This is a genomic window from Phycicoccus sp. Soil803, assembly GCF_001429685.1.
In the GTDB taxonomy this organism is placed as follows: domain Bacteria; phylum Actinomycetota; class Actinomycetes; order Actinomycetales; family Dermatophilaceae; genus Pedococcus.
The window spans coordinates 2,696,041-2,751,099 of record NZ_LMST01000001.1 but is presented as its reverse complement, the minus strand read 5'-3'; the positions used below and the strand labels follow the sequence as shown (position 1 = coordinate 2,751,099).

56 protein-coding genes are annotated in these 55,059 nt (G+C 71.9%); 30 read left to right on the top strand and 26 right to left on the bottom strand.

Going from position 1 to position 55,059, the window contains the following annotated elements; translation table 11 throughout:
- Positions 1–29: 29 nt before the first annotated feature.
- On the bottom strand, positions 30–755 hold the full coding sequence (locus ASG95_RS12630; RefSeq protein WP_056920737.1) for a flavodoxin family protein: 726 nt from the start codon (positions 753–755) through the stop codon (positions 30–32).
- A 90-nt stretch (positions 756–845) separates the two neighbouring features.
- Here ASG95_RS12630 and ASG95_RS12625 point away from each other — a divergent pair, with 90 nt between their 5' ends.
- A complete protein-coding gene (locus tag ASG95_RS12625) occupies positions 846–1,832 on the top strand; it encodes a carbohydrate kinase family protein (RefSeq protein ID WP_056920738.1) in 987 nt (328 codons plus the stop codon).
- A gap of 17 nt (positions 1,833–1,849) precedes the next feature.
- Positions 1,850–2,533: a leucyl/phenylalanyl-tRNA--protein transferase gene (gene aat / locus ASG95_RS12620; RefSeq protein ID WP_057378898.1), complete on the top strand. Its 684-nt coding sequence runs from the start codon at positions 1,850–1,852 to the stop codon at positions 2,531–2,533.
- 12 nt (positions 2,534–2,545) lie between these two features.
- On the opposite strand, the gene ASG95_RS12615 is transcribed toward aat, so the two are convergent.
- Together ASG95_RS12615 and ASG95_RS12610 are read right to left on the bottom strand one after the other, a co-directional pair.
- A complete protein-coding gene (locus ASG95_RS12615) occupies positions 2,546–2,827 on the bottom strand; it encodes a sulfurtransferase TusA family protein (protein WP_057377695.1) in 282 nt (93 codons plus the stop codon).
- Positions 2,824–4,041 (bottom strand): aminotransferase class V-fold PLP-dependent enzyme, encoded by a 1,218-nt coding sequence (locus ASG95_RS12610; RefSeq protein WP_235543839.1) that lies wholly within the window; start codon positions 4,039–4,041, stop codon positions 2,824–2,826. The genes ASG95_RS12615 and ASG95_RS12610 overlap by 4 nt, the downstream gene beginning before the upstream one ends.
- Positions 4,042–4,103: 62 nt before the next feature.
- Between ASG95_RS12610 and coxB the strand changes: the two genes are divergently transcribed.
- The 5 genes from coxB to ASG95_RS12585 all read left to right on the top strand — a co-directional run bounded on the left by coxB (position 4,104) and on the right by ASG95_RS12585 (position 9,958).
- Entirely contained in the window at positions 4,104–5,033 is a 930-nt protein-coding gene (gene coxB, locus ASG95_RS12605; RefSeq protein WP_082592580.1) for a cytochrome c oxidase subunit II, read from the top strand.
- Positions 5,033–6,826 carry a cytochrome c oxidase subunit I gene (ctaD, locus tag ASG95_RS12600; RefSeq protein WP_057377692.1) on the top strand — a complete coding sequence of 598 codons (1,794 nt, stop codon included), beginning with the start codon at positions 5,033–5,035 and terminating at the stop codon, positions 6,824–6,826. Before coxB ends, ctaD begins: the two co-directional genes overlap by 1 nt.
- 3 nt (positions 6,827–6,829) lie before the next feature.
- Positions 6,830–7,231 carry a cytochrome c oxidase subunit 4 gene (locus ASG95_RS12595; protein WP_056920742.1) on the top strand — a complete coding sequence of 134 codons (402 nt, stop codon included), beginning with the start codon at positions 6,830–6,832 and terminating at the stop codon, positions 7,229–7,231.
- 449 nt (positions 7,232–7,680) lie between these two features.
- Complete coding sequence (locus ASG95_RS12590) at positions 7,681–8,877, top strand: Ig-like domain-containing protein (protein WP_235543837.1); 1,197 nt, start codon at positions 7,681–7,683, stop codon at positions 8,875–8,877.
- 115 nt (positions 8,878–8,992) lie between these two features.
- A complete protein-coding gene (locus ASG95_RS12585; RefSeq protein WP_057377691.1) occupies positions 8,993–9,958 on the top strand; it encodes an alkaline phosphatase family protein in 966 nt (321 codons plus the stop codon).
- 23 nt (positions 9,959–9,981) lie between these two features.
- Here ASG95_RS12585 and ASG95_RS12580 read toward each other — a convergent pair whose 3' ends face one another.
- From ASG95_RS12580 to ASG95_RS12560, 5 genes are all read right to left on the bottom strand, one after another.
- Complete coding sequence (locus ASG95_RS12580) at positions 9,982–10,323, bottom strand: metallopeptidase family protein (protein ID WP_082593190.1); 342 nt, start codon at positions 10,321–10,323, stop codon at positions 9,982–9,984.
- A gap of 98 nt (positions 10,324–10,421) precedes the next feature.
- Positions 10,422–12,191, bottom strand: coding sequence for a ubiquinol-cytochrome c reductase cytochrome b subunit (locus ASG95_RS12575; protein WP_057377689.1), 1,770 nt, complete (start codon positions 12,189–12,191; stop codon positions 10,422–10,424).
- Positions 12,188–13,279 carry a ubiquinol-cytochrome c reductase iron-sulfur subunit gene (locus tag ASG95_RS12570; RefSeq protein ID WP_056920746.1) on the bottom strand — a complete coding sequence of 364 codons (1,092 nt, stop codon included), beginning with the start codon at positions 13,277–13,279 and terminating at the stop codon, positions 12,188–12,190. Before ASG95_RS12570 ends, ASG95_RS12575 begins: the two co-directional genes overlap by 4 nt.
- 85 nt (positions 13,280–13,364) lie before the next feature.
- Positions 13,365–14,150, bottom strand: a complete 786-nt coding sequence (locus ASG95_RS12565; RefSeq protein ID WP_057377688.1) for a c-type cytochrome — start codon at positions 14,148–14,150, stop codon at positions 13,365–13,367.
- A gap of 64 nt (positions 14,151–14,214) precedes the next feature.
- On the bottom strand, positions 14,215–14,796 hold the full coding sequence (locus ASG95_RS12560; RefSeq protein WP_082593188.1) for a heme-copper oxidase subunit III: 582 nt from the start codon (positions 14,794–14,796) through the stop codon (positions 14,215–14,217).
- Between the two features lie 180 nt (positions 14,797–14,976).
- Here ASG95_RS12560 and ASG95_RS12555 point away from each other — a divergent pair, with 180 nt between their 5' ends.
- Together ASG95_RS12555 and trpD are read left to right on the top strand one after the other, a co-directional pair.
- Positions 14,977–15,441 carry a response regulator transcription factor gene (locus ASG95_RS12555; RefSeq protein ID WP_057377687.1) on the top strand — a complete coding sequence of 155 codons (465 nt, stop codon included), beginning with the start codon at positions 14,977–14,979 and terminating at the stop codon, positions 15,439–15,441.
- Between the two features lie 4 nt (positions 15,442–15,445).
- Positions 15,446–16,543, top strand: a complete 1,098-nt coding sequence (gene trpD / locus ASG95_RS12550) for an anthranilate phosphoribosyltransferase (RefSeq protein ID WP_057377686.1) — start codon at positions 15,446–15,448, stop codon at positions 16,541–16,543.
- Positions 16,544–16,555: 12 nt separating this feature from the next.
- Here trpD and ASG95_RS12545 read toward each other — a convergent pair whose 3' ends face one another.
- The 4 genes from ASG95_RS12545 to ASG95_RS12530 all read right to left on the bottom strand — a co-directional run bounded on the left by ASG95_RS12545 (position 16,556) and on the right by ASG95_RS12530 (position 22,694).
- Positions 16,556–17,941 (bottom strand): aminotransferase class V-fold PLP-dependent enzyme, encoded by a 1,386-nt coding sequence (locus ASG95_RS12545; RefSeq protein ID WP_057377685.1) that lies wholly within the window; start codon positions 17,939–17,941, stop codon positions 16,556–16,558.
- A gap of 61 nt (positions 17,942–18,002) precedes the next feature.
- Positions 18,003–20,495, bottom strand: coding sequence for an SCO7613 C-terminal domain-containing membrane protein (locus ASG95_RS12540; RefSeq protein ID WP_057377684.1), 2,493 nt, complete (start codon positions 20,493–20,495; stop codon positions 18,003–18,005).
- A 130-nt stretch (positions 20,496–20,625) separates the two neighbouring features.
- Positions 20,626–20,910, bottom strand: a complete 285-nt coding sequence (locus ASG95_RS12535) for an Lrp/AsnC family transcriptional regulator (protein ID WP_057377683.1) — start codon at positions 20,908–20,910, stop codon at positions 20,626–20,628.
- A 50-nt stretch (positions 20,911–20,960) separates the two neighbouring features.
- Positions 20,961–22,694 (bottom strand): DEDD exonuclease domain-containing protein, encoded by a 1,734-nt coding sequence (locus ASG95_RS12530; RefSeq protein WP_057377682.1) that lies wholly within the window; start codon positions 22,692–22,694, stop codon positions 20,961–20,963.
- 205 nt (positions 22,695–22,899) lie between these two features.
- On the opposite strand from ASG95_RS12530, the gene ASG95_RS12525 reads away from it, so the two are divergent.
- The 3 genes from ASG95_RS12525 to ASG95_RS20920 are packed head-to-tail and all read left to right on the top strand — an operon-like array spanning position 22,900 to position 25,047.
- Positions 22,900–23,121: a hypothetical protein gene (locus tag ASG95_RS12525; RefSeq protein ID WP_056921199.1), complete on the top strand. Its 222-nt coding sequence runs from the start codon at positions 22,900–22,902 to the stop codon at positions 23,119–23,121.
- Between the two features lie 20 nt (positions 23,122–23,141).
- Positions 23,142–24,488, top strand: a complete 1,347-nt coding sequence (locus ASG95_RS12520) for a hypothetical protein (RefSeq protein ID WP_057377681.1) — start codon at positions 23,142–23,144, stop codon at positions 24,486–24,488.
- Between the two features lie 49 nt (positions 24,489–24,537).
- Complete coding sequence (locus ASG95_RS20920; protein WP_235543835.1) at positions 24,538–25,047, top strand: NUDIX hydrolase; 510 nt, start codon at positions 24,538–24,540, stop codon at positions 25,045–25,047.
- On the opposite strand, the gene ASG95_RS12515 is transcribed toward ASG95_RS20920, so the two are convergent.
- Both ASG95_RS12515 and ASG95_RS12510 read right to left on the bottom strand, forming a co-directional pair.
- A complete protein-coding gene (locus ASG95_RS12515) occupies positions 24,951–26,291 on the bottom strand; it encodes a glycosyltransferase 87 family protein (RefSeq protein WP_057377680.1) in 1,341 nt (446 codons plus the stop codon). The two genes, ASG95_RS20920 and ASG95_RS12515, sit on opposite strands and share 97 nt — an antisense overlap.
- Before the next feature lie 49 nt (positions 26,292–26,340).
- Entirely contained in the window at positions 26,341–28,140 is a 1,800-nt protein-coding gene (locus ASG95_RS12510) for a long-chain fatty acid--CoA ligase (RefSeq protein ID WP_057377679.1), read from the bottom strand.
- Between the two features lie 115 nt (positions 28,141–28,255).
- On the opposite strand from ASG95_RS12510, the gene ASG95_RS12505 reads away from it, so the two are divergent.
- From ASG95_RS12505 to ASG95_RS12480, 6 genes are read left to right on the top strand one after another with little or no spacing between them, the layout of a single operon-like run.
- Entirely contained in the window at positions 28,256–28,624 is a 369-nt protein-coding gene (locus tag ASG95_RS12505; RefSeq protein WP_157582022.1) for a polyketide cyclase / dehydrase and lipid transport, read from the top strand.
- Between the two features lie 10 nt (positions 28,625–28,634).
- Positions 28,635–29,081, top strand: a complete 447-nt coding sequence (locus ASG95_RS12500) for an SRPBCC family protein (protein ID WP_056920759.1) — start codon at positions 28,635–28,637, stop codon at positions 29,079–29,081.
- A 48-nt stretch (positions 29,082–29,129) separates the two neighbouring features.
- On the top strand, positions 29,130–30,338 hold the full coding sequence (locus tag ASG95_RS12495) for an ArsA family ATPase (protein ID WP_057377677.1): 1,209 nt from the start codon (positions 29,130–29,132) through the stop codon (positions 30,336–30,338).
- Positions 30,331–30,816 (top strand): hypothetical protein, encoded by a 486-nt coding sequence (locus ASG95_RS12490; protein WP_057377676.1) that lies wholly within the window; start codon positions 30,331–30,333, stop codon positions 30,814–30,816. The genes ASG95_RS12495 and ASG95_RS12490 overlap by 8 nt, the downstream gene beginning before the upstream one ends.
- Complete coding sequence (locus ASG95_RS12485; protein ID WP_057377675.1) at positions 30,813–31,805, top strand: ROK family glucokinase; 993 nt, start codon at positions 30,813–30,815, stop codon at positions 31,803–31,805. Before ASG95_RS12490 ends, ASG95_RS12485 begins: the two co-directional genes overlap by 4 nt.
- Positions 31,802–32,602: an endonuclease/exonuclease/phosphatase family protein gene (locus tag ASG95_RS12480; RefSeq protein WP_082592576.1), complete on the top strand. Its 801-nt coding sequence runs from the start codon at positions 31,802–31,804 to the stop codon at positions 32,600–32,602. The genes ASG95_RS12485 and ASG95_RS12480 overlap by 4 nt, the downstream gene beginning before the upstream one ends.
- Positions 32,603–32,697: 95 nt before the next feature.
- Here the strand turns inward: ASG95_RS12480 and ASG95_RS12475 are convergent, their stop codons facing one another.
- Both ASG95_RS12475 and ASG95_RS12470 read right to left on the bottom strand, forming a co-directional pair.
- Positions 32,698–33,318: a hypothetical protein gene (locus tag ASG95_RS12475; RefSeq protein ID WP_057377674.1), complete on the bottom strand. Its 621-nt coding sequence runs from the start codon at positions 33,316–33,318 to the stop codon at positions 32,698–32,700.
- A gap of 55 nt (positions 33,319–33,373) precedes the next feature.
- Positions 33,374–34,111, bottom strand: a complete 738-nt coding sequence (locus tag ASG95_RS12470) for a carboxylesterase (protein ID WP_235544197.1) — start codon at positions 34,109–34,111, stop codon at positions 33,374–33,376.
- A gap of 129 nt (positions 34,112–34,240) precedes the next feature.
- Here ASG95_RS12470 and ASG95_RS12465 point away from each other — a divergent pair, with 129 nt between their 5' ends.
- Genes ASG95_RS12465 through ASG95_RS12455 form a run of 3 tightly spaced genes read left to right on the top strand, consistent with a single transcriptional unit; the run spans position 34,241 to position 37,078 of the window.
- Positions 34,241–35,182: a 1-acyl-sn-glycerol-3-phosphate acyltransferase gene (locus ASG95_RS12465; protein WP_082592574.1), complete on the top strand. Its 942-nt coding sequence runs from the start codon at positions 34,241–34,243 to the stop codon at positions 35,180–35,182.
- 13 nt (positions 35,183–35,195) lie between these two features.
- Positions 35,196–36,380, top strand: coding sequence for a MacS family sensor histidine kinase (gene macS, locus ASG95_RS12460; RefSeq protein WP_057377673.1), 1,185 nt, complete (start codon positions 35,196–35,198; stop codon positions 36,378–36,380).
- Complete coding sequence (locus ASG95_RS12455) at positions 36,377–37,078, top strand: response regulator transcription factor (RefSeq protein ID WP_057377672.1); 702 nt, start codon at positions 36,377–36,379, stop codon at positions 37,076–37,078. Before macS ends, ASG95_RS12455 begins: the two co-directional genes overlap by 4 nt.
- Before the next feature lie 44 nt (positions 37,079–37,122).
- Here ASG95_RS12455 and ASG95_RS12450 read toward each other — a convergent pair whose 3' ends face one another.
- Genes ASG95_RS12450 through ASG95_RS12440 form a run of 3 tightly spaced genes read right to left on the bottom strand, consistent with a single transcriptional unit; the run spans position 37,123 to position 39,483 of the window.
- A complete protein-coding gene (locus ASG95_RS12450; protein ID WP_235544195.1) occupies positions 37,123–37,686 on the bottom strand; it encodes a dihydrofolate reductase family protein in 564 nt (187 codons plus the stop codon).
- Positions 37,687–37,694: 8 nt separating this feature from the next.
- Entirely contained in the window at positions 37,695–38,783 is a 1,089-nt protein-coding gene (locus ASG95_RS12445; RefSeq protein ID WP_057378896.1) for a HAMP domain-containing sensor histidine kinase, read from the bottom strand.
- On the bottom strand, positions 38,776–39,483 hold the full coding sequence (locus tag ASG95_RS12440) for a response regulator transcription factor (protein ID WP_057377670.1): 708 nt from the start codon (positions 39,481–39,483) through the stop codon (positions 38,776–38,778). The genes ASG95_RS12445 and ASG95_RS12440 overlap by 8 nt, the downstream gene beginning before the upstream one ends.
- An 88-nt stretch (positions 39,484–39,571) precedes the next feature.
- Between ASG95_RS12440 and ASG95_RS12435 the strand changes: the two genes are divergently transcribed.
- From ASG95_RS12435 to ASG95_RS12420, 4 genes are read left to right on the top strand one after another with little or no spacing between them, the layout of a single operon-like run.
- Positions 39,572–40,282 carry a M15 family metallopeptidase gene (locus ASG95_RS12435; protein WP_057377669.1) on the top strand — a complete coding sequence of 237 codons (711 nt, stop codon included), beginning with the start codon at positions 39,572–39,574 and terminating at the stop codon, positions 40,280–40,282.
- Positions 40,279–40,842, top strand: coding sequence for a VanZ family protein (locus ASG95_RS12430; RefSeq protein WP_057377668.1), 564 nt, complete (start codon positions 40,279–40,281; stop codon positions 40,840–40,842). Before ASG95_RS12435 ends, ASG95_RS12430 begins: the two co-directional genes overlap by 4 nt.
- Before the next feature lie 53 nt (positions 40,843–40,895).
- Complete coding sequence (locus ASG95_RS12425) at positions 40,896–42,248, top strand: class II 3-deoxy-7-phosphoheptulonate synthase (protein ID WP_057377667.1); 1,353 nt, start codon at positions 40,896–40,898, stop codon at positions 42,246–42,248.
- A gap of 4 nt (positions 42,249–42,252) precedes the next feature.
- Positions 42,253–43,320, top strand: coding sequence for a low specificity L-threonine aldolase (locus tag ASG95_RS12420; RefSeq protein WP_082592573.1), 1,068 nt, complete (start codon positions 42,253–42,255; stop codon positions 43,318–43,320).
- Positions 43,321–43,325: 5 nt separating this feature from the next.
- Here the strand turns inward: ASG95_RS12420 and ASG95_RS12415 are convergent, their stop codons facing one another.
- From ASG95_RS12415 to ASG95_RS12405, 3 genes are all read right to left on the bottom strand, one after another.
- Entirely contained in the window at positions 43,326–44,264 is a 939-nt protein-coding gene (locus tag ASG95_RS12415) for a DMT family transporter (RefSeq protein WP_235543833.1), read from the bottom strand.
- A gap of 1 nt (position 44,265) precedes the next feature.
- On the bottom strand, positions 44,266–46,224 hold the full coding sequence (pknB, locus tag ASG95_RS12410; protein WP_057378895.1) for a Stk1 family PASTA domain-containing Ser/Thr kinase: 1,959 nt from the start codon (positions 46,222–46,224) through the stop codon (positions 44,266–44,268).
- Positions 46,225–46,338: 114 nt separating this feature from the next.
- On the bottom strand, positions 46,339–47,658 hold the full coding sequence (locus tag ASG95_RS12405) for a lytic transglycosylase domain-containing protein (protein ID WP_082592571.1): 1,320 nt from the start codon (positions 47,656–47,658) through the stop codon (positions 46,339–46,341).
- 228 nt (positions 47,659–47,886) lie between these two features.
- Here ASG95_RS12405 and ASG95_RS12400 point away from each other — a divergent pair, with 228 nt between their 5' ends.
- Positions 47,887–48,270, top strand: a complete 384-nt coding sequence (locus ASG95_RS12400; RefSeq protein ID WP_056920773.1) for an Rv2175c family DNA-binding protein — start codon at positions 47,887–47,889, stop codon at positions 48,268–48,270.
- Between the two features lie 22 nt (positions 48,271–48,292).
- Here ASG95_RS12400 and ASG95_RS12395 read toward each other — a convergent pair whose 3' ends face one another.
- A complete protein-coding gene (locus ASG95_RS12395) occupies positions 48,293–49,378 on the bottom strand; it encodes a polyprenyl synthetase family protein (RefSeq protein WP_057377664.1) in 1,086 nt (361 codons plus the stop codon).
- A 94-nt stretch (positions 49,379–49,472) separates the two neighbouring features.
- Here ASG95_RS12395 and metF point away from each other — a divergent pair, with 94 nt between their 5' ends.
- A complete protein-coding gene (gene metF, locus ASG95_RS12390) occupies positions 49,473–50,411 on the top strand; it encodes a methylenetetrahydrofolate reductase [NAD(P)H] (RefSeq protein ID WP_057377663.1) in 939 nt (312 codons plus the stop codon).
- 235 nt (positions 50,412–50,646) lie between these two features.
- Here metF and ASG95_RS12385 read toward each other — a convergent pair whose 3' ends face one another.
- A complete protein-coding gene (locus tag ASG95_RS12385) occupies positions 50,647–51,936 on the bottom strand; it encodes an MFS transporter (RefSeq protein ID WP_082592569.1) in 1,290 nt (429 codons plus the stop codon).
- Between the two features lie 101 nt (positions 51,937–52,037).
- Here ASG95_RS12385 and ASG95_RS12380 point away from each other — a divergent pair, with 101 nt between their 5' ends.
- Positions 52,038–52,355 carry a helix-turn-helix transcriptional regulator gene (locus ASG95_RS12380; protein WP_056920776.1) on the top strand — a complete coding sequence of 106 codons (318 nt, stop codon included), beginning with the start codon at positions 52,038–52,040 and terminating at the stop codon, positions 52,353–52,355.
- Positions 52,356–52,389: 34 nt separating this feature from the next.
- Here ASG95_RS12380 and ASG95_RS12375 read toward each other — a convergent pair whose 3' ends face one another.
- Positions 52,390–53,196, bottom strand: coding sequence for an HAD-IIA family hydrolase (locus ASG95_RS12375; RefSeq protein ID WP_057377662.1), 807 nt, complete (start codon positions 53,194–53,196; stop codon positions 52,390–52,392).
- A 93-nt stretch (positions 53,197–53,289) separates the two neighbouring features.
- Between ASG95_RS12375 and ASG95_RS12370 the strand changes: the two genes are divergently transcribed.
- The gene (locus ASG95_RS12370) at positions 53,290–53,676 is read left to right on the top strand and encodes a VOC family protein (protein WP_057378893.1); all 387 of its coding nucleotides are present in this window, start codon (positions 53,290–53,292) and stop codon (positions 53,674–53,676) included.
- A gap of 99 nt (positions 53,677–53,775) precedes the next feature.
- Here the strand turns inward: ASG95_RS12370 and ASG95_RS12365 are convergent, their stop codons facing one another.
- Positions 53,776–54,321, bottom strand: a complete 546-nt coding sequence (locus ASG95_RS12365; protein WP_082592567.1) for a YbaK/EbsC family protein — start codon at positions 54,319–54,321, stop codon at positions 53,776–53,778.
- A 330-nt stretch (positions 54,322–54,651) separates the two neighbouring features.
- On the opposite strand from ASG95_RS12365, the gene ASG95_RS12360 reads away from it, so the two are divergent.
- Positions 54,652–55,023, top strand: a complete 372-nt coding sequence (locus tag ASG95_RS12360; RefSeq protein WP_235543831.1) for a DUF6504 family protein — start codon at positions 54,652–54,654, stop codon at positions 55,021–55,023.
- Positions 55,024–55,059: the final 36 nt, after the last annotated feature.

Sequence of the window (55,059 nt, the reverse complement as noted above, 5' to 3'; positions counted from 1 at the left end):
TTCGCTCGTCTGTCGGCACAGGACCAGCGCTAGCGGTACTCGGGGTTCGGGTAGTCGAACCGGGCACCCGCGTCCCACTCGGTGCGCTGGTTGCCTCCGACCGGGAAGCCGCCCGCGGCCTTCAGCAGCGCCGCGAGGTGCATGAGGTTCCAGGTCATGAACGTGGTGTTGCGCTGGGTGAACTCGTTCTCGGGGCCGCCGCTGCCCGGGTCGAGGTACGACGGACCGGGTCCCGCCTCGCCGATCCACCCGGCGTCCGCAGCCGGCGGGATCGAGTAGCCGATGTGCTGCAGGCTGTAGAGGATGTTGGACGAGCAGTGCTTGATGCCGTCCTCGTTGCCGGTGATGATCGCGCCGCCGACCTTGCCGTAGTAGACGTACTGACCCGCCGCGTTGGTCATCGACGAGCCGGCGTAGAGGCGCTCGATCACCTGCTTGGTGATGCTGGAGTTGTCGCCCAGCCAGATCGGCCCGGCGACCACGAGGATGTCGGAGTCGAGGATCCGCGCGAACAGCGTCGGCCACTCGTCGCGGTCCCACCCGTGCTCGGTCATGTCGACGTAGACACCCGTGGCGATGTCATGGTCGACGGCCCGGATCAGCTCGACGTCGACGCCGTGCTTGCGCATGATGCCCGCACTGATGTCGACCAGCGCCTGGGTGTTGCTGGTCTCGGGCGAGCGCTTGAGGGTGCAGTTGACGAAGGTGGCGCGCAGGCCGGTGAAGTCGAAGGCGGCGATCTCGGGCTCGGTCATGGACCGACTGTGCCCCCTGCGGTCCGTCGCGGCAATGGCTCGGAGCGCGCTGCGCGCGGTGAACCTCCACAACAGGTAGGTTTTCGTCCCGTGCAGATAGCCATCACGGGTTCCATCGCCACCGACCACCTGATGACCTTCAAGGGCAGGTTCCGCGACAGCCTCGTCGTCGAGCAGCTCGACAAGGTCTCGCTGTCGTTCCTCGCGGACGACCTCGAGGTCCGCCGGGGCGGGGTGGCAGCGAACATCGCGTTCGGCATGGCCAACCTCGGCCAGCGACCGATCCTCGTGGGGGCGGTGGGGGAGGACTTCGCCGACTACCGCAGCTGGCTCGAGCGCCATGGCGTCGACTGCCACTCGGTGCACGTGTCCGAGTCCAAGCACACCGCCCGCTTCGTCTGCACCACGGACGAGGACATGGCCCAGATCGCCACCTTCTACGCCGGCGCGATGAGCGAGGCACGGGCCATCGAGCTCGACCCCATCGCCCACCGCGTGGGCGGGCTCGACCTCGTCCTGGTCGGCGCCAACGACCCCGAGGCGATGCTGCGCCACACGCGCGAGTGCCGGTCCCGCGGCATACCGTTCGCGGCCGACCCGAGCCAGCAGCTCGCCTTCGCGGACGGCCAGACCATCCGCCAGCTCATCGACGGCGCCGACTTCCTGCTCACCAACGAGTACGAGGCGGCGTTGACCGAGCAGAAGACCGGCTGGGACGCCGACGAGATCGCCGACCGGGTGCACACCCGGGTCATCACGCGGGGCAAGGACGGCGTGTCCATCGAGCGCAAGGGCGAGGAGACCATCGAGGTCTCGGTCGCCCGCGAGGTGCGCCGAGCCGACCCGACCGGTGTCGGTGACGCGTTCCGGGCCGGCTTCCTCACCGGTCTGGCGGCCGACCTGGGGCTGCGGCACTCCGCCGAGCTCGGGTCGATGCTGGCGACGTACGTCATCGAGACCGTCGGCACCCAGGAGTACACGCTGGGCAAGGCGAGCTTCCTCCAGCGGCTGGCGGACGCCTACGGCCAGGAGTCGGCGGACGCCATCGAACCCCACATCGCCTGCATCGCACCGTAGGGACCGGTGCACCGGTGGTGACCGCCGAGCCGGTCGAGCCCCTGCCCACCAGCTGGGTCTTCGACCTCAGCGACGTGGACGACGGCGAGGACATGGTCGCCGTCGGGGGTGACCTGCGGGCGGGGACGCTGATCGAGGCCTACCGCAGCGGCGTGTTCCCGATGGGGCTCGGTGAGCTCGGCGCGCGGCCGCTCGGCTGGTGGTCACCGGACCCGCGCGGGGTCCTGCTGCCCGGCGGGGTGCACGCCAGCCGATCGCTCCAGAAGTCGTTGCGGCACTTCGAGATGCGGGTCGACACGGCCTTCCGCGAGGTGGTCGAGGCGTGTGCCGACCCCAGTCGCGAGGGCCGCTGGATCACCGACGAGATCATCGACGCCTACACCGAGCTGCACGCGCTCGGCTGGGCCCACAGCGTCGAGACCTGGCAGGACGGCCAGCTCGTCGGAGGGCTGTACGGCATCAACGTCGGCGGGCTCTTCGCCGGGGAGTCGATGTTCCACCGCGTCACCGATGCGTCCAAGGCCGCGGTCGTGGCCACCGCCGGCTACGTCTTCGCCGACGGCGACCCCCGCCGCCTCATCGACGTGCAGTGGGCCACCGACCACCTGCGCACCCTCGGCGTGGTCACGGTGTCCCGTCGCGACTACCTCGCGCGACTGCGCGAGGCCGTCGCGCTCGAGCCCCCGGCGTTCTCCGCCTAGGGGTCGCGGGACTCACCCCACGGTGCGCACCCGGTATGCCGCGTGCTCGCCGTCCGTGGCCACCTCGCCGAGGTAGTCCTGGCCGCGCATCCGGCACCACGCCGGGATGTCGGCCCGCGCCGCCGGGTCGGTCGCCCACACCTCGACGACGGTGCCGGCGGGGGAGCCCTGGGCGGCCCGGGCGAGCTCGATGACGGGCAACGGGCAGCGCAGGCCACGGGCGTCCACCACGACCTGGGGCTCGGCGCCGGCCGCCGCGTCCTGGTCGCCGGCCGGGCGCTGCGGGCCGGTCACAGTCGCCTGGCCCCGAGCTCGGTCCGCACCGACTCGACCACCTCGGCGATGACCGCGCAGAAGGCACCCACCTGGGCCGCCCGGTCGGGTGCCACGGCGGCCAGGGGCAGCGTGATGCGCACGTTGCCGTGGGTCAGGGCACCCATCGCCGCCAGGACGTGGCTCGGCTCGAGGGTGCTGGCCGTGCAGGCGGAGCCCGAGCCGACCGCGAAGCCCCGTCGGTCGAACTCGCGCACCAGTGCCTCCCCGTCGGCATAGAGCGCCGAGAAGGTCACGACGTGGGGGAGGCGACCCACCGGGTCGCCCACGACCTCGACGTCGGCGACCGCTGCGGCGGCGACCCGGATGAGGTCGACGAGCGCGAACGCCTCCGCGTGCTCGGCCTCGGCCTCGGCCGCGGTCTGCTGCCAGGCCTCGGCCGCCGCCAGCGCCAGCGGGACCCACGGCGTGTGGCCCGAGGGCCCGCTGATGGCGGCATCCGGGTCGGCCGGCCCCGGGAGCAACCACCGCGTGCGCCCCGGCACCAACAGGACCCCGAGGCCGCCGGGGCCACCCCAGGAGGCGGCGTCGCCGGCCAGGACGTCATAGGCCTCGGGCGGCGAGGTCCGCCCCAGGGACGCCTGCGCGTCGACCCCGAGCGGCACGCCGGCGGACTGGCAGGCCGCGCGGGCCGCCTCGAGGGGCTGGACCGTGCCCACCTCGCCGTTGGCGTGCTGGAGGACGGCGGCCACCGTCCCCGGTGCGGCGACGGCCTGTCGCCACGCGGCGAGGTCCACTCGCCCGGCGTGGTCGACGGCCACCGCGTCGAAGGCCGCCGGGTCGCCAGCGGCGTCGGCCGCATGGCGGCCCGGCACGAGGACCGCAGAGTGCTCGACGGCGGAGGCGACCACGCGCGCTCCGCGGCGCCGCGCGGCATACCGGAGGCCGTCGGTCATCCAGCGGACCGCGGTCGGGCCGTCTGGCGCGAAGGCGACCTCCGACGGGCTGACCGAGAGCCCCGTGGCGAGCACCTCGCGGGCCTGGTCGAGCAGCCGTCGCGCGGCCCGTCCTTCGCGGTGCAGGCGGCGCGGATCGGCCCACCCGGCGTCGAGCGCGGCGAGCATCGTCTCCCTGGCTCGCGGGTGCATCGGCCCGGGTGCCGCGTCAAGGACTGCACGCCCGGGGAGACGGTCGGATTCGCCGCTGGGAGCGTCGTCCGGGGAGGGGTTCGCCACACCCTGACGTTAGCCGCACCCTGACCGGACGGGACGCACCGGCTGGAGTAGGGTTTGGCGCGATGGCCCATCACTGTCTCGAAGAAGGTGCACCGTTGCGTCAGCACGACGTCTCTGCGCCGCGCCCACAGCGGCGGCGGACTGCTCAGAGGAGAACGACCACGGCTCTCGGGCTGTCGCTCGTCGCCCTCGCCCTCTCCGGCTGCGCCGGGCGCGTCCAGGACGGCTTCCTGCCGCGCGCCGTGACCGAGGGTGGCGAACGCGTCACCTCGCTCTGGAACGGCGCCTGGATCGCCGCGCTGCTCGTGGGCGTCCTCGTCTGGGGCCTGATCGGCTGGTGCGTGGTGGCCTACCGCCGCAAGAAGGACGACACCACCCTGCCGGTGCAGCTGCGCTACAACGTGCCGATGGAGATCCTCTACACGATCGTCCCGGTCTTCATGATCGCGGTGCTCTTCTACTACACCGCCCGTGACGAGGCAGCCCTGCTCGACACCTCCAAGCACCCCGACGTGGTCGTCAACGTGGTGGGCAAGAAGTGGAGCTGGGACTTCAACTACGTGAACGAGCAGACCTACGAGAGCGGCACCCAGGCCGAGCTCACGGGGGAGCCCGGTACCGAGGAGAACCTCCCGACCCTCTACCTGCCGGTCGACAAGCGCATCGAGTTCGTCCTGACCTCGCGCGATGTCATCCACTCGTTCTGGGTGCCGGCCTTCCTGCAGAAGCTCGACATGATCCCCGGTCGGGTCAACAAGTTCCAGGTCTTCCCGACCGAGACCGGTGACTTCAAGGGCAAGTGCGCCGAGCTCTGCGGCGCCTACCACTCGCAGATGCTGTTCAACGTCAAGGTCGTCGACCAGGCCAGCTACGACGCGCACATCGCCGACCTCAAGGCCCAGGGCAACACCGGTCAGCTCGACAACAGCCTGAACCCGTCCAAGGTCATGGACGAGGACACGCACCTCATCCCGAGCGCAGGGAGCAACTGATGGCAGCGGCAACCGAGTCGACCGCCGGGACCTACTACCGGTCCACCGAGGCCACCGCGACCCGCCGGCTCACCAAGGGCCAGACCGTCGTCAAGTGGGCGTCGACCACCGACCACAAGGTGATCGGCAACCTCTACTTCATCACCTCGTTCATCTTCTTCATCTTCGGCGGCGTGCTCGCCCTGCTGATCCGGGCCGAGCTGTTCCAGCCCGGGCTGCAGGTCGTCGACAACCCCGACCAGTTCAACCAGCTGTTCACGATGCACGGCACGATCATGCTGCTGCTGTTCGCGACGCCGCTGTTCGCCGGGTTCGCCAACGCGCTGATGCCGATCCAGATCGGTGCGCCCGACGTGGCGTTCCCGCGGCTCAACATGTTCGCCTACTGGCTCTACCTCTTCGGTGGCCTGATCGCCTCCGCGGGCTTCCTCACGCCGTCGGGTGCGGCGTCGTTCGGCTGGTTCGCCTACTCGCCGCTGTCGGACGCCTCCAACACCCCCGGTCTCGGTGGCGACCTGTGGGTCTTCGGCCTCGCGCTCGGTGGTTTCGGCACCATCCTCGGTGCGGTCAACTTCATCACCACGATCATCTGCATGCGCGCTCCCGGCATGACGATGTTCCGGATGCCGATCTTCACCTGGACGATCCTGATCACCAGCCTGCTCGTGCTGATGGCGTTCCCGGTGCTGGCCTCCGCTCTGCTGGCCCTCGGCGCCGACCGCAAGTTCGGGGCGCAGATCTTCGAGGCCGACAACGGCGGGCCGATGCTGTGGCAACACCTGTTCTGGTTCTTCGGCCACCCCGAGGTCTACATCATCGCGTTGCCGTTCTTCGGGATCATCTCCGAGATCCTCCCGGTGTTCTCGCGCAAGCCGATCTTCGGCTACAAGACCCTGGTCTTCGCGACCATCGGCATCGCGGCCCTGTCGGTCACCGTCTGGGCCCACCACATGTACGCGACCGGCCAGGTCCTGCTCCCGTTCTTCGCGGTCATGACGATGCTCATCGCCGTGCCCACGGGCGTGAAGTTCTTCAACTGGATCGGCACGATGTGGGGCGGCAAGCTCTCCTTCGAGACGCCGATGCTCTGGGCGATCGGCTTCCTCGTCACGTTCCTCTTCGGGGGCCTGACCGGCATCATCCTGTCCAGCCCGGCCCTCGACTTCCACCTGTCCGACAGCTATTTCGTGGTGGCGCACTTCCACTACGTGGTGTTCGGCACCGTGGTCTTCGCGATGTTCGCCGGCTTCTACTTCTGGTGGCCCAAGTTCACCGGCCGGATGCTCGACGAGACGCTGGGCAAGATCCACTTCTGGATGCTGTTCATCGGCTTCCACACCACCTTCCTCATCCAGCACGTGCTGGGGGTCGACGGCATGCCGCGTCGCTACGCCGACTACCTGCCCGAGGACGGCTTCACCTGGATGAACCAGCTGTCCACCTTCGGTGCGTTCCTGCTGGCGGCGTCCACGCTCCCGTTCCTCTACAACGTCTGGAAGACCTGGCGCACCGCGCCGCTGGTCGAGACCGACGACCCGTGGGGCTACGGCGCGTCGCTGGAGTGGGCCACCTCGTGCCCGCCGCCGCGGCACAACTTCGACACGATCCCGCGGATCCGCTCCGAGCGGCCGGCCTTCGACCTGCACCACCCCGAGGCGGCCCCGCTGTCCGGTGTGCACGCCGACCCCGACACGCTGACCCGGATCATGGCCGAGACCCGCACGGGCGAGGAGCACGTCACGGGCGAGTACGACCACGACAAGCACCCGCGGTACCACGAGGAGCGTGACTGACCCGTGAAGATCGAGTACAAGCTCTTCATCGTCCTGGCGGCCTTCTTCGCCCCCGTCGGCCTCGCCTACGGCATCTTCACCGACTGGAAGGAGCCGGTCGGACCGGCCGGACTGTTCCTGTCCGCGGGGCTGGGCGCGATGATCGCGTTCTACCTGTGGGCCACCGCCCGCCGGCTCCCCGAGCGCCCCGAGGACAACCCCGGTGGGGAGATCGCCGAGCACGAGGGTGAGTACGGCTTCTTCAGCCCGCACTCCTGGTGGCCGCTGCCCCTGGCCGGCGCGGCGGCGATCTGCTTCCTGGGTCTGGCGGTCGGCTGGTGGCTGTTCATCATCGGAGCCACCTTCGGCGTGGTCGCCCTGGTGGGCTGGACCTTCGAGTACTTCAAGGGCCCGCACGCCGTCTGAGCACGCGTGCGTGGCCGATCGGCCGGGTGTGACCCTGCGGGGTCGCCCCCGGCCGTTCTCATGCCCCCTCCGAGCGGCCGGTTGCGCGGTAATGCTGGCGCTTGCCTGCAGGTGCCGTGGTTGAGGAACGTCCTCGTGCTGTCAGGGGCATCGCCGTCGAGCAGGTAGACTGACCTCCGGTCCGCGCAGGGGCGGGCCGTCGGTCTCTGCGGGGGCTGGGGCTCAGGGGGCCTGGCGCGAACTCGTGATCGCCCGGCCAGACACAGTTGCATAGCCAACCATTCAGGCCTGTCCGGCGTCTGTCGGGATGACGGCCATCGTCGGGCGGGTCCTGCGGCTGTGGCCGAGGACGCGACACGACACGCTGTTCAGATCACGCACAGGGCGCCACGACGGCGCAGAGCACAGGAGTACACGTGGTGGGTAGGACTCGAGGGGCACGACTGGCCGTGGCCGCGACCATGGTCGCGGGGCTGGCCCTGGTCGCCGGGTGTTCGGGCGGCGTCGACAGCCCGGCGACCGACGACGTGGCCGGCTCCAGCTCCTCGTCGTCCTCGTCGTCGTCGTCGGCGGCGACTGCCACGCCGGCCGAGCTGACCATCACGCCGGCCAAGGGCGCCACGGGCGTGCTCCCGACCGAGCCCGTGGTGGTCACGGCCACCAGCGGCACCCTCGGTGAGGTCACCGTCACCGACGCCACGGGCCGCAAGGTCGCGGGCGAGCTGGGCGACGACGGCACGTGGACCTCCAGTGGGCTGCTGGCTCCCAGCGCGGCATACACGGTCAGCGCGACCGCCACCGGCGAGGACGGCACGCCGTCCACCACGACCTCGACCTTCAAGACCCTGAAGCCCAAGGTCACCGCGACCTACGGCATCCTCAACTCCGGTGAGACCATCGGCGTCGGTATGCCGGCCAGCATCCAGTTCGACTCGGCCGTCACCACCGCGAAGATGCGCGCCGAGGTCGAGAAGCGGGTCACCGTCACCACCTCGCCCAAGCAGGCCGGGGCGTGGGGCTGGCTCGACAACCGCCAGCTGATGTGGCGCCCGGCGTACTACTGGAAGCCCGGCACCAAGGTCACCATCACCGCGCCGCTGACCGGCGTCCAGACCGGCGAGGGCAAGTGGGTCGGCAACGACGACAGCGCCAGCTTCACGGTGGGCTCGTCGATGGTCTCCACGGTCGACATCAAGGGTCACCACATGACGGTCCGTCGTGGCGGCCAGGTCATCAAGGTGATCCCGGTCAGCACCGGTCGCCCCGGCGCCACCACCGAGACCCGGTCGGGGACCAAGGTGATCATCCGCAAGGAGGGTCACGTCACGATGGACTCGACGACCATCGGCATCCCCAAGGGCAAGCCCGGCTACTACAAGGAGGAGACGGACTGGAACCTGCGGGTCACCTGGACCGGTGAGTACCTCCACTCCGCCCCGTGGTCGGTGGGTGCCCAGGGCAACGCCAACGTCAGCCACGGCTGCGTGAACATGTCGCCGGCCAACGCCAAGTGGATGTTCGAGAACTCCAAGGTCGGTGACGTGGTGACCTTCAAGGGGTCCAACCGCCCGTTCCTGCCGACCGAGGGCATCGGTGTCTGGCAGTACTCGTTCGCGAAGTGGAAGGCGCAGAGCGCCCTCGCCTGAGCCTTGCCGGCCGAGGGCGCCAAGGGAGCGCGGAGGCGGCGAGTCATCGCCCGGTGCGGCGGCGACCCTCGAGTGTCGCCCGGTGAGTCGGCGCCGGGTGTGTCATGGTTCAAGGGTGCACCGGACCCGCCTGCTCGTGACCTGCTCGGTGCTGGCCGTGCTCGGCCTCGCCGGGTGTGCCGACTCGTCGGGCGCCGACGCGGTCGGCAGCGCCGCCACCACCACGACGAGCCCGACCAGCGCCCGCACCACGACGACCACCACGACCACCGTGTCCGCGGCCTCGTCCGCGACTGCGGTCGTCCCGGTCAGCAAGCTGATCGTCTTCGTCGTCGAGAACCACTCGCTCGCGCAGATGCGCGCGCAGATGCCCTACACCTACAAGCTCGCGCAGACCTACGGCTACGCGACCAGCTACTTCGGGGTGCGCCACCCGTCCCTGCCCAACTACATCGCCATCGCGTCGGGCAGCACCCACCTCGTCACCACGAACAAGGCCCCGGCCGACAACGTCCCCGTGCGCGGACCCTCGGTCTTCGGCCGGACGATCTCGGCGGGGCTCAAGGCCGCGGTCTACGTGGACGCCATGCCCGGCAACTGCGCCCTGGTGTCCAGCGGGCGGTACGCCGTGAAGCACAACCCGTGGCCCTACTTCGTCGACGAGCGGGCGCTCTGCCGCAAGTACGACCTGCCGGTCTCCGCGCTCGGGCCCGCCGTCGACGGGGGCTCCCTGCCGCACGCCGCGATGGTCGTCCCCGACCTGTGCCACGACGCGCACGACTGCAGCCTCGCCACGGCCGACCGGTGGTTCCAGGGGTGGATGACCAGGATCCAGGCCGGCCCGGACTGGAAGGCCGGTCGGCTCGCCGTCGTGCTCACCGCCGACGAGGACGACAAGACCGCCGGCAACCGGGTGCTCACGGTCGTGGCGCACCCCAGCCAACGACACCGGGTGGTGACGGCCCGGCTCGACCACTACTCGCTGGCCCGGCTCTACGCCGAGGTCACCGGCACCGAGCCGCTCGGACGCGCGAAGACCGCCACCTCGATGGCCACGACCTTCCACCTGCCGCTGCGCTGACGGGCGGCACGCCGCGTCGACGCTCAGTCCCAGCCGAGGGCGTGGAGCCGCTCGTCGTCGATGCCGAAGTGGTGGGCGATCTCGTGCACCACGGTCACGGCGATCTCGTCGAGCAGGTCGTCACGGTCCTCGCACATCCGGGTCAGCGGCCCGCGGAAGATGGTGATCCGGTCGGGGAGTGCGCCCGCCCACGCGTCACCGCGCTCGGTCAGGGGTGTCCCGTCGTAGACGCCGAGCAGCTCCGGGTCGTCGGCGGGCGGCTCGTCCTCGACGAAGAAGACCACGTTGTCGAGTAGCCGCATCAGCTCCGGCGGTACGGCGTCCAACGCATCCCCGACCGCCAGCTCGAACTCCGCCGCGTCCATCTCGACCACGGACCCAGCCTGCCACGAGCGGGCCGCACCTCAGACAGCGGTATGCCGCCCGCTCGAGATGAGGGGGCGGCATACCGCGTCGTGAGCGGTCAGGGGCGCTTGGGAGGCTCCCTGCGGGCGCTCTCGAGGGCGGGGCGGGTCTCGTCGTCAGTGGCCTCGATGGCACCGATCGACTCGTGGCCGTGGCCGTCGTGGTGGGCGGCGGCGAGCTCGGCCGGCGTGACCGGGTTGATCGAGTCGCTGAAGTAGAACCGGGACAGCGCCGAGCGGGCCTTGTCCTTGCGCGCGGTGGGCGAGACCACGCCGTGCTCGTCGGTCGCCCTCTCGAGGGTGAGGACCTCGTGGGGGTCGTGCTGCACGAGGTTCCAGCGGGTGAACTCGTCGAGCGGCTCGTGCTGCTCGAAGAACTTCCCGTCGGCGGTGCGGATGATGCGACCGGTCTCGCGGCCGTGCAGGACCAGGTCGCGGTCCTTGCGCTGCAGCGACAGGCAGATCCGCTTGGTCACCCAGAACACCAGTGGGGGAGCGATGAAGAACGCCGCCCGCAGGATGTGGGTGATGTCGTTGATGGACAGGTGCAGCTTGATCGCCATCAGGTCGTTGCCGGCGGCGAACATGAGCACGCCGTAGGCCGTCAGCCCTGCCATGCCCAGCCCCGTGCGGGTGGGGTTGTTGCGCGGCCGGTCGAGCAGGTGGTGCTCGCGGGTGTCGCCGGTCACCCACCGCTCGAGGAACGGGTAGACGGCCATCAGCCCGTACATCACCGGGATCAGCAGGATGGCGCCGATCATGACGTTGAACGAGAAGGTGAACCCGAACGCGGTGAACTCCAGCCAGCCGGGCAGCAGGCGCAGCGCTCCGTCGGCGAAGCCCATGTACCAGTCCGGTTGGGACCCCGCCGTCACGGGCGACGGGTCGTACGGCCCATAGGCCCAGATCGGGTTGATCGTGACCAGGCCGGAGATGAGCGAGATGACACCGAAGACGATGAAGAAGAAGCCACCGGCCTTGGCCGCGTAGACCGGCATCACCGGGAAGCCGACGACGTTGTCGTTGGTGCGACCCGGCCCGGGGTACTGGGTGTGCTTGTGCACGAACACCAGCCCGATGTGCGCCGTGAACAGGCCGACCAGGATCGCCGGGAGCAGCAGCACGTGGATCGAGAACAGGCGGGGGATGATCGCCTCGCCCGGGAACGGGCCGTCGAACAGCGCGAACGACAGGTAGGAGCCGAGCACGGGCACCGAGCGCATGAAGCCCTCGGCGGCGCGCAGGCCGGTGCCGGACAGCAGGTCGTCGGGGAGCGAGTAGCCCGCGAAGCCCTCGACCAGCGCCAGCATCGACAGGATGCAGCCGATCACCCAGTTGATCTCGCGCGGCTTGCGGAACGCGCCGGTGAAGAAGACGCGGAGCATGTGGACCGACAGCGCCACGATGAACATCAGCGCGGCCCAGTGGTGGATCTGGCGGATCAGCAGGCCACCGCGGATGTCGAACGAGATGTCGACGGTGGAGCGGAACGCCTCGGACATCGTGATGCCACGCAGCGGCAGGTAGGAGCCGTCGTAGACGACCTGACCGGCGCTCGGGACGAACCAGAAGGTGAGGAAGGTGCCCGACAGCAGGCAGATGATCATGGAGTACATGGCGACTTCGCCGAGCATGAACGACCAGTGCTCGGGGAAGACCTTCTTCATGAGGTAGCCCACGGGCTTGGCGGCACCGGTGCGGTCGTCGAGCCAGCCGGCCACTCCACCGACGGCCTTCAGGGCGGGGGCGGTGGGTGCCTCGGGCGTGACGTCGTCCTTGCGCAGGCGATCGATGGGGTCGGCCGACCCGCTGCGTCCGTTGCTGCTCATGCGGAACCACGCTCCCAGAAACTCGGACCGACAGCCTCACGGAACGGGGCGTCGGCCACCAGGTAACCCTCGGAATCGACGGTGATCTTCAGCTGCGGCAAGGGGCGCTTGGCCGGGCCGAAGATGACCTTGCAGTCCTGCGTCACGTCGAACGTCGACTGGTGGCAGGGGCAGAGCAGGTGGTGCGTCTGCTGCTCGTACAGGCCCACGGGGCAACCGACGTGGGTGCAGATCTTGGAGTAGGCGACGATGCCCTCGTGGCCCCAGTCGCGCTCCTTCTGGGGCTTGATGTCCTCGGGGTTGAGGCGCATCAGGAGCACTGCGGCCTTGGCCTTGTCCTCGAGGACGTGCTCGGAGTCCTTGATCGACTCGGGGAGCACGTGGAAGACCGAGCCGATGGTGACCTGGTCGGCGCGGATCGGCGTGCGCTCGGGGTCGCGGACGAGGCGGTCGCCCTTCTTCCACATGGTCGTGGACAGCTGGTCCTTCGGGAGCGGTCCGAGTCCACCGACCAGCGGCAGCAGGATCGCGAGCGGCGGCAGTGCCAGCGCGCCGGCGAGTGAGAACTTGATGAGGGGGCGGCGCCCGAGCTGGGCCTTCTCGCCCCCGTCCATGAGGTTGGTGACGACCCGCTGGCGGTCCTCGTCACTCGCGCGCTGGGTGTGGCGGTACTCGACCGACTCGGAGTCGGGCATCAGGGTCTTGGCCCAGTGCACGGCGCCGACGCCGCACCCGAGCAGGGCCAGCGCCATGGTGATCCCGAGGACCACGTTGTAGATGCTGGCGTTGCCGATGCCGGGGATGAAGCCCGACTTCTCGGGGTCGATGGCGAAGTAGGCCACGATGAAGAGGATGGTGCCGAGGCTGGAGAGCCCGAAGAGCGCCGCGACCTGCTTCTCGGCGCGCTTGGCGCCCTTCTCGTCCAGGTCGGCCATCCGCGCGACGTGCGGGGGAAGGCCCGGGTCCTCGAAGCGGGCCGGCAGACCGCCGGTGCCCTCGACATGGCCCTGGTCGAGGCGGACCGCGGTCGAGCCGTAGCCGTCGCCAGTGCCGACGACCTCGCCGTGCGGCGTGTCGTGTTCGCTCATCGTGTCGTCGATCCTGTCGAGTCGCGGTGGTCAGTTCCAGTGTCGCCGCACGGGGCGGATGTGGCCAGACATGGTGACGCAGTCATCACGCGGCCTTCCGGCCGAGCCAGACGGCGAAGCCGACCATGATGCCGAGCCCGAAGATCCAGACGAACAGGCCCTCGGAGACGGGGCCGAGGTTGCCCAGGGCCATGCCGCCGACGTTCTCCTGCTTGTCGACCTCATGGAGGTAGGCGACGATGTCGTTCTTGGCCTCGGGGGAGATGTTGTCGTCGTTGAAGACGGGCATCGACTGCGGGCCGGTCACCATCGCCTCGTAGATGTGCTTGCCCTCGATGTCGCGCAGGGCCGGGGCGTACTTGCCCCGGGTGAGCGCGCCACCCGAGCCGGCGAAGTTGTGGCACATGGCGCAGTTGACGCGGAACAGCTCGGCGCCGAGGGCGACGTCGCCCCCCTCACCAGTGGTGTACTCCGCGTCGGGCACGGCGGGGCCGGGGGCCAGCGAGGCGATGTAGGCGGCGACGGCCGAGATCTGCTCCTGGCTGAACCGGACCTCGTCGGCGCGGGGCGCCTGGACGTTCGGGGCTGCCATCGGCATCCGTCCGGTGCCCATCTGGAAGTCCACGGCGGCGGCACCGACGCCCGGGAGGGCGGGGCCGGCCTTCGTGCCCTGGGCCTGCAGGCCGTGGCAGGTCGCGCAGTTGGCCAGGAAGAGCTTCTTGCCCTCCTCGACCGAACTGGCCGCGGCAGTGGCGGCGTCGGCCTGCTTGGGGGCGAAGGTCGAGTACGCGACCCCGGTGAGGATCAGACCCAGGAGCAGGAGCAGGGCGATCGCGGCCGGGTGTCGGCGGCGGGCGGCCAAGGCGTTCACGGTGCGGTCCTGTCGACGGAGGTGGGCAGGGCTGGCTGGGGGTGCGGGTGGAGCATCGTGCCGGTCACTTCAACAGGTAGATCGTCGCGAACAGCGCGATCCACACGACGTCGACGAAGTGCCAGTAGTAGGAGGTCACGACGGCACCGGCGGCCTGCGCGTGGCTGTAGTGCCGGGTCGTGAAGGTGCGGCCGATGATGAGCAGGAAGGCGAGGAGGCCGCCGGTCACGTGCATGGCGTGGAAGCCGGTCGTGAGGTAGAAGACCGAGCCGTACGCGGTGGACGAGAGGGTGATGCCCTCGTGGACGAGCTCGGAGTACTCGAGCACCTGCCCGGACACGAAGATCGCGCCGAAGATGTAGGTCAGCACGTACCACTCGCGCATGCCCCAGTTCTTGACCGCGAGGAGGCTGGCGTCGCCGCGGTGCGGCTTGCCGTGCTCCGCCGCGTGGACCCCGAGCTGGCACCACACCGAGGACACCACGAGGACGATCGTGTTGATGGTGGCGAAGGGCACGTTGAGCACCTCGGTCGAGGTGTGCCACAGGTCCGGCTCGACCGAGCGGATCGTGAAGTACATCGCGAACAGGCCAGCGAAGAACATCAGCTCGCTGGAGAGCCAGACGATGGTGCCGACCGACACCATGTTGGGTCGGGACACCGGCCCGTGGCCGGGGATGCTGCCGGCCGAGCGAGCGGGTTCAGAGGTCACTGGAGATGCGGTCGCCACGTGCGCCAGATTAGCCACATTCCCAGTCCGGCACACCGTCGACCCCCCGATGGGCGCATGACCGCGCCGAAACGCCGCACCGGTAGCATCAGCGCCATGACCGCTTCGCACGCGACCGCCGCTGACGTCCCGACCTCGTCGGGGTCACCAGCAGCGGCTCAGACCCGTCAGATCTCGGTGCTCTTGTACAGCGACGACAAGACCACCCGGGACGCTGTCCGCGTCACCGTGGGCCGTCGGCCGGCCCGCGACGTCGAGGTCTCCTCGTGGCGGGAGTGTGCCACCGCGGCGGCGGTGATCGAGGCGGTCGAGAACGCCTCGTTCGACGTCCTCATCCTCGACGGCGAGGCGGCCCCGACCGGTGGGCTCGGTCTCTGCCGGCAGCTCAAGAGCGAGATCTTCGCCTGCCCGCCGGTGCTGGTCCTGACCGGTCGCCCGCAGGACGGGTGGCTGGCCACCTGGTCGCTCGCCGACCTGGCCGTCCCGCACCCGCTCGACCCGATCGCCCTGGCCTCGGCCGTGGCCGAGCTGGGTCGCGGCGGACGCCCCAGCGCCTCCTGAGCCGGTGACCGCACGCGAGCCGGCCGGTCACACCTGGCCGGACCTGCTCACCCTGCTCATCGCCGGTGAGCACCTGAGCACCGACCAGGCCGCCTGGGCGATGAACGAGATCATGGGCGGCGAGGCCTCGCCGGTCCAGGTCGCCGGCTTCCTCGTCGCGCTGCGGTCCAAGGGCGAGACGGTCGAGGAGCTGCGCGGGCTGGCCGACGTCATGCTCGCCCACGCCAACCAGATCGAGGTGCCGGGGCCGAGCCTCGACATCGTCGGCACCGGTGCGGACCGCTCCAACACGGTCAACATCTCCACGATGGCCTCGGTCGTCATCGCGGCCAGTGGGGTCAAGGTGGTCAAGCACGGCAACCGCGCCGCCTCGTCCACCTCGGGCTCGGCCGACGTCCTCGAGGCGCTCGGCGTCAACCTCACGCTCACCCCGGCCCAGGTGGCCGAGGTGGCCGCCGAGGCGGGCATCACCTTCTGCTTCGCCCAGGCGTTCCACCCGGCCATGCGGCACGCCGCCGCGGCCCGCAGCGGGCTCGGCGTCGGCACCGCCTTCAACGTCCTCGGTCCGCTGACCAACCCGGCCCGTCCCACCTACGCAGCCGTGGGGGTGGCTGACCCGCGGATGGCGCCCCTCATCGCCGGGGTCTTCGCGGGGCGCGGCTCCGCGGCCGCCGTCTTCAGGGGCGACGACGGGCTCGACGAGCTGACGCTCAGCACGACGTCGACCGTGTGGTGGGTGCGCGACGGCGCCGTCAGCCAGCGCGTCTTCGACCCGCTCCACGTCGGCCTCGAGCGGCAGCCCGTGGAGGCCCTGCGCGGCGCGGACGCCGCGCACAACGCCCAGGTGGCCCGCGACCTCTTCGGCGGCCAGCGTGGCGCAGTGCGTGACGCGGTGGTGCTCAACGCCGGGATGGCGCTGGCCCTCGCCGGTCGGGACGTCGAGGGCGGCGCGGAGCCCGCCACGCACGACGCCACCGACGAGGCGTTCGCCGCCAGCGTGCGCCTCGGCATGGACCGCGCCGAGGCCACCCTCGACTCGGGCGCCGCCGCTGCCCGGCTCGAGCAGTGGGCCGCTGCCACGCAGCGCCTCACCTCCGCCTGACCCACCGGCGGCTCAGCCGTCGACCTCCTCGGCGGCCACCCGCAGGATGGCGGCGACCGAGCGGTCGACGTCCTGCGCGGTGGTCGACCAGTTCGAGACCGAGACCCGCATCAGCCGGCGCCCGTGCCAGGTCGTCGCGCCGAGCCAGCAGGTCCCCTCGCGCTGGACGCCCTCGACGATCCGGTCGGTGCGCTCGTCGCTGCCGAAGCCGACCAGCACCTGGTTGAGGACGACGTCGTTGACCACGTCGGCCCCACCGGCTTCGAGGCCGTCGGCGAAGCGCTGGGCCAGGGTGCAGCAGCGCTCGACCAGGTCGGCGACGCCGTCGCGTCCCAGCTCGCGCAGGGCAGCCCACACGGCGAAACCCCTGGCCCGCCGTGAGGACTCGGGCACCAGGTCGCCCAGGGCCGGCATCGGGCCGCCCTGTCCGGTGAGGTATGCCGCGGTGTAGGACAACGACCTGGCGTGCACCTGGGGGTGCGCGCAGATGGCGAAGCCACAGTCGTAGGGCACGTTGAGCCACTTGTGTGCGTCGCAGGACCACGAGTCCGCGAGGTCGACCCCGTCGACCAGGTGTGCCCTCGCGGGGCTGGCCCCCGCCCAGAGGCCGAACGCGCCGTCGACGTGCACCCACGCCCCATGGCGCCGAGCCACCGCGCTGGCCGCCCGCAGGTCGTCGCAGGCGCCGGTGTTGACGTTGCCGGACTGGAGGCACACGATCGTCGGTCCGGGCTCGGAGCGCGCCAGGACGGCCGCCAGGTCGGCCACCTCGATGGCGCCGTTGGCGTCCGTCGCCACCTCCTCGACGACGGCCGTCCCGAACCCGATCAGCCGCAGCGCCCGGTCGATGGTCGCGTGGCGCTCGACGCTCGCCACCACGCGCACCCGGGGCGCCCCGAGGAGGCCGTCCTTCTCGACGTCCCAGCCCACCGACTCGAGGACGTGGTGGCGGGCGGTGGCGAGGCTGACGGTGTTGGCCCCCTGGGCCCCGGTGACGAACCCGACGGTGGCTCCGGCCGGCAGCCCGAGCAGGTCCTTGAGCCAGCCGCCCGCGAGGTCCTCGGCCACGGCCGCGGCGGGGGAGAGGGTCGCGTTGAACGCGCACTGGTCCCACCCGATCGCGACCAGGTCGGCCGCGCTCGCGGCGGGCAGCGCTCCGCCGATGACGAAGCCGAAGAAGCGGGGACCCGGGGTGCCGACCAGGCCCGGCCCGAAGGTCTCGACCAGCTCGTCCAGCACCTCCCCCGCGGGGGTCGGCCGGTCACGCAGGGCCACGTCCGCGGACCCACGCAGCGCCTGTGCGGACAGCCGGGCCGCAACGGGAGCAGCGGCCACCGCCGCGCGGTGGTCGGCTGCCACGCGGGCAGCCCGGTCGAACAAGGTGGTGATGTCGTCCATGACGCGAAGGTACGCCCGCCTCCCGGCCCACCGCCCCCACGTGGTGCACGAGCGCGCCGGGTCAGGACATGGAGGCCAGCCAGCTGACCGCCTGCCGGGCGTCGGCGCGACGCTGCTCGTACCGCGCTCCGACGGCCAGGAGCAGGACCCCGAGCGCCCCGAGGGTGAGGTAGCGGGGCAGCAGCACGGCATACGGAAGCAGCTGGGTGAGGGCGACCGTCGCGGCGCAGGCCGCGCCCACCACCACCAGCGCCTGCCAGCGGCGCAGCGCCCCGAGCACCAGCACGGAGACGGCAGCGACGACCGTGACGAGCGGGCGGGCGAGACCGTCGTCGACCGTGGTGAAGAGGGTCGACGGCAGGAGCGCGACGGCCAGACCCGGCCCGGCGGTGAGCCACGAGTGGTCACCGAGCTCGCGGTGCGACCACAACCCGGCGGCGAGCAGGAAGGCAGCCAGCGGCAGCGTCCACGCCTCCAGGGTCGTCACGTCGGCGTCCCAGAGCTCCACCCACACCGCGGCCGTCAGTGCCACCACGGCGACGCTGACCACGGCGCGTCGGTGCGGCAGGGCGGCATACCCAACGGCGACAAGCCCGTATGCCGCGGCGGCCAGTGCGGCGGCGTGCGGCCAGGTGCGGTCGACCGCGACGACCACAGCGGTGACCGCGACGAGGACGGCCAGGCCACCGAGGACCAGCTCCTCGGTGCGGTGGCGACGCCACTGCGCCAGCGCGGCGAGGCCGAGCGCCGCCGCGGCCAGCAGCACCCACTGGGAGCGCGGGCCGACCAGCCCACCGCCCAACCAGAGCGCCCAGACCGACGCGAGGGTCGTCGTCGCGGTGGCGAGGGGGCGCAGGTGCGGGCGCAGCACGGCGGTGGCGGCTCCCGTGAGCGCGATGACCACGAGGACGGCGATCACCACCCCGTCACCGAGAGCTGCCCCCAGGGCTGCGCCCAGCGCGCCGAACACGGCGAGGTGGCCGACGACGGCCAGGGGCGCTTCCTCGGCTTCGGCCCGACGCAGCAGGGCGACGGCGACGAAGGCCGCACCCGCAGTCCCGGTCGCGAGCACCGAGGCGGTGTCGGAGAACATCGAGCCGGTGAGGGCGGCGGCGCCCACGGAGGCGACCGCGCCGACGGCACTGGCGGCGGCACGCCAGGTCGGCCGGTGCACTGCGGCCGTGGCGGCCACGAGCGCGGTCGCGGTCAGGGCGATGGTCGTCGCCGGCCGGGAGGCCTGGACCGCGCAGACGACCACGAGGACACCCAGCGTCGCGCCGGCCTGGGCCTCGACCCACGCGATGCCGAGCGAGGTGGTGCGTGAGCGGGCGACCACGAGAGCGGTGCCGGCCACGGCGGCGACGACCGCGAGCACCGCGGCCCAGAAGGCACCCAGCTGCAGCGCGAGGCCCAGCACCGCGGTGGGGCCGGCCACGGAGGCGACGACGGCGACCACTCCGAGCGCCCGCCAGTCGCCGGTCAACGCCCGCGCAGTCCAGTCGGCGCGGACGGCGGCCCGGGTGCCGAGGCGCGCGGCGCGGACCGCGACGACACGTCGCACGACGACGGCACCCGCCACCGCGAGGGTCGACAGGATCGCCACGCTGACCAGGCCGTCGGCGGTGAGCCCGTGGACCACGGGGCCGTCGAGGTCCGCAGCGGTCGAGGAGGACAGCGCATCGCGCCCGGCACCCAGCGCTCCGACCGCAGCGGTGACCGCTGTGAACGCGGTCCACCCGGCCGCCGGCCCTGTGGCGGCGCGCCGGGTCAGCCCGAACGACGCGGGGACGACCAGGTGCAGGGTGCCGAACAGCACCGCGCCGGCCAGGGCGAGGGCGGCGACCCCGGAGGCGTGGTCGGCGAAGGCCACGACACCGGCCCACCCGAGCGAGGCGGCGGTCAGCGAGAGGAGGGCGAAGCCGGCGATCCTGCGGTCGCTGCGGTGCAGGGCGGCGAGGACGACGGCGGCGAGCAGCCCGGTGACCGCGGCGTAGGTGCGTCCGTCGATGGAGTCGAGGCCGGCCAGCCCGAACCGCCGAGCGGCAGCCACGTCGAGGAGGAGCAGGCCGCCCGCCACCAGGGCCAGGGCCTCGGCGCTGCTGGGCAGCCGGCGCCGGGACAGGACCAGCGAGGCCACTGTCGCGGCGGCGGTGAAACCGCCCATGACCACCAGCTGACCGACGATGCCGATGCGGAACCAGGCGATCGCCAGCGCGATCGACCCGGCCACCAGGACCAGGAGCACACCGATGGCGAGCAGGGTCTGCTGGGTGGTCCAGGTGCGGCGAGCAGCCGTCGTTGTGCCGGGGAAGGGCTCGCCGGCGGTCGCGACGGTCTGGTCACCCTCGTCGGCGGGGACCGATGGTGCGCTGACGCCCTGCGCGCGCAGCGCCGCGATCAGCTCGGTGCGTTCGCGCTGGAGCGCCGCCAGGCTCTGGTCGACCCGCCAGAGGCGCAGGGCGTCCGGGCCGGTCAGGGGCAGGTGGCAGCCCGGGCACGACGTCGGCGACTCGGGCAGGAAGCGGCTGCAGGCGGGGCAGGGGATGGGCGACATCGGTCCTCCGGAGGGTGCAGGAGCTCAGCGCTCGATGGCCCGAGTCTGCAGGTCAGGAGGGTTGCGCGGATGCGGGTTCCTACTCAGATCGGCCGTGCGGCCGAGGCAGTGGAGATCCGGGGTCGCCGGGTCAGTCGCCGTCGAGGCCGAGGCTGAAGGCGGCCTCGAGATCGTGGGTGGAGTAGGTGCGGAACGCGATGTGGGTGTTGGTGCCCGTGACGCCGTCCACCTTGTTGAGGCGGTCGGCGATGACGTCGTTGAGCTGCTCGTGCTCCCTGACCCGGATCATCGCGATGAGGTCGGCATCGCCGGCGACCGAGTAGACCTCGGACACGCCCTCGAGCTCGGCGATGGCCTGGGCCACCTCGGGGATGCGGTCGACCTTGGCGTTGATGAGCACGATGGCGGAGATCACGAGCCCACTCTATCCGCGCCTCCGGCGTTTGCGGGCGGGTCCCCGGAGGGCTAGGACGCTGCGACGAAACCGGCCACCGCGTGGCGGGCCACCACCTGCGGCTCGAGCTCGGCCCGCGCCCCGCCGGCGCCGCCGACCGGGCAGGTCCACTCGCCGTCGAGGTCGACGATCCGGACGCCTGGGGTCTCCAGCCAGCGCAGGATCTTCTCGGTCTCCTCGGGGATCGCCGCGGGCGAGGGCCACGGCGCGGGGAGCACCACCTCGGCGCTGGTGCGGACGGCGTCGACGTAGGGCATCGGGTCGGCGCCGCGCGGCGAGACGGTGCTGGCGGCGAGCCGCCCGTGCCGGACCACGATGACCTCCCAGCCACCGGCCGGGGCAGACCGGGCCGCCACGATCTCGCGGCTGGCTGCCAGCGGGGCGATGCGCTGGGCCCGCGCCATGCCGCGCACCAGCGCCAGCATCCGGTCGCGCAGCGTGCCGGCGTCCTCGAACCGCTCCTGGTCGGCCAGCGACCCCATCCGGGTGCGCAGGGCGGTCACCACGTCGCGCGAGTCGCCCGCGAGGGCGTGCACGGCATCCTGCACGACCGCGGCATACTCCTCGACGCTCTGGGCGCCGGTGCACGGCGCGCCACACCGGCCCATGTCGGCGAGCGCGCACGACCCCACCCGTCGCGTGGGCGACAACCGCTGCACGCACTGGCGCAGCGGGATCACCTCGTGGACCGCAGCCACGGCGGCCTCGGCCGAGCCGCGGCTGCCGAACGGACCGATGTAGCGGGCCCCGTCGCCCCGGACCTCGCGGACGATCGACAAGCGGGGAAAGGCCTCGACCGTGAGCTTGACCCAGGTGGCCCGCTCGGGGGTCTTGGACCGCCGGTTGTAGCGCGGCTTGTGCTCGGCGATCAGACGCAGCTCGCGCACCTCGGCCTCGAGGGTGGTGGCGCACACGACCGGGGTGACGGACTCGGCCAGCCGCACCATCTCGGCCATCCGGGTGCGCTGCTCGGAGGCCGTGAAGTAGCTGCGGACCCGGGTGCGGATGTTGATCGAGGTGCCGACGTAGAGGACCCGGCCGTCGCCGTCCTTGAACAGGTAGACCCCCGGCAGCTCGGGCAGGCCGTCGGCGAGCCAGCGCTTGCGGCGCTGGGCGGGGCTGACCCGCGAGGTGTAGCTGGAGAGCTCCTCGAGCGTGTGGACGCCGAGGCTGCCCACCCGGCCGATGAGGGCGTGCAGCACGTCGACGGTCGCCTGCGCGTCGTGCAGGGCGCGGTGGTCGGGCGTCGTGGTGGCCCCGAAGAGAGCGGCCAGGGTGGAGAGCTTGTGGTTGCGGGCCTCGTCGCGGCTGACCAGCTGGCGGGCCAGGTGGACCGTGTCGAGCACCGCGTGGCGCGGCCACTCGATGCCCTGCTGGCGGGCCGCCATCTTGAGGAAGCCGATGTCGAAGCCGGCGTTGTGGGCGACCAGCACCGCGCCCCGGGCGAACTCGAGGAACGCGGGGAGGGCGGCCTCGATCCGCGGGGCGTCGGCGACCATGGCGGTGGTGATGCCGGTGAGCGACTGGATGAACGGCGGGATCGGCAGGTGGGGGTTGACCAGGGTCTGGAACTCGCCGAGGACCTCGCCGGCCCGGACCTTGACGGCGCCGATCTCGGTGATGGCCGAGTCGGCCGGGCTGCCGCCGGTGGTCTCGAGGTCGACGACGACGAACGTGACATCGGCCAGTGCCGTGCCCAGGTCGTCGAAGGTGCCTTGCACCATCTGGTCGCCGGCCGTCTGCATGGTCCCGACGGTAGGCCGCGGGTGTGACAGCCCGTGGCAGGCGCGCCTGTCCCGCACCGGGTTCCGTGGTCGGCAGCCCGCGCGGGGTGGGCCGTCGCCGACGTCCCGGGTATGCCGTGGCGCCGGCGTTGTCAGTGCCCTCACCTAGCGTCGTGGACAGGTCACACGACAGAAGGACTCCCCGACAGAGAGCGAGGTGATCGCGATGATCATCGACTGCCAGAGCTGCCCCGTGCGCGACCTGCACTGCGCCGACTGCATGGTGACGGCCATGCTCGTGCCCCAGGGCGCCGAGCTGCCCCTCGACGCCGTCGAGCGTTCCGCCGTGGCGCGGTTCGCCGAGGCCGGGCTGGTCAGCGCGCACGAGGCCTCCTCGGCCAGGGCGCGCCGCGAGCCGTGGGCCGCCCACGTCCGCGCCGTCGGCTGAGCCGTCCCTACGATGGCCGGATGACCCGCGCCACCCCTCGACGACACGGCGTCCGGCCGGCCCGGGTCGCGGTCGCGGCGACGACCGTCCTGGTCGTCGGGCTGCTGGCGGGGTGCTCCGACGACGGGACCGGGACCGGGCGCTCGTCGGGCACCCCCCGCGCGTCGCAGACGGCCACCACCCAGCAGAACGCCCCCGATCCCTCCACGGCCCGCGAGGACGCCCTCACCGCGTTGCTGTCCGCGCGGGCCGCGGCCGTGCGGGACCACGACCGAGCCGCCTTCGCCGCAACCCTCGACGACCCGAAGTCGGGGTTCGGGCTGCGCCAGCTGGCGCAGTACGACGCCCTCGCCAAGCTCCCCCTGGGCAGCTTCGGCTACGGCACCCCCGAGCCCGCCCCGGAGCTCGGGGCCGACCGCGTCGCCCAGCTCGGCCCGCAGGCGTGGGTCTCCCGCGTCGCCGGGCACTACAGCCTGGCCGGCTACGACACGGCGTCCCGGGAGTTCGAGTCGTACTTCACCGTGGTGCGTCGCGACGCCGGGTGGCGGCTGGTCGACGACACCGACGGGGGCACCCAGGTGCAGGCCTGGGACCTGCCCTCGTTCACGGTCGTGCGCAGCTCGACGACGCTGGTCATGGGGTCCGGTCCGGCGAGCCGGCTGCGCCCCTACCTCGCCCTCGGCAACCTCGCCGTCAAACGGGTCGACGCGGTCTGGACCGCCCCCTGGAACAGCCGCCTGGTCCTCGTGGTGCCACGCACGGCGGCCCAGATGGCCGAGCAGGTCGGCCAGGACAAGGACTCCGTGGCGCAGGTCGCCGCCGTCACCGACGGGCCGTTCGACGCCACGGGCCGGGCCGGGGCCGACCGGGTCGTGGTCAACCCCGGGGCGTTCGCCACCCTGGAGAGCCGGGGGCAGCAGGTCGTCGTGACCCACGAGGCGACCCACGTCGCCATCCGGGCCACGACCGACCGACCGGTCCCGCTGTGGCTGTCCGAGGGGATGGCCGACTACGTCGGCTACCGCGACGTCGGGGCCACCCGCCGGCAGGTCGCGGCGGCGCTGCTGGCGAAGGTCCGCGCCGGCAGCGGTCCCAAGTCGCTGCCCACCGCGGGCGACTTCGACCCCTCCCGGACGACGATCGCGCCGAGCTACAACGCTGCGTGGCTGGCCGTGACCCGCATCGTCGACCGCTACGGCCGCAAGGCCCTGGTGCGCTACTACCTGGCCGTCGCCACGAAGCCCTCCGGCTCGTCCTCGGCGACCCCCGACCAGGCGGCGGCGGCCGCCTTCCGGACCGTGCTGGGCACCAGCCAGGGCGCGTTCACCAAGGAGTGGCTCGGCTACCTGCGGGGCCTGGCCGGATGACCGACCGTGCGTCGGTCCCGGACCCTGCCCCATGAGGGACGCTGCCCCGATGACGGACGAGGAGCCGCTGCGCCGCCGAGCTGCGCGGGTGGTCGTGGTCGACCCCGACGGCCACGTCCTGATGATCGAGGGTTTCGACCCGCACCACCCGGACGACCCCTACTGGTACACGATCGGCGGCGGCGTCGAGCCGGGGGAGACCGACCCCGAGGCGGCGGTCCGCGAGGTCTGGGAGGAGACCGGTCGCACCATCACCGTCGACGACCTCGTCGGGCCGGTCCACCACGACGAGGACGCCTTCTCCTTCGAGGGGCGCACGATCGTCCAGCAGCAGGTGTTCTACGGCTGGGTCACCGAGCGCTTCGACGCCGACCCCGCCCGGTTCGCCGAGCTGGAGGTCCGCTCGACCATCCGGATGGCGTGGATCGACCCGGCCGTGCACCGCGCCCGCGGCGAAGCGGTCTACCCGGTGCTGCTCGAGGAGCTCGTCCGGGCCGTCCGGGAGGCGACGGCCAGCGAGACGACGACCAGCGACCCGACCAGCCAGAACTGGTTGTAGAAGGCCTGCTTGTTGACGAGGTTGGCCACCAGCAGCACCAGCGCCAGCCAGCGCAGCACGTCGGCGAGGGCGGGCTGGCGGCGCCAGACGGTCCAGCACACGGCGGCGAGGGTGCCCAGCACCGCGACGCCGGTCACGGCGAACGGCAAGGTCACCCCGAAGGTGTTGAGTGCCAGCAGGTAGAGCGTGTTGGCGAACTTGATGGGGTGGAACCCGACCAGCAGGCTGATCGTGTCGTGGACGAAGTCGGGCGGGCTCGCGAGGAACCACGGGGCGATCAGCACCCCGGTCAGCGCACCGGTCGCCACGGCCCGATGCCACCCGAACGGTCGCCACAGCAGCAGCACGGGCAGCAGCAGGGCCAGGTGCTGCTTGCTGGCGCAGGCGAGCGCGAGCGGGATGACCGCCCACCACGCCCGGTCGCGCTGGACCAGGACGGCCCACCAGACCAGGCCAGCGAGCAGCAGCGGCTCGGTCCAGGCCTGGTCGAGCTGGGTGAGGGTGCCGGGGGCGAGGACGAGCAGGCCGGTGACCGCCGCAGCGGTCCAGACCCAGCCCGCCCCGGTATGCCGCACGGCCGCGCCGCGGGCGAGCATCCAGACCCCCGCGACCGCGACCAGCGTCCAGAACGCCAGCGCCCAGCGCACGTCGCCGAACAGCCAGCGCCCCGGGGCGAGCAGCACCGCGGTCCAGGGCAGGTAGGTGAACGCGTCCTGGATGCCGGGGGAACCGGTCCAGTTCATCGCGTAGAAGTTCTCGCCCCGGCCGAGGCCGTCGGCGGCCTGCTGCAGGGTGACCCAGACGTCGATGCGCGGCCGCGGTGACGACGTGATCGCGATCGCCGCACACGCGGCATACCCGGTCACGGCCACCACGCCGGCAGCCCAGTGGGCGCGAACGGTGGTGGCGCACAACAGGACTGCGCAGGCCAGCGGCACCACGACGAAGAGGGTGGTCGCGACCGCCAGACCGGTCGGGGCGAGGTAGCTGAACAGCGGCACCGCGAGGGTCGCCAGGGCCGAGCCGGCCAGCATCACCACCACCGCCGGTCGGTGGAGGGTGACCCGCCAGCCGGCCCACTGCCAGAGAGCCAGCGCCAGCGTGGCCGCCGTGAGGGCGGCCACGATGGGGATGCGGTAGCGCACGACGCTCCACTGCAGCGCAGTGAAGAAGACCAGCCACGCCAGCGGCAGGGCGACCGACGCCACCACGGACCGGGCGGAGGGTCCGGGGGCGGCACGCATGGCTAGACCCTACGGGCCGGTGCTCGCCGGGTGCCTCCGGGTCAGCGGGTCACTCCTTGGCACCGGAGTAGAGCGCCTCGACCTCGTCGTGGAAGTCCTTCATGACGATGTTCCGCTTGAGCTTCAGGCTCGGCGTGAGATAGCCGTTCTCCTCGGTGAAGTCACCCGGCAGCACCGCGAACTTGCGGATCGACTCGGCCTTGGACACCGACTTGTTGGCGTCGTCGACGGCCTTCTGGAGCTCGGCGAGGACCGTCTCGTTGGTGCGGGCCTGGTCGAAGCTGACTCCGGAGAGGCCGTTGTTCTTGGCCCAGCCCGGGTACATCTCGTCGTCGAGGGTGAGCAGGGCGCCGATGAACGGCTTCTGGTCACCGACGACGATGCACTGGGAGATCAGGGGATGGGCCCGGAGCCGGTCCTCCAGACCCGCCGGGGCGACGTTCTTGCCACCCGCGGTGACGAGGAGCTCCTTCTTGCGCCCGGTGATCCTGAGGTAGCCGTCCTCGTCGAGCTCGCCGATGTCGCCGGTGTGGAACCACCCGTCGAGCACCGCGCCCGAGGTGGCCTCGGCGTTGTTGTGGTAGGCGGCGAAGACGTTGTTGCCTTGGATGAGGATCTCGCCGTCGTCGGCGATGCGGATGCCCACCCCGGGGAGCGGGGCGCCGACGGTGCCGATCTTCACGCGGTCGGGCACGTTGACCGTGGCCGGGGCGGTGGTCTCGGTCAGGCCGTAGCCCTCGAGCACGGTCACGCCGATGCCGCGGAAGAAGTGGCCCAGCCGGGTGCCCAGCGGCGCGCCACCGGACACGGCGTACATCACCCGGCCGCCCATGGCGGCGCGCAGCTTGGCGTAGACCAGCTTGTCGAAGATGCCGTGCCGGACCTTGAGGCCGAGCCCGGCCCCGCCGGTGTCCTGGGCGCTGGACCAGGCGATGGCGGTGTCGGCGGCGGCCGCGAAGATCTTGCCCTTGCCCTCGGCCGTGGCCTTGGCCTCGGCGGAGTTGTAGATCTTCTCGAAGACGCGCGGCACCGAGAGGATGAAGGTCGGCTTGAACTCGGCGAAGTCGGCGAGCAGGTTCTTGATGTCGGCGCTGTGGCCCATCTTGGCCTCGCCGGTGACGCAGAGGACCTGGATGAACCGCGCGAAGACGTGCGCCAGCGGGAGGAAGAGCAGCGTCGAGGCGCCGTCGGCCTTGACCACCGACCTGAGCTTGGTGATGGCGTTCTCGGACAGGGCGAGGAAGTTGTCGTGGGTCAGCTGGACGCCCTTGGGGCGGCCGGTCGTGCCCGAGGTGTAGATGATCGTGGCGATGCTCGCGCGGTCGAGCCCACCCTTGGCGGCCTCGAGGTCGGCGTCGCTCACCTCGGCCCCGGCGCTCTTGAGCTCGGCGATGGCCCCGGCGTCGACCTGCCAGGCGTGCTCGAGGCCGGGCAGCTGGTCGCGCACCTCGGCGAGGGTCGCCGCGTGCGACGGGGTCTCGAGCATGATGCCCTTGGCGCCGGAGTCGGTGAGGATCCAGGCGACCTGCTCGGCCGACGAGGTCTCGTAGATCGGGACCGTCACGGCACCCGCGGTCCAGATCGCGAAGTCGGTGAGGGTCCACTCGTAGCGCGTCTTGCACATGATGGCCACGCGGTCGCCGGGCGCGATCCCGGCGGCGATGAGGCCCTTGGCGACGGCGCGCACGTCCTCGTCGAACTCGGCCGCGGTCACGTCGACCCAGCCGCTGCCCTCCTTGCGGGAGAACGCCACCCGCGTGGGGTCGGAGGCGGCGTTGCGGCCCGGCAGGTCGGCCAGGCTCCCCTTGGTCGTGGGTGGCACGAGTGGGGGTGCGACGTGTTCCTGCACGGAGTCTCCTTTGACGGCGGCGCTCTCTAGCCTATTTCGCACAGCCTACCCGTGGGTAAGCAGGTGGGGGCAGGGTCCATCCACATGGCGACGTGACGTGCGGAACACTGACCCGGTGCGCGACCACAGGATCGACATCGTCGACGAGACCTTCATCCGGGCCTCGCCCGAGGTCGTGCGCGCGAGCCTGGACGACCAGGCCTGGGTCGCGCAGGTCTGGCCGCACCTGGCCCCCACGGTGACCCGCGACCGTGGGGTCAAGGGCGTGCGCTGGGCCGTGACCGGCCAGGTCGTCGGCGAGATGGAGGTCTGGCTCGAGCCGTTCCGCGACGGGGTGGTCGTGCACCACTACGTCCGGGGCCACCGGGGCCCGCGGGCGCCCCGGAACGTGGCCACGCGGCATACCCTGCGCTGGAAGCGGGCGGTGCACGGTCTCAAGGACCGTCTCGAAGGCGGTCCGGCGTCCGACACCTCGGCGTTGTAGCCTTCGGCGCATGGCCGACCGCACCGAATCCAGCATCGACATCGACGCAAAGCCGGGTGAAGTCCTCGACGTCATCGCCGACTTCGAGAGCTATCCCGAGTGGGCCACCGAGGTCAAGGCGGTCAGCATCCTCACGGAGGAGGGCGACGGCTGGGCCGACCAGGTGCAGTTCACCCTCGACGCCGGGGCGATCAAGGACACCTACACGCTCGACTACGAGTGGGACGTCGCGAGGAACGGCACGGGGGTCGTCTCCTGGAGCCTCGTCGAGGCCACCGTGCTCAAGGCGATGAACGGCTCCTACACGCTCGTCGCCAAGGGCAAGGACGCCACGACCGTCACCTACCGCCTCGCCGTCGACGTCAAGATCCCGATGCTCGGGATGCTCAAGCGCAAGGCCGAGAAGGTCATCATCGACACCGCGCTCAAGTCGCTGAAGAAGCGGGTGGAGGGTTGAGGCAGCTCGCCGCCGCGGACCCTCGATAGCCAAGGGGCGTCGACAGCCATGCGCGTCATCCTCTTCACCGGCAAGGGCGGGGTCGGCAAGACCACCACGGCAGCCGCCACGGCCGTCAAGGCGGCTCGGGCCGGCGTCAAGACCCTGGTCATGTCGACCGACGCTGCCCACTCGCTGGGTGACGCGCTCGGGGTCGCCCTGGGCGGGTCGCGCAGCGGGTCACCGGTCGACGTCGAGTCCGGCCTCTCCGCCCTGCAGATCAGCCCGCCCCACCTGCTGGGCGAGTCGTGGCGCGTGGTCCAGGACTACCTGCTCGCCGTCCTCGACACCGTCGGCGTCGACCCGGTCGTCGCCGAGGAGCTGACCCGCCTCCCCGGCGCGGAGGAGGTCGCGGCCCTCCTCGAGCTGCGGTCGCAGGTCGAGTCGGGCCCGTGGGACCTCGTCGTCGTCGACTGCGCCCCGACCGCCGAGACCCTGCGCTTGCTGGCCCTGCCCGAGGCGCTCGCCTGGCACCTCGAGCGCCTGCTCCCCGCGCAGCGCGGCCTGATCCGCACCCTGCGTCCTGCTGCGGCCGCGGCTGCCGGGGTGCCGCTGCCCGACCCCGCGGTGGTCGAGGCGGTCACCGGGTGGCACCGGCAGATGCGCGAGGTCCACCGCATCCTGACCGGTGACCAGACCTCCGTGCGACTGGTCCTGACGCCCGAACGCGTCGTGATCGCCGAGTCGCGGCGCACCTGGACGTCCTTGTCGCTCTACGGCTTCGTCGTCGACGCGGTCGTCGTCAACCGGGTGTTCCCGGACGCCACCGCCGAGGAGGGCCGGACCGATGCCTGGCGCGCCTCGTGGAACACGGCCCAGCGGGGTGGCCTGGTCGAGGTGTGCGAGTCGTTCGCCGGGCTGCCGGTGGTCGTGACTCCGTATCTCCCGTCGGAGCCGATCGGTGCCGACGCGCTCGCCGCGCTCGCCGAGGCGCAGGAAGGCGGCAGCGACGTCCTCGCCCCCGTCACCCACCGCGGACTGACGGTCGAACGCACCGACGAGGGGTTCCTCCTGGTCCTGCCGCTCCCGCTGGCCCACGCGGCCGACCTGGGCCTGCAACGCCGCGACGACGAGCTGGTCGTGACGGTGGGGGAGCACCGCCGGGTGCTCACCCTGCCGTCGGCTCTGCAACGATGCGTGGTCGAGGGTGCTTCCGTGCGCGACGGACTGCTGCGGGTGCGCTTCGTCCCCGACGAGGAGGTCTGGCCGCGTGGCTGACGACGAACGCCCTGCCGTGGGCACGGTGGCGGAGGAGGCTGCCCGCCTCCTGGACGCGCTCGGTGGCTGGGCCACCAGTGCGCAGGCCGGGTATGCCGCGGGGCCGGGTCACGCGGCGTCCGGGACCGACGGGTCCGGGACCGAGGAGCCGGGCACCCACGCAGGGGGCGCCGACTCGACCACCCCGCGCTGCTCGTCGTGCGGCGCGCCGAGCGGCGTCGGGCAGGCGGTCGCCTGCCAGCTGTGCCCGGTCTGCCAGGGCATCGGGCTGCTGCGGTCGGTGCGACCCGAGACCGTCGACCGGTTGGCCGACCTCGCGGGTGCGCTCGCCGCGACGCTGCGCGACATCGCCGGCCAGCGCCGCGCCGACACGGGGAGCTCCGGGTCGGCCTCGCCCCGCCGGTCGCAACCCCACTCCTCGCGGGTCCAGGACATCGCGGTCGACGACGAGGACGCCCCGGGGAGCGCGACCTCATGAGCGGCGGACTGGCGATCGGGATCGACATCGGTGGCACCAAGGTCGCCGGGGGAGTCGTGGACCCCGGCGGCGTGGTCGTGGCCCGCGCCCGTCGCGACACGCCGCACCGCTCGACCAGCCCCAGCGTCGTCGAGGACACCATCGTCGACGTGGTCGCCGAGCTGATCGACGGCGCGGGTGACGACGTCGTCGCGGTCGGGATCGGCGCAGCGGGCTTCGTGGCCGCCGACCGCGCGACCGTGGTCTTCGCCCCCCACCTGTCCTGGCGCGACGAGCCCCTCGAGGCCAACCTGCAGCGCCGGGTGCCGGTGCCGATCTCGGTCGACAACGACGCCAACGCGGCGGCGTGGGCCGAGTGGAGATTCGGTGCGGCGCAAGGCGACTCGCACGTCGTGATGGTCAACCTCGGCACCGGGATCGGGGGCGCGATGATCCTCGACGGACAGATCATGCGCGGCCGGTACGGGATCGCGGGGGAGTTCGGCCACATGCAGGTGGTCCCCGGTGGCCAACGCTGCGAGTGTGGCAACAAGGGCTGTTGGGAGCAGTACGCGTCGGGCAACGCGCTGGTGCGCGAGGCCCGGGCGATGATGACGGCGGGCAGCCCGATGGCGACCGACCTGCTCAACCTCGTGGGTGGTGACCCGTCGTCGCTGACCGGTCCGATGATCACCGAGGCGGCCCGCGACGGCGACGCGACGGCCACCGAGCTGTTGGGCGAGATCGGCCAGTGGCTGGGGATCGGGATCGCCAACCTGGCGGCGGCCCTCGACCCGGGGGTGTTCGTCATCGGCGGTGGGGTCAGCGCCGCGGGAGACCTGCTGCTCGAACCGGCCCGCACGACCTTCCGACGGCACCTCACGGGCCGCGGCTACCGGCCCGAGGCCCGGATCGTCGCCGCAGCCCTGGGCAACGAGGCGGGGTTGATCGGCGCAGCGGACCTGGCTCGCCGCGACGCCCTGGAACGGGCCGCGGCCGAGGGCGCATGAGCACGATGCGGGTGGCGTCCTACAACCTCAAGGACTTCACCCTCGACCGGCACGCGGCGGCACGCGTCATCCGTGCCATCGACCCCGACGTGCTGTGCCTGCAGGAGGTGCCTCGACGGCTGTTCTCGACCTGGCGGGTGTCCGACTTCGCGGCCGAGTGCGGCCTGTTCTGGTCCGGACGGCACCGCGGCAGCGGCGGCACGACGATCTTCACCTCCCTGCGCGTGCAGGTGAGCGAGTCCCGTCACCACCGGCTCCGGGTGGCTGCCCTGCAGCGCACCCGGGGGTATGCCGTGATCCGGGTCGGTCCTGCCGGTCACCAGCCGCTGGTGGTGTCGTCGGTGCACCTGAGCCTCGACGCCGACGAACGCGAGCGGCACGCGGGCCAGATCCTGCGGACCGTCTCCGGGGGCGGCCCGGTGCTGCTGGCCGGGGACCTGAACGAGGGCGAGACCGGCCGGGCCTGGCGGCTGTTCGCCTCGCCACTGCGCCTCATCTCACCGCCCGTGCCGACCTACCCGGCGAGCGCCCCGCACCGGGTGCTCGACGTCATCTTCGCCTCACCCGACCTCACGGTGCTCCCGCACCGGGCGGTCGAGCTCGAGGTCGCCGACCTCGTCGCCGCCAGCGACCACCGCCCCACGTGGGTCGACGTCGACCTCGACCCGCAGGCGGTGCCGACCGCGGAGACCGAGACCGAGGGCGAGCCCGTGGTCCCTGCGTCCACCGTCGAGCGCGTCGAGGAGGTCGCTGCCGATGCGGCGGCGAGCAGCTCCCAGGACGACCCACCGGGCTAGGCAGGTGACGCAGGCCCTGGACGGGTTGCCAGCGCGCTGCGCGAGCGTCAACCGGTCAGCCGGGATCGGCGTGCACCGTGGTCACCGGAGATGGGTCAGATCCGGGCGCCGTTGTCGGGGTCGTCCTCGTCGCGGGCGTGCGGCTGTCGCATCACCAGCAGGACGAAGCCCATGACGGTCAGCCCCAGCGCGCCGAGGGTCCACCAGTCGCTGACGTCCGGTCGGAACATGACGATCCAGAGCAGCAGCAGGGGGCCAGCCACCAGGCCGACGATGATCCCCCAGAACTGCAGGTCCTCCTGCGGCGGCAGGGGAGCGGTCGGCCCGGGCTCGAAGTGGTCGTCGTCGAGGTCCGAGAGGTCGCGGAGCTCCACCGGGTCGGGGGAGTCCTCGCCGGGCTCCGGCTCGGGGATCTCGGCTCCGCGCCAGACGACGAAGGGCCGGGTCGGCGGCGGGTTGGTGTTGGACCGCAACGGAGGGTTCACGCCGGGGCCGAGAACCTGGGGTGGGTCGCCGGGTGCGGTCGGCCCCTCGACGGTCCTCGGGTCGGGCCCGGCGTCCAGCCCGGCGTCGGTCCCTGCGTCGGTCCCGGCGTCGGTCCCCGCGCCGGTCGCCGCAGTCGTGGCAGCGCCGTCCGCGGCGTCGGGCAGCGACTCGACCTCGTCCCAGCGCGCGATGATGTCCGCGAACTCGGCGTCGACGTCGCGGTCGCTCATGGATGCCCCTTGGTCTGGATCGGACGACTGGCCGGCCGGTGTGGGACCGGCCCGATCAGGTCAGCCGCTCGATGAACTGCACCGACTCGTCAAAGATACGTGGCGCGTCGTGGTCGAGGGTAGCCACGTGGTAGCTGTCGCGGAGCAGGATCTCGGTGGAGTCCTCGCTGGAGATCCGGGCGAGCACCAGCTCGGAGCTCGCGGCCGGCACGACGTGGTCCTCCGCGGAGTGCAGGAGGAGCACCGGCTGCGTGACCTCCGGCAGGTCGCGGATGACGTTCTTCCACGCCGTGAACTGCGAGTGGGCGGCCTGCACCGGCGACCGCTCGTAGGCCAGCTCGACCACCCCCGGCTTCTTGATGTCGCTGCCGATGGGGGCCACGCTCGGCACGACGTGGCGCAGCACCGGCACCAGCCGTACCCGCCAGTCGTCGAACTTCACCGCGGGGTTGACCAGGACCAGGCCGGACACCCGCGGCCCGTGCTCCTGGGCGAGCGCGAGCGCCAACGCACCGCCCATCGAGAGACCTCCGACGAAGACCCGGCCACAGCGTTCGTGGAGCTCGCGGAACGAGGCGTCAGCGACGGCATACCAGTCCTGCCACCGGGTGCGGTTGAGCTCCTGCCACGTCGTGCCGTGTCCCGGGAGTCGCGGGACGCGGACGGTCAGGCCGCGCTCGGAGAGGTGCTCGGCCCACGGCCGCACGGCTTGGGGTGTGCCGGTGAAACCATGGAGCAGGAGGACCCCCGTGTCGGTTCCGTCGTGGGAGTACGGCTCGGCGCCGGGAAGCACGGACAACGGGGCTCCTGGTGGACTCCGGGGTCGGACGGGGGGATCCGACGATGGCGCGCATTCTCGCACGGTGCCGCGAGGTCGCCCTCGGTACCGTAGAGTTCACGGCGTCACTTCGGAGGTGTGCTGGTGTTCTACTGGGTGCTCAAGACGGTCGTTCTTGGCCCGATCCTCAAGTTGCTCTTTCGCCCGTGGGTCGAGGGCGAGGAGAACATTCCCGACGACGGCGCCGCCATCTTCGCGAGCAACCACCTGTCCTTCTCCGACTCGATCTTCCTGCCGCTGGTGGTCCCTCGTCGCATGACGTTCCTGGCGAAGTCCGACTACTTCACGGGTCGGGGCCTCAAGGGTCGCGCGACGGCAGCGTTCTTCCGCGGCGTGGGCCAGCTGCCCGTCGACCGCTCCGGCGGTCGGGCCGGCGAGGCGGCCCTGCGCTCGGGGCTGAAGGTGCTGCGTCGCGGCGAGCTGCTCGGCATCTACCCCGAGGGCACCCGCAGCCCCGACGGCCGGCTCTACCGTGGCCGCACCGGTGTCGCGCGGATGGCCCTCGAGGGCAAGGTCAAGGTGCTCCCCGTCGCGATGATCGGCACCGACAAGGCCCAGCCCACCGGCACCAAGATCCCCAAGCTGATCCGGATCGGCGTCAAGATCGGCAAGCCGCTCGACTTCTCCCGCTACGAGGGCATGGAGGACGACCGGTTCGTCCTGCGGTCGATCACCGACGAGATCATGTACGAGCTGATGCTCCTGTCCGACCAGGAGTACGTCGACATGTACGCCACGTCGATGAAGGACCGCATCCTCGCCGCCGCGAAGACCAAGGCCCGCGAGCTCCAGGAGGCTGCCCTCCCGGGCACCGCCGCCAAGGAGCTCGAGGAGGCGCTCGACGCCCAGGACGACGAGTCGTCGCGCAAGGTCCGCCCCAGCGTCGACGACGCCGTCGGTGACATCGACGAGCTGACCGCCCGCGACGACGTGCGGACCGAGGCCGGGGCCGACCCGCTCCCCGCCGAGGGCGCGGGCGACGCGGCCTCCGACGAGGTGCCCCCGGGCGCCCGCGCGGCGAGCTGAGGGCACCTTCGCCGTGGCGCGGCACCTGAGCCTGTCCGCGCGCCAGGACGTCGCCGCGCCGGGTTCGCAACCCGAGGTGGTGTCGGCGTTCTGGAAGGGCATCGACGTCTTCCGACCTCTCGCGCTGGCCTATGCCGCGTACTCGCTCTGGGACCGCCCGCACGACCTGGTCCGGCCGACCCTCGCCTGGTTGGTGCTGGCGGTGCTGGGCGTGTGGACCGTCTTCCTCGTGTTCTACCGCCGTCGCAGGCTGTGGCTGGTGGTCGTCGAGCTGCTGCTGGCCGCCGGGGCGATCCTCGCGACCAGGCTGGTCGACACGGCGGAGGCGATCGAGGCCGGTAGCCGCACGCTGCCCACGTTCTGGCCCGCGGCGGGGGTGGTCTCGGCGGCCGTGCTGCTCGGTCGCACTGGCGGCCTCGCGGCGGCCGTCTTCATCGGGGTCGTCGACGTGGTCGAGGTCGGCCGGGCGACGCCCAACACCATCAACAACATCGTCCTGCTCCTGCTCATCGGGACGCTCATCGGCTATGCCTGCGACCTGGCCCGCGAGGGCCACGCCAAGCTGCGCGAGGCGCTCGCCCTCGAGGCCAGCGTGCGCGAGCGCGAGCGGTTGGCCCGCACCGTGCACGACGGCGTCCTGCAGACCCTCGCCTTCATCAACCGGCGTGGCACCCAGCTCGGCGGGGAGTCGGCGCAGCTCGGCGCCATGGCAGCCGACCAGGAACGCCTGCTGCGCGCCCTCGTCAGCGGCACGTCGCCGGCCGACACCGAGGCGACCGTCTCGGGGGATGTCGACCTGCGCCAGCTGCTCGGGCGTTACGCCGGCGGCCGGGTGCACCTCGTCGCGCCCGCCGACCCCGTGCTCGTGCCTCCGCGCGTGGCGGGTGAGCTGGTCGCCGCCGTCGGTGCGGCGCTCGACAACGTGCGCGTGCACGCGGGCGAGGAGGCCCAGGCCTGGGTGCTCGTGGAGGACGACGGCGACGAGGTCGGGCTGACCGTGCGCGACAACGGCGTGGGTATGCCGGCGGGTCGCCTCGACGAGGCGGCCGCGGCCGGGAGGATGGGTGCGTCGTCGAGCATCCGGGGTCGGCTCACCGACCTGGGTGGGACGGCCGAGTACGCGGGACGCGAAGGAGCTGGGGTGACCGTGCGGATGCGGGCGCCGAAGGACGGCGGACGAGACGGAGGAGCGCGATGAGCGAGCAGGAGCAGCCCGGCGGCGACGCGGGGTCGGAGCCCCCGCGGCAGCCGAGCGTGGTCGTCGCCGACGACCACCCGTTGTGGCGCGACGCCGTGGCCCGCGACCTGGCCGAGGCAGGCATGGCGGTGCTGGCCACGGCCGACGACGGACCGTCCGCGGTCAACCGCACCAAGGCCACCCGGCCGGACGTGCTCGTCCTCGACCTCAACCTGCCCGGGATGCGCGGCCACGAGGTGTGCGCTGCCCTGGGTTCACTGGAGACCCGGGTGCTCGTGCTGTCGGCGTCCGGCGAGCAGCAGGACGTCCTCGAGGCGGTCAAGGCCGGCGCGACCGGCTACTTGGTGAAGTCCGCCTCCCGGGAGCAGATCGTCGAGGCGGTCCGGGCGACGGCGCGTGGTGAGGCCGTCTTCACGCCGGGTCTGGCCGGGCTGGTGCTGGGGGAGTTCCGCAAGCTGTCGACGCAGCCGCAGACCGACCCGTCGCGGCCGATCCCCGAGCTGACCGAGCGGGAGACCGAGGTGCTCAAGCTGGTCGCGACCGGCATGTCCTACAAGGAGATCGCGTCCGACCTGTTCATCTCGCACCGCACCGTGCAGAACCACGTGCAGAACACGCTGGGCAAGCTGCAGCTGCACAACCGGATCGAGCTGGTGCGGTTTGCGATCGCGAAGGGTCTCGACACCCCGGAAGCCTGAGCGGGTCCGGCGACGGGCCCGGGCGGGCGTCGGTGAGGACCCGGTCAGTCCGAGTCGCTGGAGTCACTGGCCCGGCGGTAGCGCTCGTAGACGACGCCGCCACCGAAGGTCCGGGTCTCGGTGAGCGCGAACCTGACGCGGTCGCTGACCGGCGGCAGGTGGGGGGTGCCGCCGCCGACGACGAGCGGGTAGCGGAACACCCGCAGCTCGTCGACGAGCCCGAGCTCGAACGCCTGGCCCGCCAGGTCCGCCCCGCCGATGGAGAGGTCGCGGTCGGTCTCGTCGGCGGCGCGGGCCACCTCCTCGGCCACCGTGCCCCGGGCGATGCGTGCGTTGCCCTGCACGGTCTGGAGGGTGCGGCTGAAGACCACCTTCGGCAACGCGCACCAGACGTCCGCGAACGCCGCACGGTCCTCGGTGGCACGCAAGGACTGGTCGGTCTCCCAGACGAGCATCTCCTCGTAGAGCCGGCGGCCGCAGAGGTAGGCGCCGAGCGAGCCCACCTCGGCGAGGTGGGCCCGGAACTGTTCGTCGTCGGGACCGCCCCAGTCGAACCGGCCCTCCCGGTCCTTGATGAAGCCATCGACCGTGACGCCTATCGAGTACATCAGCACGGCTACCGGCTCCTTGCTCTGGTGGGCAGCTCCACGGTAGTGCGCAGCCCGCCGTCGGGTCGCGGGGTCAGGGTGAGGATCCCGTCGTGCGCCCGCACGATGCTGTCGACGATGGCCAGTCCGAGGCCGACTCCCGCGTGGTCGCTGCGCGCCCGCCCGACGCCGCGCTGGAAGGGTTCGACGAGGGTGGCGACCAGGGCCGGGGTCAGGTGGGCGCCGGTGTTCTCGACCGTCAGCAGGGCGCCGTCGGGACGGGTGCCGGTGGTGACCCAGACGTGGCCGCCGTCGCGGGTCAGGTTGTGCACGATCGCGTTGTGCACGAGGTTGGTCGTCACCTGTTGCAGGAGCGTGGGCGACCCGGTGGCGGGCGCAGCAGCCCCTGACGTCTCGATCGTCACCCCGCGCTGCTCCGCAGTGGGCAGGAGCGTCTCGGCGGCCTCCTCCGCCAGGAGCGACAGGTCGACGTCCTCCCGTGTGAAGGACCGCTGGTCGGCGCGACTGAGGACGAGCAGCGCCTCGGTGAGGTCGATCGCGCGAGCGTTCACGGACTGCAGCCGGTTCACCAGCTCGCGGTGGTCGACGCCAGGATCCTTGCGCGCCACGTCGAGGAGGGTCTGGGTGACCGCGAGGGGCGTGCGCAGCTCGTGCGACGCGTTCGCCGCGAACCTCTGCTGTTCAGCGACCCGGGCCTCGACCTTGGCCAGCATGGCGTCGAACGCATCGGCGAGCTCGCGGAACTCGTCGCGGCGTCCCTCGAGCCGGATCCGGTGGGACAACGAGCCCGTGCCGGCCAGCCGGGCGGCGTCGGCGATCCTGGTCAGCGGTGCGAGCATCTGTCCCGCGAGGAACCACCCGCCGACCAGGCCGAACACGAGCAGGAAGACCATCGCCTGGCCGGCTCTGGGGGCGAAGGCGTCGAGGAGGTCCCTTCGGCTCGGGCTGAAGGCCGGGCCGAAGTTCGACTCGGTGGGCACGTAGCGCAGGAGGAACACCCACACCGTGGCCATCAGCAGGCCGCCCGCGACGATGAGGAAGGCGGCATAGCTGAGGGTCAGCTTCAGGCGGACGCTCAGGCCGGGCGCCCTATCCACGGCTGGCTCCGGCACCGGCGACCGTGGGTTCCTCGTCGGGTCCCGCGTCGATGCGGTAGCCGACGCCGGGCACGGTGACGATGACCCACGGCTCACCGAGCCGCTTGCGCAGCGCGGAGACGGTGATGCGCACCGCGTTGGTGAACGGGTCGGCGTTCTCGTCCCACGCGCGCTCGAGCAGCTCCTCGGCGCTGACGACCCCGCCCTGTGCCGCGACCAGCACCTCGAGGACGGCGAACTGCTTGCGGGTGAGGGCGACGTAGCGACCGTCCCGGTGCACCTCACGGCGGAACGGGTCGAGCCGCACCCCAGCCGCTTCCAGCACCGGTGGCCGGTTCAGCCCGCGCCGCCGGTCCAGCGCCCTCAGCCTGAGCACGAGCTCGCGCAGCTCGAACGGCTTGGTGAGGTAGTCGTCGGCGCCGAGCCCGAACCCCGACTCCAAGTCGTCCAGCCGGTCCGCGGCGGTGAGCATGAGGATCGGTGTGCCGGTGCCGGAGGCCACGATGTGCCTGGCCACCTCGTCGCCGGACGGGCCGGGGATGTCGCGGTCGAGGACCGCGATGTCGTAGGTGTTGGTGTCCAGGAGCTCCAGCGCGGTGTGCCCGTTGCCGGCGAGGTCGGCAGCGATGGCTTCCAGTCGGAGGCCGTCGCGGATCGCCTCAGCCATGAACGGCTCGTCCTCGACCACCAGCACCCGCATACCCGGGATGCTAACGACCGCCGGCATATCGCCGACGTATGCAAAACCGGATACGCCCCGGCAACAGCGCGCTGGCTTGGGTAGCACCATGATCCCCCACCAGCCGACACCCACCACAGCGCGACCCCCGAGATCGCGCGTGCTCCTCGTCGTCCTCCTCGCCGCGGTCGCCGCGGTCGCCGCCGGAGTCGTGGCCCTCTCGCCGGTCGACCTGCGCCACGAGGTCCACACCGTGCCCCGCCCCGGGGTTGCGTCGCAGACCTCGCTGACGCCGCCTCGCGCCGCGATGGTCCCGGCCGCTGACGACGGTCAGGCGGGTCGGGACCCGCGGAGCGTGCCGACCTCGGTGCCCGGCGAGGGCTCCGTGGGCCCGGGCGGCGCGGTCTTCGACGACAGCAGTGCGACGGTGGCCAACCTCGACCCCGCGCTGCTGGACGCCCTCCGGACCGCCGCGACGGCGGCCCTCGACGACGGCGTCGAGCTCCACGTCAACAGCGGCTGGCGCTCGGCGGCCGAGCAGGAGCGGCTGCTCGAGCAGGCGGTGGCGGAGTACGGGTCGGTGAAGGAGGCCAGACGCTGGGTGGCCACCCCGGAGACGTCGGCGCACGTGTCCGGCGATGCCGTCGACCTCGGCCCGTCGGAGGCTGCGCGCTGGCTCGCGCGGCACGGCGCGGCCTACGGGCTGTGCCAGATCTACCGGAACGAGCCCTGGCACTTCGAGCTGCGACAGGGTGCCGCGCTCGACGGCTGTCCATCGATGTATGCCGACCCCACCCAGGACCCACGGATGACGCGATGAGCACGGCGCGGTGGCACGACGTCCTGGGCACCTACACCGGTGTCGTCGTGCTCACGGTGGCCGCCCTCCCGCTGGTGCTGCAGACGGTCTGGTCGTTGGTCCGCAGGCGGACCGCTCGCGGCAGCAGCTCGGTCGACGCCTGGCGGACCTCGGCAGCGGACGTCGGCATCGTCTACGGGACCGTGCCCTGGGTCTGGCTGACCATGCTCCCGGGCAGCCGGGCGGGTGAGGTCACCGGGGCGGTGAGCCTCGTGCCGCTACGCGACCTCGAGACCATGTCGACGGTGCAGGTCGTCGGAAACCTGCTCATCTTCGCGGCGCTGGGGTTCCTCGCCCCGTTGCGGTTCCCGGCTCTGGCCTCGGTGCCGCGGGTCACCGCCCTGGCAGCCGGCTGTTCGGCCCTGATCGAGACGGCGCAGTACGTCCTGCGCCTGGACCGGGTGTCGTCGGTTGACGACGTCCTCCTCAACGCGGCGGGGGCCGGCCTGGCCGCCGTCGTCTCGCTGGCGTCGCGCAGGTCCTACCGGTTCGCCGTCCAGCTCCGTCAGCGCCACCCGTGACCGCGATCCGAGCCGCCTGCCCACCCGCTGGGATGCGCACCTATCCTTGACCGGTGAGCACCACGCAGCACCACGACGCCCTCGCCAGCCTCGCGGCCGGCGCAGCCCTCCCGGCCGCCCAGCAGCCGGAGTGGCCCGACGCCGCCCGCCTCTCCAGCGCCGTCGCCGAGCTCGCGTCCTATCCGCCGCTGGTGTTCGCGGGGGAGTGCGACGTCCTCAAGTCGCGGATGGCCGCCGCGGCGCGCGGTGAGGCCTTCGTGCTCCAGGGCGGCGACTGTGCCGAGACCTTCGCCTCGGCGACGGCCGACAACATCCGCGACCGGGTCAAGACGATCCTCCAGATGGCGGCGGTCCTCACCTACGGTGCGTCCGTCCCGGTGGTCAAGGTCGGCCGGATGGCCGGGCAGTACGCCAAGCCGCGCAGCAGCGGTGCCGAGATGCGCGAGGGGGTGAGCCTCCCGGCCTACCGCGGCGACATGGTCAACGACTTCGAGTTCACGCTCGAGTCGCGCACGCCCGACCCGCAGCGGCTGGTCAAGGCGTACCACGCGAGCACGGCCACCCTGAACCTCGTCCGCGCCTTCACGCAGGGTGGTTTCGCCGACCTGCGCCACGTGCACGACTGGAACCGCGGCTTCGTCGCCAACGCCGCCAACAGCCGTTACGAGCGGCTGGCCAAGGACATCGACAAGGCGATGAAGTTCATGCAGGCCTGTGGCGCCGACTTCGACGCCATGCGCACGACGGAGTTCTTCTCGTCCCACGAGGCCCTCCTCCTCGACTACGAGCGGCCGCTGACGCGGGTCGACAGCCGCACCGGTGAGCTCTACGACACCAGCGGACACTTCATCTGGGTGGGGGAGCGCACCCGGGACATCGACGGGGCGCACATCGACTTCGTGTCGAAGGTGCTCAACCCGATCGGCGTCAAGCTGTCGGCCAAGGCAGAGGTCGACGACGTGCTGCGCCTGATCGACAAGGTCGACCCCGACCGCGAGCCCGGCCGGCTGACCTTCATCACCCGCATGGGTGCCAAGACGGTGCGTGACGCCCTGCCCACCCTGGTCGACAAGATCACCGGCAGCGGCGCCCAGGTCACCTGGATCTGTGACCCGATGCACGGCAACACGTTCGAGTCCGCCAGCGGCTACAAGACGCGCGACTTCGACGACGTCGTGGAGGAGGTGCGCGGGTTCTTCGAGGTGCACCAGGGGCTCGGCACGGTGCCCGGCGGCATCCACGTCGAGCTCACCGGCAACGACGTCACCGAGTGCCTCGGGGGCGCGGAGAAGATCCTCGACGCCGACCTCAACAAGCGCTACGAGACGGTCTGCGACCCGCGGTTGAACCACCAGCAGAGCCTCGAGCTCGCGTTCCTCGTCGCCGAGATGCTGGCCAAGGACTGACCGGATGCCGCCCAGCGCACCACCCGTGCACGTCGACCTGCTCTCCGACACCCTCACCAAGCCCACCGACGCGATGCGTCGCGCGATGGCCGGTGCGCCGGTCGGCGACGACGTCTTCGGCGAGGACCCGACGGTCCGGCGGCTCGAGGAGCGGGTGGCCGAGCTGCTCGGCCACGAGGACGCCCTCTTCGCACCGACCGGGTCGATGGCCAACCAGCTCTGCCTACGACTGCACGTCGGCCACGGCGAGGAGCTGGTCGCTGACTCGCTCGCGCACGTCCTGCGCGCCGAGATGGGCGCTGCCGCAGTGCTCTCCGGCATCTCGTCGCGGTCGTGGGTGGCCGAGCACGGCCTGCTCGACGCTGCGCAGCCGCTGGCGCTGATGATCCCCGACGGGGGTACCTACCAGGTCAACACCCGGCTCGTCGTGGTCGAGAACACCCACAACTTCGGCGGTGGCACGGTCCAGCCGCTCGACCAGATCGAGGCCCTGCGCGCCGGCACCCGCGACCGGGGAGTCGCGATGCACCTCGACGGCGCCCGCCTCTGGAACGCCCACGTCGCCACCGGTGTCCCGCTCGACACCTACGGCCGGCTGTTCGACACGGTGAGCGTCTGCCTGTCCAAGGGCCTCGGCGCCCCCGTCGGGTCCGTGCTGGCCGGGTCCCGCGACCTGATGGCCAGCGCCCGGATCTGGCGCAAGCGGTTCGGCGGCGGCATGCGCCAGGTCGGCATCCTCGCGGCGGCCGGCCTGCACGCCCTCGACCACCACCTCGAGCGACTGGCCGACGACCACGCCCGGGCCCGCCGGTTCGCCGAGGCGGCAGCAGCGGCGGCCCCCGGGTCGATCGACCCGCAGCGGGTGCAGACCAACATCGTCGTCCTCGACGTGGCCCGAGCCGGGTGGGCGCCCGCGGCCTTCGTCGAGGAGGCGGGCCGACGCGGCATACGCCTCTATCCCGTGAGCGCGACTGCGGTGCGGCTGGTCTGGCACCTCGACGTCGACGACGCCGGCACCGACCGCGCCGTCACCGAGCTGGTCCCGCTGCTGGCCGACGGCCCGACGAGCTGACGCCCTCAGACGTCGTGGTGCAGCAGCTCGGCCGGCCGGTCCTCGGCCGCAGTGGCACCCGCCGGCCCTGAGCGCCGTCCCAGCAGCTCCACCACGTACATCGCGGTCAGCACCATCGCGCCGCCCGCCACCATCCGGGTGGTCAGGGACTCGCCCCCGAGGAGCACGGCGAAGAACGTCGCGAAGACCGGCTCCATGGTCATCACGATCGCCGCGCGGGTCGCGGGCAGATGAGACTGGGCCCAGGTCTGGGCCCACAGCGCCACGGCACCGGCGATCAGCGCCATGTAGAGCAACGAGGTCCATTGCCCGCCCGTCGCGGGGAGGGTGATCCCGCCGGGGAGGGCCGCCACGAGCGTGACCGCTGCGATGACGAAGGCCTGCACGGTGGCCAGCCCGGTGGCCGACTCCGCGGTCGAGTAGCGGCCCAGGCCCACGATGTGCAGGGCGTAGAGCGCCGCGGAGGCCAGGGTCACGGCTTCGCCGTACCCCACCGTGAGTCCGCGCAGCGACAGCACCGCGAGCCCGGCCGTCGCGAGCAGCACCGCCAGCCAGGTCGTGCGGTTGACCCGGTCGCGCAGCAGCAGTGCCCCGAAGACGGGGGTCAGCACGACGTAGGTGCCAGTGACGAAACCCGACACCGAGGCCGGGGTGTGCTCCAGGCCGATGGTCTGGAGCAGCTGGGCGAGACCGTAGAGAACGCCGAGGACCACCCCGATGAGGACCTCGCGACGGCTCAGCGCGAGCGTCTGGCGACGGAAGACCACGGCCATGACGACCGCGGCGATCGCGAACCGCACGGTGAGGAAGTCGGCCGATGGGACGTGCGCCACGAGGTCGCGGATGAGGAAGAAGGTCGAGCCCCAGACCGCGGTGACCGAGACGAGCAGCAGCGTCGCGAGACGGCTGGCGGGAAGGCGGCTGGACACCTCGCGGTCAGACAACTCAGACGACGACGAGCTTGATGGTGCTGCCCTTGGGCTGTTCGGTGTTGGCGCCGGGCTCCTGGCTGCGGACGGTGCCGAAGATGCCGCCCATGAAGCGCTCCACGACGACCTTGAACCCCGCGCCCTCGAGGATCGCCTTGGCCTCGGCCTCCTGCTTGCCCTGCACGTCGGGCACCTTGACCAGGACCGGGCCCTTGGAGACCACGAGCTTGACCGGGTCGCCCTTGAAGAGGGTGCCACCGGCCGGCGACTGGGAGATCACGTTGCCCTTGGCGACGGTGTCGCTGTTGGCCTGCTCGGTGGCGTCGACCTCGAGCCCGGCCTTGGACAGCGCGTCGACCGCCTCGCTGGCGGGCTTGTTGGTGAAGTCGGTGACCTGGATCGGCTGACGGCCCTTCGAGACCACGAGGTTGACCTTGGTGCCGCGCTTGAGCTGCGTGCCGACCTTCGGGTCGACACCCACCACGAGACCGGCGGCGATGCTGTCGTCGAAGGCCTCCTTGGTGGTGCCGACGGTGAGCTTGGCCGCGGTGATCTGGTCCCGCGCCTCGGCCGCGGACTTCTTGACGACGTTCGGCACGGCATACCGCTCCGGGCCCTTGGACACGGTGACCTTGACGTCGGTGCCGCGGCGGACCTCCTGGCCGGCGCCCGGGTCGGTCGACATGACGATGCCCTTGGGCACCGACTCGTCGAAGCTCTCCACCTGCTCGGCGCCGAGGTGCGCGCGCTCGAGGGCGGTCTGCGCCTGCGCGAAGGTGAGCTTGGTCGTCTGCGGCACCACGGTGGGCGAGCCCGGGCCGGCCAGGAACCACCACGCGGCGAGGCCGGCGACCAGGGCGACCCCGAGGGCGGCCCAGATCCACCGCCAGGGTCCGCGGCGCTCGTCCTCGTCGTAGGTGTCGACGACGCGGCCGTGCAGCACGGGGGGTGTGGTCGGGGTGCGGTCGATCGGGAGGGCCACCGGGGGGAGCGGTCGAGCGCCCTGCGCGACGTGCCGCGGCTCGTGCTGCACCGGCAGCGCGCTGGTCCGCTCGACGGCCACCGTGCTCGCGCCACCACCCAGGGCGGCCGGGCCCTCGGGGCGACGGTCCAGCTCGGTGGCGGTCAGCATCGCGCGTGACTTGCGGACCTCGGCGAGGAAGTCCTCGGCGTCGTGGGGCCGCTGGTCGGGGTCGCGGGAGGTGGCCAGCGCCACCAGGGCGTCGAGCTCGCTCGGCACCGAGCTCACCCGCGAGGAGGGAGCCGGGATAGAGCCGTGCACGTGCTGGTAGGCGATGTGGATCGGCGTGTCGCCGGTGAACGCCTTGGTGCCGGTCAGCATCTCGAACAGGATCAACCCGGCGGCGTAGACGTCGCTGCGGGCGTCGGCGATGCCGCGCTCGACCTGCTCGGGGGACAGGTAGGCCACCGTGCCGAGCAGGACGCCGGTCTGGGAGTGCGAGGTCTGGTTGGAGACCGCCCGGGCGAGCCCGAAGTCGGCCACCTTCACGGTGCCGTCGCCCTCACGCAGGATGATGTTCTCGGGCTTGACGTCGCGGTGGATGATGCCGCCCCGGTGCGCGGCGCCGAGCGCCTGCAGCACCGGAGCCATGATGTCGAGGGTGGCTCGCGGGGTGAGCGGGCCCTCGGCCTTCATCACCTCACGCAGCGTCTGGCCGGGCACGTACTCCATGGCCAGGAACATGTGTCCGTCGTCCTCGCCCTGGTCGAAGACCGACACGACGTTGGGGTGCGAGAGCCGGGCGGCGGAGCGCGCCTCGCGCTTGAACCGGCTGACGAAGGCGTCGTCCTGGGCCAGGTCGTGACGCAGCACCTTGAGGGCCACGTCGCGGTCGAGCCGGGTGTCGAGGGCAAGGTAGACCGACGCCATTCCACCGTCGGCAATGTGCGACAGGACGCGGTAACGCCCGTCGAACACACGACCGAGCAACGACTCGGTGACACCTGAAGACACCCGCAAAGTGTAGGAGGTCTCGCTGGTCATCTCGCGCAGGCGGGTCCGTGGGTGGTGTCCGGGCTCACATCAGGTCCGTGGCACGCGGGGTGCCGTCCGGGCGCAGGTCCGGCCTCACATGCGGGCGCGGTGCGCCTTGATGCTGGCCACGTAGACCTTGGTGTCGGCGTACATGCCGTGCGTCTGCACCGAGTAGAGGCCCTGGTAGTACCCGGCGATCGCCTGGTCGAGGTTCTTCGCCGAGCGGGTCAGCGAGCGCAGGATGACGACACCGGCAGTGATGTTGTCCTGGGTGCGCAGCAGGTTGAGCGGGCGACCGGCCATGTCGGAGGCCCACTGCCCCGAGGAGGGGATGACCTGCATGACGCCGATGGCGTTGGCGACCGAGACCTGCCGTTGGTTCCAGCCGGACTCCTGCCACCCGACGGCGAGCGCCAGCTTGGGGTCCACGCCGTGCCGACGGGCCGTCGCGATGATCATGGCCTTGGTCTGGCTGCGGCTCGGGACGGAGGTCCTGGCCAGCGCGGCACGGTTGCGGTTGGCCGCGTTGACCGTCGAGCGGGGGTAGGTGCGTCCCGCGAAGGTGTTGGAGCTCGCCGCGCTCTTGGCCGGCTTGGCGGGCACCCGGAGCCGCTGGCCCGGGTGGATGACCGAGCGTGCCGACAGGTGGTTGGTCTTGAGCAGGGCCGCGAGGGTGGTGCCGTGCTTCACGGCGATGCCGCTCAGGGTGTCGCCCGGGCGGACCGTGTATGCCGCGGAGCCGGCCCGCCGGGTCGCCGCCGGAGTCGTCCCGCGCACCTTGATGAGCTGGCCCGGGTGGATGACGCTGCGGGCGCTCAGGTGGTTCAGGGAGTAGACGGTCGCGAGGGACGTCCTGGTGCGGGCGGCGATGGCGCTGAGGGTGTCGCCGCTGCGCACCCGGTAGGTGGTGGTCGACACCGTCCGGGCGGTGGGTCGGCTCGCATGGGCGGCGCCGGCACCGGGGATCCGGATCTTCTGGCCGACCTGCAGGACCGAACGGGTCGACAAGCGGTTGGCCTTGAGCAGGGCCGCGAGCGAGACGCCCTTGCGGACCGCGATGTGGCTGAGGGTGTCCCCGGAGCGCACGACGTAGGTGGCCCGCTTGATCGCGGCGGCACGCGCTGCTGCTGCTGCCCTCGCCCGGGCGGCCTCGGCCCGCGCCTGGGCGGCGGTCTTCGGCACGGAGAGGCGCTGGCCGATGGAGAGGTGGTTGCCGCCACCCCTGAGGTGGTTGCGCGACGCGAGCACGCCCGTGGTGGTGCCCGTCCGGTCGGCGATGGCGGCGAGGGTGTCGCCACTGCGCACCGTGTAGGTGGTCCAGCCGTGCGGGGCGGGCTTGGCCCTCTGCACGACTGCGACCGGCGCCTGGAGGGTGGCCGAAGGGAGCGCTGCGGGAGCGATCACTGGAGACATCGGGGGCGGCTGCCTTTCCGGGCGATCTGTGGGCGAACGGTGGGCGTTCCTGGGTCGCGGCGTGCGGGCCGCGGGGCTGGTGCATCAGTCGGTGCTGGAGTGGACAGTGTGACGACTGTGACGAATGTGAAAGGTACACCATTCGGGCACTCCCATATCGACTTACATCGATGTAATTCACTTTCTCCGGCGATTTGCTTTGCCTGCTCCGGCTGGCACTCTTGTCCCGTGACCGAACAGCCCCCGGCGGATGCCGAGCCCTCGCTGGAAGCCCTCGTCGGCTCCTGGCTGACCGTCCCCGACGTCGCCGAGCGGATGGGCATCGCCCTGTCGGCCGTCCGGAGGCTGATCGAGGAGCGCGAGCTGCTGAGCGCCCGCATCGGTGAGCGCAGGGTCGTGGCCGTGCCCGAGCAGTTCCTCCACGAGGACGTGTTCCGGCACCTGCGGGGCACCTTCACGGTGCTCGGTGACGGTGGGCTCGACGACGAGGAGATCCTGCGCTGGCTGTTCACCCCCGACCCGACGCTGCGGGTCCCGGGCACGCCGGTCGACAACCTCGCGGCCGGGTTCAAGACCGAGGTGCGGCGCCGGGCCATGGAGCAGGCCTTCTAGCGCTGCCGGGACACCGGTGGGGTCAGTTGGCTCGGCTGGTCGCGCTGTCGATCAGCTGGTCGAGCACGCCGGTCGCCTCGGGCGACAGGTCACGGGTCGACTTCAGGGCCATCCGTGCCGACCCCGCGAGGCGGGCGATGTCGGCCTCCACGGCGTCGACGGCCCCGGCCGCGGTGATGGCGTCGCGCAGCTGCTGGACGACCTCGTCGTCGAGGGTCGGGTCGCCCAGCCGGCTCTCGATCAGCTCGCGCCCCGCCTCGTCCGCCCCGGCCAGGGCGTGGGCGACCAGCACGGTGCGCTTGCCCTCGCGCAGGTCGTCGCCCGCGGGCTTGCCGGTGGCCGCCGGGTCGCCGAAGACGCCCAGCAGGTCGTCGCGCAGCTGGAAGGCCTGTCCGAGGTCGAGCCCGTAGCGCGACAGCGCGGCGAGGTCGTCGTCCGAGGCGCCGCCGGCGGTCGCGCCGATGAGGAGAGGGTGCTCGACCGTGTACTTGGCGCTCTTGAACCGGATCACGTGCTCGGCCCGCTCGACCCGCTCGCTGGTGGGTACGCCGTCCCAGGACCGGGCGGACTCCACGACGTCGAGGAACTGGCCACCCATCAGCTGGGTGCGCATCCGGTCGAAGACGCCACGCCCGCGCTCGAGGTGGTCCGGATCGAGGCCGGACGTCGCGTAGATCTCCTCGGTCCAGTTGAGGCACAGGTTGCCGGCCAGGATCGCGCCGGCCACCCCGAACCGGGTGGCGTCGCCCGACCACGACTCGCGCTCGTGGCGCGCCGCGAGCGAACGGTGCGCAGCCGGCATACCCCGTCGGGTGTCGCTGTCGTCCATGACGTCGTCGTGGATCAACGCGGCCGCCTGGAAGAACTCCATCGCGGTCGCGACGCGGACCACGGCGTCGGAGTCGGGCTGGCCCGCGGCGCGGTAGCCCCAGTAGAGGAAAGCGGCCCGGAGCCGCTTGCCGCCGGTGAGCAGGCGGGCGACGGCGCCGAGCAGCTCCTGCGCGTCGGGGCCCACCTCGGCGAGGACGGTCGCCTGGTGGGCGAGGACCTCGTCGACCGTGGCCTGCACCCGCTCACGCAGGGAGGCGGCGTCGAGCGGGCTGGTCACCACGCGTTCCTCCCAGGCGGCTGTCGGTCCGAGGATGTCTCATCCTGTGCTGGCCCCGAGCCTACGGCGTGACGCCTCGACTAGTCTCACCGCCATGGCTTTGGTGCACACGTCACGCGACGGGCGACCGGGGAGGGAGCCGCAGTCGATCCCCGGCATGCTGGCCGCCGACCACCCGTCGATCAGCTTCGAGTTCTTCCCGCCGAAGGACGACGCGGGGGAGTCGGTGCTGTGGGACGCCATCCGGCGGCTGGAGTCGGTCCGGCCCGACTTCGTGTCGGTCACCTACGGCGCCGGCGGGTCCAACCAGGACCGCACCGTGCGGGTCACCGAGCGGATCGCCCGGGAGACCACGCTGACCCCGCTGGCCCACCTCACCTGCGTGGGCGCGTCGGTCGCCGCGCTGCGCCAGGTGGTCGGGCTGTATGCCGCGAGCGGCGTCCGCAACATCCTCGCCCTGCGCGGTGACCCGCCGGGCGACCCCGGCGGCGAGTGGACCGCGCACCCCGAGGGCCTCAACCACGCGACCGACCTGGTCGAGCTCGTGCGGACCTTGGGCGACTTCACCATCGGCGTCGCGGCGTTCCCGGACGTCCACCCGGCCTCGCCGAGCTTCGAGCACGACGTCGACGTCATGGTCCGCAAGGCCGACGCCGGCGCGAGCTTCGCGATCACCCAGATGGTCTTCGACGCCGACTCCTACCTCCGGCTGCGCGATGCCGTCGCCGCCCGCCGCGACCTGCCGATCACCCCTGGGCTGATGCCGGTGACCAACTTCAAGCAGGTGGCACGGATGTCCGAGCTGATGGGCACCCCGCTGCCCCAGGCCGTGGTGCAGCGGCTGCAGGCCGTGTCGGACGACCCCGCCGCCACGCGCGAGGTCGGCGTGCAGATCGCCACCGAGCTCGCCGACCGGATGCTCTCGGAGGGCGCGCCGGGGCTGCACTTCATCACCATGAACCGCTCGACCGCGACCCTCGAGGTCTACCGCAACCTCGACCTCGGGGCCAGGACCGCCGCCAGCCGGGCCTGACCGCGCGAGTGGGAGGGCCGCCGGGACGAGGGCGGGACACGAGCCGGGCGCAGGCTCCCCTCATGGCTGCGTCACGGTTCGTGTCCCGCTGCCGCACTCCCCCGAACGCGACGGGGACCACCCTCCCGCGCGGGCGCCGGCCGGCGCATCCGTACACGTACTCAGATGACTCAGCCTCAGACGACTCAGCCTCGGATGACTCAGCCTCAGACGACTCAGTCCACGCCGTCTCGGATCAGTCGCGGGTGGTGAAGGCCCGGGCGAGCGCTGCAGCGCCCGAGAGCACGACCACGGCCAGCCCGTAGATCGTCGCGGTCCGCTCGAGACCCAGGTGCGGAGCGGCGAACCCGGCGGCAACGGCAGGCAGCCCGAACGCCAGGTAGCTCACGACGAACACGCTGGAGAACAGCTCGCCCCGCTGCTCCGGCCCGACCGTCGGGGTGATCGAGCGCATGATCCCGAGGAACGACGTCCCGAAGCCGGAGCCCGCGACCACGGCGGCGAGCAGGAAGCCCACCAGCGACTCGGCGTGCAGGGCCGCCAGCGTCAGGATCGTGCCGAGGGCGAGCATGGTCGTGCCGTAGAGCGTGATCTGGCGGGGCGAGCGACGTCGGCCGAGGAAGGAGCTGAGCGCGCCGACCCCGGTGAGGACCGCTACGACGGCGCCCTGCTCGAGGTGGGTGCGGCCGCCCAGGAGCTGACCGACGATCGGCGCACCGAGGGAGAGGTAGAGCCCACCGGTGGCCCAGCCGGCGAAGAGGGCGGGGGCACTGCGCCGGAAGGCGGGTCGGGCGGCCACGGGGATGCCGACCCGGGGCCGCAGCGAGCGCCGCCAGCCCTCGTGCCGGGGTGAGGTCTCGGGGAGCGCCAGGACGCCGATGGCGAGGGCGACGTAGAGCACCGTGAGGCCGGCGAAGACGATCGGCAGCGCGTGCGTGGTCGCGTCGAGCGCCACCCCGGCGACCAGGGCGCCGGCGGCGAGGCCGAACAGCGGGGTGACGCTGTTGAGGGTGGCGGCGAGGCCGGGACGGTTGCGGGGCTCGAGGTCGACGACCGCAGCGGACATGGTCGACATCAACAGGCCCGCGGCGACGCCCTGCACGGCTCGGGACACCATCAGCGTCGCGACGCCGTCGGCGTGCCAGAACCCGACCATGCTCACGGCGAGGACGACGAAGCCGGTCGCCAGCACCGGGCGGCGGCCGATGTGGTCCGACAGTGACCCGGTCACCAGGAGGGTCGCCAGGAGGGTGAGCGCGTAGACCCCGAAGATGGTGGTCATCGTGCCGGGCGAGAAGCCGATCTCGGCCTGCAGCACGGGGTAGAACGGCGACGGGGCGCTCGCACCGACCATCATCGCGACGACGGTCGTGAGGGCGAGCACGAAGGCCGGTCGACGAGCGAGACGCAGCCGGCCCGGCCGGTCCTGGGCGGTCGTGGGGGTCGGGGTGCTGCCCCCCGCGCCGGTGGTGCTGATCACGGTCGGGCTGGTGGTGCCGGTCGGGATGCTGCTGGTCGCGCTCATGACGGGCCTCTCGGACGAAACAACGGTTCGATATTTGTCGAACCGTCATTCCGGCCGAGGCATTCCCGATGACGCCAAATTGGTTCGAGTATTATCGAACCATGCCCGCCAACCAGGTGCTCCCGCACCCTGACCTCGCCGACGTGACGCTCACCGACGTGCTCTTCGCGCTGAGCGACCCCGCCCGGCTCCAGATCGTCCGGGACCTCGCGGACGGTCCGCTCGAGATGGCCCAGTGTGGCGCGACCAACCCGGCGCTGCCCAAGTCGACCAAGTCGCACCTGATGAAGGTCCTGCGCGAAGCGGGGGTGATCCGCAACGAGCCACGCGGTCGCGAGCGCCTGGTGTCGCTGCGGCGGGAGGAGCTCGACGCGGCCTTCCCCGGACTGCTCGACAGCGTCCTCGGCGCCACCCGCTGACCCAGCCGCACGGCATACCCGCGTCGTGGGTCGCTCAGTCCCGGGGTGAGGGGCGCAGCTCGCCCACGAGGGGCACGACGTCGGCGATGGAGTCCACGATCCGGGTGGGCTGGTAGGGGAACCGGCCCACCTGCTCCGGGCGGGTGGACCCGGTCAGCACGAGCACGGTGCGCAGGCCCGCCTCGAGGCCGCTGATCACGTCGGTGTCCATCCGGTCGCCGATCATCACCGTCGACTCGGAGTGGGCGTCGATCCGGTTGAGCGCGCTGCGCATCATCAGGGGGTTCGGCTTGCCGACGAAGTAGGGCTGGTGGCCGGTCGCCGTGCTGATCAGGGCTGCGACGGAGCCGGTGGCAGGCAGCATCCCGAGGGGGCTCGGTCCGCTGACGTCGGGGTTGGTGGCGATGAACCGGGCGCCCGCCTCGATGAGCCGGATCGCCTTGGTGATCGCCTCGAACGAGTACGTCCGGGTCTCGCCCAGGACCACGTAGTCCGGGTCGCGCTCGGTCATCGTGTAGCCCACCTCGTGCAGGGCGGTCGTCAGGCCGGCCTCACCCACCACGAAGGCGCTCCCACCCGGCCGTTGGTCGGCGAGGAACTGCGCGGTCGCCAGGGCCGAGGTCCAGATCGACTCCTCGGGCACGTCGATCCCGCTCGCCAGCAGGCGGGCTCGCAGGTCGCGCGGTGTGAAGATCGAGTTGTTCGTCAGGACGAGGAAGCGCGTGCCGGACTCCTGCAGGGCGGCGATGAACTCGGGGCCTCCGGGGATGACGCTCTCCTCGTGGACGAGGACGCCGTCCATGTCGGTGAGCCAGCACTCGACGGGCTTCGGGGTGGTCATGCGTCCATTGTGCCGACTTGTGCTGCGCGCTTTGGTGGAGCACCAGCAGCCGGACCGCGGGCACGCTGGAGGGGCCTGAAGGAGGTGCTCGCCATGTCATTGGCCACGAGCGCAGTTGCGGCGCTGCTTCCTGTCGCGGACATCGATCGCGCCAAGGGTTTCTACGACCGGCTCGACCTGCCGTACCTCGGGACGAACGACGAAGGCAGTCTCAGGTACCAGCTCAGCGGTGGCGCGATGCTGATGCTGCTGCCCCGTGAGGCCGGCACGCAGAACCCCAGCACGGCCCTGACCTGGGAGGTCGACGACGTGGTCGCCGAGGTCGCCGACCTCGAGGGTCGGGGGATCGTCTTCGAGGACTACGACCTGCCCGACCTGAAGACCGTCGACCACATCGCCGAGATGGGCGGCGAAAAGGCGGCGTGGTTCAAGGACCCCGACGGCAACGTCCTGTGCGTCCACCAGGTGGCGAGCGGTTAGGGCTGCGACTCCGGTATGCCGTGCCCCACCCTCTGGGGCGCGGCCTGACTCCGTGCGGGGTCCGGGATGGCGGGTCGCGGGTCGCGGGTCGCGGGTCGCTCAGGCGACCTCGATGGCGTGCCCGCCGGTGACCCGCAGGAGCTCCTCGTAGGTCGTGCGGAAGACGGTGTGGCTGTGCCCCGCGGCGGCCCACACGTGGCGGTAACGGCTGAGTGAGACGTCGACGAGGGTGCGGACCGGCACGGGGTGGCCGACCGGCGCCACGCCACCGATGGTGAACCCGGTGGTCGCCAGGACGAAGTCGGCGTCGGCGCGGTCGAGGTGGTCGATGTCGTCGACGAGCTCGGCGACCTTGACCAGGTCGACCTTGTGCGCGCCCGAGGTGAGGATGAGCACCGGGCTGATGCTCTGGTCGGGGGCATGGGCGCGGAAGATGAGGGAGTTGGCGATCTCGGCCGGGGTGATGCCCAGGGCGGCGGCCGCGGCAGCCGCGGTGCGGGCGGCGTCGGGAAGGCTGACGACCTGCGGGACGACGTGGTGCCGGGCGAGCGTGTCGAGCACCCGGCGCACGGCGGGGTGTGCGGTCAGGTCGGGTGACGAGGCCACCGTGTCGGGGGCCGACGTCGGTCCCTCGGGTGCTGTCATGTCCCCAAAGTAGGGGCGTGGGGGAGTCGCTGTCACCACTGTTCCCGAAGGGGTTGACGGGCTGTCCGTGGCGGGGTGTACGGTTCTTCTTATCGAACACTTGTTCGAACTCGTGGTCCACCCGATGACGACCGGTCACCGGTGGAGCGCGGCGGCTCCGGCCCGGTGATCAGGCGCCTCGACCCCGCCCGTCACAGGGCCGGAGCCACCACCTGAGTGCGCCGTCGCGCCTGCTCTCGACGGTGCTGCGCCATGCCCGGTTCCATGCCCGGTTCCACCCTGCCCGATCCCTGCCCATCTCATCCGCACCAGACCGTGAAGGAGCATCCCGTGGTTCGCCGCTACGAAGAGACCATCGAGGTCCGCGAGGGGGGTCGCGACGAGCTCACCCCCGGCGTCCTGGGGGCTGCCGGTGTCGGGGCTGCTGGAGGTGTCGGGGGCGGGGGAGCACGCGAGCCCGAGGCCTTTGTCTGGCGCGGCCGGCTCTACGTCGTGCGGGCCGTGCTCGACCGCTGGCAGGAACGCCGCCCGTGGTGGCGCGACGCCCGGGAGCGGGACGGGGGTAGCGACGTGCTCACCGATGCCCGCGAGCGGCAGGTCTGGCGGGTCGAGGCGAGTGCCGGCCGCCTCTGCGGGGTAGGGGTCTACGACCTGGGTGCCGACCACGGCGACCAGTGGCGGCTGCTGAGGGTCGCGGACTGATGGGGAACGAGCTCATGTCCACCNGGGTCCTCCACG

Bases quoted from the DNA above. Each gene is read 5' to 3' on its own strand.
- ASG95_RS12630 (WP_056920737.1), bottom strand. From the start codon at position 755: ATGACCGAGCCCGAGATCGCCGCCTTCGACTTCACCGGCCTGCGCGCC.
- coxB (WP_082592580.1), top strand. From the start codon at position 4,104: ATGGCCCATCACTGTCTCGAAGAAGGTGCACCGTTGCGTCAGCACGAC.
- ctaD (WP_057377692.1), top strand. From the start codon at position 5,033: ATGGCAGCGGCAACCGAGTCGACCGCCGGGACCTACTACCGGTCCACC.
- ASG95_RS12580 (WP_082593190.1), bottom strand. From the start codon at position 10,323: ATGGACGCGGCGGAGTTCGAGCTGGCGGTCGGGGATGCGTTGGACGCC.
- ASG95_RS12575 (WP_057377689.1), bottom strand. From the start codon at position 12,191: ATGAGCAGCAACGGACGCAGCGGGTCGGCCGACCCCATCGATCGCCTG.
- ASG95_RS12570 (WP_056920746.1), bottom strand. From the start codon at position 13,279: ATGAGCGAACACGACACGCCGCACGGCGAGGTCGTCGGCACTGGCGAC.
- ASG95_RS12560 (WP_082593188.1), bottom strand. From the start codon at position 14,796: ATGGTGTCGGTCGGCACCATCGTCTGGCTCTCCAGCGAGCTGATGTTC.
- ASG95_RS12555 (WP_057377687.1), top strand. From the start codon at position 14,977: ATGACCGCTTCGCACGCGACCGCCGCTGACGTCCCGACCTCGTCGGGG.
- ASG95_RS12545 (WP_057377685.1), bottom strand. From the start codon at position 17,941: ATGGACGACATCACCACCTTGTTCGACCGGGCTGCCCGCGTGGCAGCC.
- ASG95_RS12540 (WP_057377684.1), bottom strand. From the start codon at position 20,495: ATGTCGCCCATCCCCTGCCCCGCCTGCAGCCGCTTCCTGCCCGAGTCG.
- ASG95_RS12530 (WP_057377682.1), bottom strand. From the start codon at position 22,694: ATGCAGACGGCCGGCGACCAGATGGTGCAAGGCACCTTCGACGACCTG.
- ASG95_RS12525 (WP_056921199.1), top strand. From the start codon at position 22,900: ATGATCATCGACTGCCAGAGCTGCCCCGTGCGCGACCTGCACTGCGCC.
- ASG95_RS12520 (WP_057377681.1), top strand. From the start codon at position 23,142: ATGACCCGCGCCACCCCTCGACGACACGGCGTCCGGCCGGCCCGGGTC.
- ASG95_RS20920 (WP_235543835.1), top strand. From the start codon at position 24,538: ATGACGGACGAGGAGCCGCTGCGCCGCCGAGCTGCGCGGGTGGTCGTG.
- ASG95_RS12515 (WP_057377680.1), bottom strand. From the start codon at position 26,291: ATGCGTGCCGCCCCCGGACCCTCCGCCCGGTCCGTGGTGGCGTCGGTC.
- ASG95_RS12500 (WP_056920759.1), top strand. From the start codon at position 28,635: ATGGCCGACCGCACCGAATCCAGCATCGACATCGACGCAAAGCCGGGT.
- ASG95_RS12495 (WP_057377677.1), top strand. From the start codon at position 29,130: ATGCGCGTCATCCTCTTCACCGGCAAGGGCGGGGTCGGCAAGACCACC.
- ASG95_RS12485 (WP_057377675.1), top strand. From the start codon at position 30,813: ATGAGCGGCGGACTGGCGATCGGGATCGACATCGGTGGCACCAAGGTC.
- ASG95_RS12480 (WP_082592576.1), top strand. From the start codon at position 31,802: ATGAGCACGATGCGGGTGGCGTCCTACAACCTCAAGGACTTCACCCTC.
- ASG95_RS12475 (WP_057377674.1), bottom strand. From the start codon at position 33,318: ATGAGCGACCGCGACGTCGACGCCGAGTTCGCGGACATCATCGCGCGC.
- ASG95_RS12455 (WP_057377672.1), top strand. From the start codon at position 36,377: ATGAGCGAGCAGGAGCAGCCCGGCGGCGACGCGGGGTCGGAGCCCCCG.
- ASG95_RS12450 (WP_235544195.1), bottom strand. From the start codon at position 37,686: ATGTACTCGATAGGCGTCACGGTCGATGGCTTCATCAAGGACCGGGAG.
- ASG95_RS12440 (WP_057377670.1), bottom strand. From the start codon at position 39,483: ATGCGGGTGCTGGTGGTCGAGGACGAGCCGTTCATGGCTGAGGCGATC.
- ASG95_RS12435 (WP_057377669.1), top strand. From the start codon at position 39,572: ATGATCCCCCACCAGCCGACACCCACCACAGCGCGACCCCCGAGATCG.
- ASG95_RS12430 (WP_057377668.1), top strand. From the start codon at position 40,279: ATGAGCACGGCGCGGTGGCACGACGTCCTGGGCACCTACACCGGTGTC.
- ASG95_RS12420 (WP_082592573.1), top strand. From the start codon at position 42,253: ATGCCGCCCAGCGCACCACCCGTGCACGTCGACCTGCTCTCCGACACC.
- ASG95_RS12405 (WP_082592571.1), bottom strand. From the start codon at position 47,658: ATGTCTCCAGTGATCGCTCCCGCAGCGCTCCCTTCGGCCACCCTCCAG.
- metF (WP_057377663.1), top strand. From the start codon at position 49,473: ATGGCTTTGGTGCACACGTCACGCGACGGGCGACCGGGGAGGGAGCCG.
- ASG95_RS12385 (WP_082592569.1), bottom strand. From the start codon at position 51,936: ATGAGCGCGACCAGCAGCATCCCGACCGGCACCACCAGCCCGACCGTG.
- ASG95_RS12380 (WP_056920776.1), top strand. From the start codon at position 52,038: ATGCCCGCCAACCAGGTGCTCCCGCACCCTGACCTCGCCGACGTGACG.
- ASG95_RS12375 (WP_057377662.1), bottom strand. From the start codon at position 53,196: ATGACCACCCCGAAGCCCGTCGAGTGCTGGCTCACCGACATGGACGGC.
- ASG95_RS12370 (WP_057378893.1), top strand. From the start codon at position 53,290: ATGTCATTGGCCACGAGCGCAGTTGCGGCGCTGCTTCCTGTCGCGGAC.
- ASG95_RS12365 (WP_082592567.1), bottom strand. From the start codon at position 54,321: ATGACAGCACCCGAGGGACCGACGTCGGCCCCCGACACGGTGGCCTCG.